Below are 57671 nucleotides of genomic sequence, written 5' to 3' on the forward strand. Positions count from 1 at the left end.
ATTAAAGATCCTAATGAGCCAGCCACTTTATTGGCAATACCCATAATAGCAATACGCTTAGCTGCACTTTCTATAGGGCCAAGAATTGTGATGTATGGATTAGAGGCTGTTTGCAACAATGTCATCCCTAATCCTTGTATAAAAATACCGGTTAAGAATACCCAATACGTTCGCGCTTCTGCTGCTGGTATAAAAATAAGTGCTCCAATGGCCATAACAAATAAACCTAGAGACATCCCTTTTTTATAACCTATTTTATTTATGATATAAGAGGCTGGAAGCGCCATAACTACAAACGAAATATAAGACGCTGAAGCTACTAAATAAGACTGCGCGTCTGTAAGCTCGTTAATCGTTTTCATAAATGGAATAAGTGCTCCGTTTATCCAAGTTACAAAACCGAATATGAAAAATAAACCAGCTATAATCGCTATGGCGATGGTGTTGGTATTTGATTTAATAGGGGGATCTACTATACGAGTCATGGGTAAATATTAAAGTTAATTAGGGGGTAGTTTTTTTTTTGAATTAGAGTAAAAAAAAATCACTTGGTGTTTTTATTAAACGTCCGAGTGATTTTTTTATAATTATTTTTTTTTACCAACCTGGGTTTTGGGTTAAATTAGGATTTAACTGTAACTCGTCTGATGGTAGTGGATATAAATATGCTCTGGTTTCATCAAAATTGTAATCGCCAGTACTGGCAAAAGGCAAAAGAAAGCCTTCTGAATCTACATTCGCATCAGCAGCGCTTAATGTTGTATTAACAATTCCGTCTTCTAAATAAGCACCTCTTGGCTGATCACCATCAAATAATGAATGTGCTCTCCATCTATATAAATCATCTTCTCTAAACCCTTCTGCCATTAATTCTACAGAACGTTCTCTACGCACTTCATATAATATATCTGTTAACGTATACCCATAATTAGGCCAATTTGGATCTGTAGTTATACCTCCTAATATCATATTTGGCATACCAACACGAGCACGTAACAAATTAATAGATTTATCCAAATCGGCTTGAGAAATAGACCCCAATTCAGCTTTAGCTTCTGCAAAAATTAATAAGGCTTCAGCATATCTCATAATAATTCTTGAGGTATCTTCTGTAAAATCGCCATAATTATCATCGAATATTGGATTTCTATATTTTTCAGATTCATACCCCGTTAAGTTTGTATATGTTGAATTAAAATCAGGATACTCCCAATACACTTCTGTGCCATCAGACTTAACTTCCATAAGATCTCCTGGAACCATTATAGTAGCTGCTAACCTTGGGTCTCTATCGATTTCAATAGTTGCTAAATCAGTATTCCCCTGATATTTTGTACTCACAGAAATAGGATCTCCATCTATACATAAATAACTATCAATAGCGAATTTAGTATAACCACTTTTGTTGGGCCATCTTTGTTGTAGAGCGTTATCTAAACCTAATTCAATTGAATTATAATCTCTCCAAAGCAATACTTCACTATTTCCTGCATAACCTGTTTGATTGAATAACGTTTTATAGTCACTATATAAAGTAAATACTCCGCTATCTATTAAATCTTCAGCAGCATTTGCTGCAGTTTGTAAAAATGTAGAACCATCAGATCCTGCTACGCCAAAATCAGTACCATTATGATAGCGTTCCCATGTACCTTCATATAAAGCGACTCTAGCCTTCAATAATTGCGCAGCCTCTTTACTAAGACGCGAGGTCTCAACTTCTGGAAAAGATTGCATTAAAGAGATTGCTTTATCTAAATCTGAAATAATAAAATCTGCAACTTCATTTCTTGGATCTCTACTAGCATACACATATTCATCATCATAATTATCAAAATACTCAGGAAAAATTGGCACAGCTCCGTATCTCTTTAATAATTCGAAATAGTAATATGCTCTAAAAAAGTAAGTCTCTCCTGTATATTGGTCTATTAATGTTTGATCTCCCGAAGCCTGATCTACATGAGCTAAAAGCCAGTTTGTTTCTCTAACCTCATCAAAGCTCCAAACAGAACCACTTGCACTTGTAGGTACAGAATAATTTAAACCACTTAATCTAGTATTTGGATCTTCTGAAGTTCCTAAATCAGAATACATATCTGGCAAAACACTCCATCCAACAGCAATCGATGACCACCCAGACAAATCGTTGTACCAGCCATTTACTGCTGCTTGTAAATCTGAAGGCGTACTATAGAAAGAGTCTTCAGAAACTTCATCTAAAGGTGTCTTATCTAAAAAATCTTCACAAGATGTTAACGTTAGAACGACACTTAGAAAAAATAATTTTAATATATTTTTCATAATTATTTGTTTTTTTAATTTAGAATGAAACATTTATCCCTGTAGAAAGAATTCTTGATAATGGATAAGACTGTGCACTACCTGTTAATCCTGTTGTATTTGTTTCAGGATCAAAGAACATTAAATCTGTTATTGTGAATAAATTTTCTCCTGTAAAATATAGTCTTAATTTATCTACATGAAACTTACGCGTAACATCTCTTGGTATTGTAAAACCTATTTGTACACTTTTCAATCGGGTGTAAGCTGCATTTTGTAAGAATCTATCAGTATTATAACTATAGTTTTTGTTGTTTCGACCACCTCCGTTTAAATAAGGTGTTGGGAAATATGCATCTGTATTTGCGCCTAATGGACTAGCAGTCCCTTCTGGTCTAAAGTAATCTAAATGACCTTTCCAAACGAAAGCATGGAACGGACCATTTGCAGGACCTTGAAAACGTTGTTGCGTTGCGAAAGACATATCGCGTTTACCTACACCTTGAATTAATGCACTGAAATCCCAGTTTTTATAATTCATTGCAAGATTTAAAGAATATTGGTAACGTGGTGTAGAATTACCTATTACTTTATAATCTCCGGTATCTCCTACAACATAATTACCTCTATCGATAACATTATCTCCATTTACATCTTTATATTGAATATCCCCAGCAACACGAGACCAACCTGTAATAAATGAATAATCTATAACATCTGTTACAGCAGTTGCATCTTCATCTGTTTGGAATAATCCTTCTGTTTCAAATCCCCAGATATCTCCTAAGTTTTGACCAGAAAAATAGTTTGTTAATGCTTTACTATCGTTAGGATATTCTACAATACTTCTCTTATAATCACTTAACACAGCTCTTATACTATAACCAAAGTCTCCAAGTTTTTGTTTCCAATTTGCTTCAACTTCCCATCCTTCTACTCTAGATGTTCCAATATTTGTTAGCGGAGCTGATGTTCCTAATTGCGCAGGTAAATCGGCACCTTGTGCTGCCATATCCTCAATATCTGTTCTATACCAAGAAAAACCAATACCTAATTTATTATTAAAAGCACTTAAATCAAATCCAAGATCTGTTGTTTTAACAGTTTCCCATGATAAATTCTGACTATCTATACTAGGTGTTGCGGCATACGTTAAACGGTCACCATCAAACAAATAAGATGTTCCTATTGTATTTAAAGATATTGACGTTAAGTATAAATAATTATTTACATTTTGATTCCCTAAGGTACCATAAGATCCTCTTAACTTAAACGTATTAATAGCATCTATAGGCCAGAAATCTTCTTTTGCAATGTTATAACCTGCAGAGAAACTTGGGAATCCGGCCCATCTGTTATCTGGTTCGAATCTTGAAGATCCATCTCTACGGTAACTAAACTCTACTAAATACTTTTCTTTGTAGTTATATCTAAATCTACTAAACAAACCTACTGTAGACCAGTGAGAAATAGATTCACTAACCAATTGATCATCATCTAATGATGCATTTAAAGACACAATATTATTAGAAATTAAATAATCGGTTGTTGCTCCAAGCGAATAATACTCGTATGATTCACTTTGAAAACCAACTGTTGCATTAAAATTATGATTGTTAAAAGATTTATCATAATTAGCATAAATATTTGGTGAAAAATAGTTATCAACAACTACTGTAGGGGAATAGGACGTTGACGCTTGAGAGACATGATCTACAACACCATTAGGAACAACCTTTTGACTTGCTAAGATAGACGTCTCTTGAAAATTATTATTTCTTTTATAATTTAAATTGAAATTAATATCAAGACCTTCTAATGGTTCAATAATAATTTTTGGTATTACAACTATCTGATCGTTTTCTGTTTTAACACGTTGTGTATCCCAGAATGGGTAATATGAATGTTGTAATAACTCTAAACCATAAATAGGATCGTATTGAGGTAAAACTGGTTTTATTTTAGTAATTAAATCTAAAACTCTAGATTTATTCCAGAAGGTACTATTAGCACTTATTTCTGTAGGGAAATCAGTATTACTCTTTCTAAACTTGGTTAATAATTCTATTCTTAACCAATCTGTAACTTTACTCGCAATTTTAGCATCTAGATTATATCTTTGGTAAGATTCGTCTCCAACAGCTAATAAACCATCTTCATCGTATGCACCTGCAGAAATATAGAAATTGGTTTTTTCGTTACCTCCAGAAATACTGATGTTACTTTTAATTCTTTGTGCCCATTTTTTCATAATTATATCATCCCAATCTGTAGCACCTGTAGCTTCAATACCAATAGTACCATAATCCCAACCATTTCCAGAAGCATTAGAAACTATTGATTCTGCACTACCTGGATTTGCCATATTAGATATAATATTTGCTAAGCCTTGATCATCATAATAAGCAGATTGATTATTGTTTAATCTTGCATCGTTAATGGTATAAGCAAATTCTATAGGACTAGCACTTTCTGGCCATATAGATGGTTGAGTTACAGAATAACTATTACTGAAACTAACTTTAACATCTCCATTTGAGTTCATACCACTTTTAGTCGTCACAATAATTGCACCAGCAGCAGCTTGAGAACCATATATAGATGCTGCAGCAGCATCTTTAAGAACAGAAACCGATTTAATATCTTCTGGATCAATATCTGTTAAGCTCATTTCAATACCATCTACAAGTACTAAAGGAGACGCTTCTCCAACAGTTCCTGTTCCTCCACTAGTTACAAAACCACGAATGTTAATATTTGCATCTCCACCAGGTTCTCCCCCAGATGCCGAGTTTGAAATTTGTAAACCAGGTACCGTACCTTGTAAAGATTTAGTAGCACTTGCAGTTGGTCTGTTTTCAAAAATTTCTTCACCTACCTGAGAAACAGCTGCAGTAAGATTTATTTTTTTCTGTTCACCATATCCTACTACTACAACTTCATCTAATTGAGAAATATCCTCTTCTAAAACAATTGTTATGTTAGATTCATTACCTACTAAAACTTCTTTAGTAATATATCCCACATATGAAACTACAAGTATAGGTTTTTGAGTTATATGTGAAATTAAAAATTTACCATCAAAATCTGTCTGAACGCCATTAGAAGTTCCTTTTTCAATAATACTTGCTCCTAATAAAGGTAAGCCGTTAACATCTGTAACAACTCCTTTTATTTCAAGTTGCTGTAAACTATAATCTATTTTTCTCTCGATTTTAATTGTGTTTCCCGACAAGCTAAAAGCACTTGTAAAACACAAAAAAACAAAAGAATTCAAAATTGTTATTAACAGCCTCTTTCTTAAGCAGAAAAAACTACTGTTTATCTTATTTTTCATAAGCTTGGTTTTGGTTTAATATTAGACATTAGGTTAATTATTATTGTTATTTTAAAAACATTTTAATATTCGAGTTTTATTAAATTTCCTTAGTATTTTCAACCTATTTTAGTTTATAAAATGATATTTACTTTAAGGAATTTTATTATTTATTGAACATTAATTAAGCAATGCTTTTACGTTACTTTAAAAAGTTAATTAAACTTAAATATATTTATAATTGTTTGTTAATTAATTCGACCAATAACTACTGAACTTCGACCAACAATGAATTGTTTAATCAATTTTTATTTAACACAAACATTATAAAAAAAACATTTGAACAGCACCTTAACATACATTATTACTTATTTTATAAAAAAAACCATGATTTAATGTAGATTGTTAAACAAAAAATACTTTAACGCTTTATTAAGAATATGTTTTATTTAGAGCGAGATTAACGAATTATTAAAATATTACAAATACGATCTAAAAACTAGATGAATATTCTTTTAGCATAATAAAAGCATTATTTATTTTAATTTTGTTAGAGCTTTTTCTTTATTACTATAACAATACATGTTCTTTTCTTGAAAAAAATCTGTAAAGTAACATTTACTGATGTTATTAAAAAAAATAAAATAGTCTGGTATTTTAATTATTAAAATACCAGACTATTTAAAGATAGGTTTTAAATAAAATTTATATATTTATTTCAAATCTTAAGGATTAATCACAAAAAATAAATATTAAAGTTTGATATTATATTCTAGCAACTAATACATTCATTTTTTTCTAATTTATTTTCTCAACGCATCTACTTTACGATTTGCATTATTTGCTATATGCCTATCATAATCCTGCGTATACAATGTTGCAATAGTATTATACTTTTCTGCAAGTTTGTTATAATCTTTCCAGGCTTTATCGTAAGCCTTAATCCATTTTTTTATATTCTTTGCATTTCCGTGATCATCTGCATATTTCATATAAACCAATGTTCGATATATTTTATACAATTTCAAACCGTATTCAGACGACCCAATCGCATGATTTTTCGTTTCCTCGTTTTTCCAATCTATTGATTTAGATAATGTTACAATTTCTTCCCATTTGACAATAGACTCATCTTTTTGAGCTAAATTTCTTTTCTGTTCTATATCTCCTTTTACAACCATTGGCCATGCAATTCCTTGGTCTCTTGTCCACCACGGGTTCATATCTCTAAATGTGGAATTTCTACCTCTCACTACGGCTTCCGCTGAAAGCAAACATAGTTTTCTGAATTTTGCGACATCATCCCCTGTTAAATTTAAACGCTCGGTGGCATATCTATTAAAAATAAATTCTTCTGTTTTATCTGTATTTTGTCCCCATTGTGCGATAACCCAGGAATTTAAATCGCACCATAATTCGTCTTTAACATATGGACCATCCCATCCGCCACCGCGAGACCAGGTCCAAACACCTGCATAGAGTTCGGATTTTGTATCTACAAATTCTTGTAGACTATTAATTTTATCTTCTGGCATTCTAGCATGTTCTTCAAAACCATCGATTACACCATTAGCAATATAATTTGGGTATGCCCCTTTCCCTTCGTATTCACGAGCAGATTGTACTTCTATAATTTGACGGTGTCTTCCCTGCCCAATCACTTTACTAAAGGCATTAGATCTATGAAAATCTCCTTCTACATGTTTTACACTAATAATTAAATTGTCATGTGGTTCTATGGCATTACTAACTTTCATGTAATTTTCCAAATTTGTATCGAAAGCCCCCCAAGTACGGAAAATAAGCTGCTTATTTCTTTTTTCGCAAATCTCTTCTTTTAAAATATTAATTAAAGGGATAATTGTTTTTTCAGGATTTGTTTTATCATCAATAGCTCCAAGATGATATGTTGCATCGTGCAAATATGTTTCACCAATACGAACAACCAAACCATCTAAGTCTGGAAATTGATCGAACATCTCGTTAATTTGAGCACGTACTAATTTTTCGGTTAGCGGATTGTTTGGATCTCCAAATGTTTTTTCAATATTATATTTTTCAATTAATCGTTTAGGGAATAATACCAAATCAGACATCGCATAAATAGCCATATTTTCTACTTTACACGCTGCATGCATTTTTTTTATTTGTGCTGCTTTTGCATCTACCCATTTACGATCTTCAGATCCTTTAGGTAAGATATCTTTATCTACAGATTCCCAGTTAATAGCCAATGCAGGCGATTCGAAAAGAAAATACACTTTACCATTGTATCCCATTTCTTTTATAACTGCTGGATCGTTATACTTAGATACGTACGGTGTTTCTCCTGGATTATGATGAACCATATCTAAAATTAAAGGATTATCTATAGTATTCTGAGCAACACCTCTTGTTCCTAAAACACTTAAAAGCACAAAACATGATGCTGTTAATGTTTTTACTGAATTTAAAATATTCATATATTTATTATATTTTTCTATTAAAAAATTTCGATTATTGAATGGCCAGAATTTAAAGTAATACGCCCACCATTATCTAAAACAGTTTTATTATTTACTTTTATTTTAGATGCTTTATTTACTACAAATTCAGCAGTCATGTTTGCAGGAATATCTATAGCGTAATATTGAGTATTATCTGCTTTTAAAATGTATTCACCTTTAATTTGTCCTCTTAATGTTGGAACAACGATCGAACTTGAATTTAAATTTTCTAATTGTGGTTTTATAGTCGCTACCGCATAACCTGGTACTTTTGGCTGAATACCCCACATATACCTCGGAATAATATTAGCTGGAGCAGCACCCCAAGCATGATTCCAATCGGCATTAGGTTTATACTTCATATCCCAAGCTTCAAGTGTAATTGTAGATCCAATTTCAATCATATTATACCAACTTCTATCGTGTGTTGCCGTCATTAATTCTAAAGCATAATCACTTTCATTGGCATTATATAATCCCTCTAACAAATATTGTGCACCATACACACTACACGCCATACCCCGGATTTTCACAAAATCTACCACCGATTTCATATGTTTTTCAGGAACGATATTAAACGCTAAAGCCATCATATTTGAATGAAGCGATGCATGATCTGTCCCTTCTCCATCGGTATACACGCCTAAATTTTTATCGAGTAACTTATTATTAATAGCTTCTTTTACTTGTAAGGCTAATGTTTTATATTCTTTTTCTTCATCTGTTTTATTCAAAACTCTAGCAAAATCTGCCATTATTTCTAAGTTTTTATAATACAAACAATTAATTACAGTATTAATTGGAGTAAACACAAACCCATCGCGTTCACCTTCTTTTGTTGCTAATTTCCAACCTGTATCTTTTTGTGCTGGAGGCCAATCTACAATATCTTTAAGTTTAGATTTAGGATCTTTAAATCCTAATTTTTTCATGAATTCTGGAGTCGCTTTTGTTGAACTTATCAGTCCATCTTCGCGACGTAACTCCATTAAAGTTTTATGCTTTAACTTATCGTAGTATTTTTCAATAAGTTCTGTATTTCCAGTATACATATAATCGGCATAAAACATTAAGGCAACATGTAATTGCCATTCTGTAGGCCATGTAGGTTGCTCCATAAAATATTCTATAGTTTGTCTCGCTATAGCGTATTCTCTATCTGTGGTATAATGACTTAATTGATTTAGATATGCATCTGCTTCATACGGAATACGTTCCCTGTCTCCATCTACATAAACACCCGCAAATGTTGTAGCTTTAATAGAATATTTACATAAATCCCAAACCTGATTCAAAATTGTATCTGAACTTTTAAAATAACTTTCTTCGTCTTCCCAATAACTAAAATAAGCCACTTGATTAAAATCTGCCGACTCTAACGTTCCTTTTACATGCTCGACTTCTGCATATCTAAAAGGCATTAAAACAGGAAATGAATCTGGTAATTGTATCGCTACAGCTTTAGTGTTTCTTTTATCTGGTTTTATAGCAAGACTATATTTACTTTGCAATGGATTTACAGGAACTTTTATTTTTTGATAACGAATAGTTCCTTTAGGTTTTCTATTTATTTTTTGATTGATAAGCTGCTCTCCAATATGAAAAACAAGTGTATCTATTACTGATGTTTTGTAGTTAAATTCTATAGTTGAAAACGCATCTTTACCAAAATCTATAAAATAAGAACTGTCTGTAATTTGTTTAAACTCTTCAGGTTTTATATGCTCAACTCTAAAACTATTCGTACTGGTTATGATATCTTTTTTAGCTCCAATTTTAAAACTTTGAATTTCTGAATACGAACTTTCGTTATCCTTCTCATCCCAAGTTTTAACTTTCCAAAAATAAGTCTGCCCAACTTCAAGTAGTGTGTCTTTAATTTCAACATCTATAGATTGACTGCTAACTGTTTTTCCTGAATCCCATACATCTCCAGTATTATTTTCTATTAATATTTTAGATGATGCTACTAATATCTGAAATGCAGACTGCTCTACTATTGTACTTGGTAATTCCCAGGCAAACTCAGGTTCTTGGTCTACAATTACTACATCTTGTGGTTGCCTAATAAATTCTACAGATAAACCTAAAGGCGCAGTATTTTTATTGCTTTCTGTATGATGATTAGATTTACATGCCACAATAAAAACCGTACTAACACATAGCACATATAGCAGTAAATACTGAAACCTAGGTTGTTGCATTTTTAGCATAATTATTTTGTTATAATGTATATTCAAGTTGCACAATCCAGACAAAAATTAGCACTTTAACAGTGTTAAGGTTTAATAAATTTATGATGTCTTTCATTTTAATATCATTTAAAACTCTACTACTAGCAATTTTCATCAATTATAGTTCCTTTAATTAGGACTTCCTTACTACAATTAATAACGCATCACATCACTATTTATTGGCAATAACTCCTCCCCTTGTAAAGCATATTTCACTTCAATAACTCTTGGTTTATCGCTTGGTCTGTATGTAATAATTATTGGGTGTAATCCTTGTTTTAAGGCGACTTTACCATAACGTTTTCTTGGTCCGTGCCATCCGCTATTATCTACAACAATATTTTCTCCTATTTTTAAAATATCTCCGCCATCAGAACGTGTTTCAAATTCGTAAATACCATCTTGTTCTGCTTTAAAATACCCTTTATATATTACAGAAAATTTCTTTTCATCTTTTAAATTGCCTAAAGCAATACTATCTACTTTTGTAAAGTTTGTACTTTTTGGTAGCTTAACATCTGCCACTGTCTTAAACTTTCCTTTTACAATGTATTGTTTTAAACCTTTTTTTGTAACTACATCAGCATCTACCGCTTCAACATACTTTCTACGAACTACTTTTGTAGATTTTAAATCATTATAGATATCTCCTCTGTATGAACGCGCTTTAATTTCAACCGTATCATTTACAACAAAAGGAGCTTCATATTTTAGAGAAGCCTTAGTCGGAACAGTGCCATCAAGCGTATAATAAATATCTGTTCCTTTTAAATCGTAAGCTAAATTTAAATTCACAGTTGTTTCATCTACAAAGGCAATTTCTTTATCTAATCCTTTTACTGCGGGCACATAATAATATACGCCTAGAGCATCCAATCTGTCATATTGTTTTTCAACAGTTGCATTAAATACCTCTAAATCTTTATTGTCTTTAGGTGCCCATGCATTTTCTGCCACAACCAACATTCTTGGAAATGCCTGATACTGTAAACGTTTGTAACTCGGAATATGTTCTGTCCATAAATTCCCTTGAATTCCTAAAACATTAGCTTCTTCTTCGGCTGTAAAATCGGCAGGAATTGGTTCGTAATTATAGACGTTCTCTATTGGATTTCCTTCATTTAAATAATCGAAATAATAAGCAGCTGTAGTTGTTACCACAACACCATTTCCATTTTTCGCAGCAATTTTAGGTGCATTTGGCGCCCAATTTCTCCACCACATTACATTGGCACTTTTAGATAAACCACCGGTTACAATTTCATCCCAACCCATAAATTTCTTTCCTTTAGATTGTAGAAATTTTTCGATATCTCTATTAAAAAATGATTGTAATTCGTGTTCATCTTTTAAATTATTATCCTTTATCGCTTTCTGACAATGAGGGCACACTTCCCAAGATGCAATATTTACTTCATCTCCTCCAATATGTACATATTCTGCAGGAAATAATTCTACAACCTCAGCTAAAACATTTTTCATAAACTCGTAAGTTGTTTCTTTTCCTAAACACGTAGGATAGGTAAATACGGTATCCCAACCAGACTCTCCATTACAAGATAAAAACGGATAATTATCTATAGCCGATTTAAAATGTCCTGGCATATCTATTTCAGGAATTACGGTAATACATCTAGCATCTGCATAGGCTACAATTTCTTTAATTTGGTCTTGAGTAAAAAATCCACCGTATTTACGTTCGCCATTAATTTCTTTAAAATTAGATTCATCTATAGTGTATAACTTGTTTTCTACCGCTCTATCCATGCAAATGGTATCTTGATTATTTGGTGTTCTCCAAGCTCCTTTTTCTGTTAATAACGGATATTTTTTAATCTCTACTCTCCAACCTTGATCGTCGGTTAAATGCATGTGGTACGTATTTAACTTATACAATGCCATGTTATCTAAAAAGTCTTTTACTTCATTTATATTGAAAAAATGACGACTAAAATCCATGTGCATACCACGCCATTCAAAACGAGGTTCGTCTTCAATGTTTACAGATGGTACAAACCAATCCGTAGCGACTTTATTAGTGTTTTCAATAGCAGTTGGTAATAATTGGCGTATAGTTTGAACGGCATTAAAAAAACCACTTTCTTCTGATGCTTTAATTGTAATTGAAGTTGGATTCACATCTAATTGATATCCACCTTTTTTTAATCCTTCTACTGTTTCAAAAACAATAGCATTTTCTGCTAAAGTATTTTGTAATTCTAAATTGTAACCGGCTGCTTTGCTAAATATGCCCGTTAAATAATCTGCTGCTTTTTGCTGACTTTCGTCTTGAAGAATAATTGCCGTATTAGATTCAATTTTAAAAGAACCTTCATTAAGCTTTAAACTTGATGGTTTAGGAAGTATAGACACATCTTCCTGCTTAAATGATGGATTAGGCTGTCCGCATGATACTAAAAGCAGTGTTAGCAACAATAACGTGATGTATTTTCTCATACTTTTAAAAGTTTATTTACTCTTGGTTTTATTTATGGTTGGCTATTTTATTAACCTCTGTCTGGATCTAATTCTATATTTTGTTTCACTGCGTCATCAAATTGCTTCAAAATTATATCTGATAATTTAGCTTTACTCTTCCATTCTTTATCTCCTAAGACTCCCGCTTTGGAATAATTAAATGGACTAAAATTTATTTTTTCGTAACTTTTTCTGTTCTTAAATCTAAAATCTGCTTCTAACGGATTCTTAAAATTTGGATTGATTAAAAAGCTATGTCTATCAAAGTTCTTTTTCTGCCAGTCTTTAAAGCTGTGTGCATTAAAATCGTAAACATTTCCACTTTCATTCCAGTATATATTGTAATCTATATCTGCATTAACATCATCCCAAGCGCCTTTAGCAACCATGCCTTCATTAAATAATATAATATTATTAGTGAACGAAAACGATTTGTGATCTTCGGCTATAGTACATTGTAACTGATATTTTTTAGCATATGCCAATATGTTATTCTTTACAACATTGTCTTTTCCGTAATTTTGCTGAAATCCACCTGTTTTTGTGTTATAAACTAAATTATTCTGAAACACAATTCCCGATGATCCTTCATCTGCATACATTCCCCAGCCACCGTAAGAATACGAATGTATATGATGAATCAAATTATTTTCGACCACGGTACCTTCTGAAGCTCCCAAGGTATAAATTGCGGCCATATCGCTTAATAAATCCCAACCAATATGATGAATATGATTGTAAGCAATAGTGTTCCTTTTTGCTAAACTAGGTGCATATCCCCAAATCCAACCAACAGAAATTCCGGTGTAATAAAAATTCCCGATATCGTTATGCGTAATGTTATTGTCTGAACTATGCCCAACCCAAACACCGACTGCAGCAGGAAATTCCTGACCACCTGATTGAATAATATTGTTATTTACAGTAATGTGATGTGTATGTTCGCTTCCTCCTAAAGCTTTAAAATTGCCTAAATACACGCCACCACCACCAAGATTATGCATATAGAAATTTTCTACTACAGAATTGCTTACTCCTTTACCAAACCACAATGCATGCTGACCTATTTTAGAGATTTCTCCATTATAAAATGTGACATTTCTAGCTCCTTTAACATCAATAGCTGCATTTAACTTAGCTGCTGCTTGATTAGGTTCTGAGCCAGAAGATGGAATTTTATAATGACAATATTCAAAACTCAATCCTTCAAATCTAATGTGTTCTACATAATTGTGTTTAGAAGCATCCCCTTTTATAGAAACTAATTGTTCTAATACAGGAGCAACTATAGTAGTATTTTCTAACGTTTCTTCTGCTTTTGGCATATAATATAAAATCCCTTTTTGACTTAAAAACCATTCTCCAGGAACATCTAAAGCATCTTTGTAGTTTTCAAAAACCACGCGTGTACCTTTTTTTAATTTGTTCCAAGGTTTCATACCGTTTCCTGAGGTCGTAATAGATAAACTTTCTTTATCTATAGCATCTATATGTCGTAACGTATAATCCCATTTATGATAGGCTTTAAATCTTAGTTGAGAAATTTCTTCTTCATTTATTTTCGATAACAATTTAAAAGCATCTTTACTAAAAAACAGCTTTTGTTCTGCTTTTTCTGCCACTTTAGATCTGCCTTGTTTCCAAATTTGCTCTTGAACACTATCTATTTCTATGAAATTTTCATTAGGTGTACGTGCTAAAGTAGCACGTTTATTATTTACATATAACTGATCGAATTTCCATTTGTAATATACACTCTCACGAATTTTAGCTTCCCAAAGTCCATCTGAATTTATAGAGAAACCTTCAATAATTTTTCCACCACTAAAAACAGGGTGAGCACCTTTTTCTGCTTTATAAATAATTGGATAATTTTCAGAACCGCTATCTTCTGCTGTTAACAGAAAAGTCTCCTGCATTATGTAATTTCCATCTTTTACAATTACAGTATAAGATTGCCCCTCAGTAGTCGTTTTTCTATGTTCTCTTATTGCATTACGCGCCCCAATTAAATTAGCTAAGGGCTGTAATTCACCCCCTGAATTGTTGTTATTTCCGTTGGGAGATATATAGAATGTTGTTTGTGCTTGTAAAGAAAAGCAACTAATGACAAAAAAAAATACAAGGTTAGTATACTTCATTTTTATTCTGTTTCAAACTCAATATCTCCGTTTTCTAAACTCCAATCATTTCCAAAAAAACCAGCTGCTTTAATACCAGAAACTCCTTCTTTGTATGTAGACGGTGTAAAAACCATAACATCTGGAATACCAACTCCCGAAGAAAAGTATCTATTAGGTGTCACAGATTTAAACCCAGTAATTCCTGTACCTGAAACCACTCCTACTGCTGCAATTTCACTATCTGTTCTTGGATACGTAAAATAAACGCCATATTCATTGCCTGTAAAAGTTTTATTTCCAACTGTAATTTGGTTTCTTTTAATTTGAACAGGACTATTAGATAATAGTAACTTCCATGCTTTATTTGTAGAGGCATTACCATAAAGAATTACAGATCTGTCTTTGTATTTAGATAATTTAAAATCTTTATCAGATACAATTTCTATAGCTCCATTCCCTTTATAATAAAATGTTTCAGCATCAAAACGTGCTTTATTGAAAGACCAATCATTTTCTTCTTGGGTCCCTTTTGTAGCATACACAAAAACCATATTGTGTTTAAAAGCATCTTTAAAACTTCCGTATCGTAATGGGTTTTTCTCAAGTGTATTTATAGGTTTTTCTGCTAATACCCATGTATCACTTTGTTTTTCGAACCATACATCACCTTGCTTATACTCTGATAAATTAGCAAAAGATGTACTATCAATTTTTACCTGAATTGTATCTGAAGCCACAGCATGTCTTAAATCTAGTTTAAACTTTTTTAAGTTTTCTGTTTCTATCTGAATAGACCTTGTTTTTAAAACTTCACCTTTCTTTATTTGCTTCTCGTTACGTACATTTTGAGAAACTTTAACACCGCTAAATTCAAATTGTTTGTCTTGTTGATATAAAGTAATATATCTACTTTCTGAAGATACTCCAGGAGTTGCTGTTCTAAATTCAAATGATTTTACATCTCCATTATTTGGAATAGTATGCCATTTAAAATAATCGAAAATGGTACTAAAATCAATTCCAAACCAATGTTTTTTATCAGGATATTCTAAATAGGCAAAATCTGGATGATAATCTCCTAAATAATTACGCATAAATCTTGCCTGCTCTACAGGAACTACATCATCTGCATCTCCATGCTGAATGTAAATACCATGTTGTAAATAATTTTTAGATAATTCTAAGGTATAACTTGCATGACTTGATCTTTCAAACATTTGTTCTAAAGGTTTTGCATCTTCAATTTTCTCTTTATTTGCATAAGAAAACAAAGAATACCATCCAGAAATAGGTGCAATAGCAGCCCATTTACTCGGGAAGGTAACACCAATTTGCCACGTACCATGACCTCCCATAGAATGCCCTGTTAAATATGTTTTCTTAGGATCTGTGCCATACATTTTTTCTGCAATAGCTTGTACTTCCATCGCATCCCAACGTCCCCAATCTTCCCAATCGAAACCAAAATTTCTACGATTTGTTGGTGCAATTACATGCCCCCAATCTTTTGCTTTGTATTCAGCTGCTTGTCGTCTTGCTTCTACACTAGCGCCATGTAAAGACAAAAACATTGCAGGCTTGTCGTCTGTTGTAAGATTTCCTTCTTTTACTGAAAAGTATTGAACACTTCCATCTATATCAGAAATAAACGTTCTAGAATAAAACTGTTCTGGGGTTTTAACTTTGTATAATACAGATGATTCATCTAACAGCGTATTTCCTTTAAACAACTGTACTTTTACTCTTACTGTATCTTTTTCTGAATAATTATCTTGTACAGAATAAGGTACTTTCCGCATTGATAACGGAATAATAGAAGGTACTTTTGTTGCAATAATATGTCCATTAGTTTCTGTTACAATTTTAAGCCCTTTTAGCGTTTTTAGCGTTGAATTTAAAATACGAATAGATCCTATTTTTGTATCGTTTTCAGTAGTTAAAAAATCAGGAATTGTCATATCTCTTTCTAACAAATCTATAGACTTAAGTACTGGTAGTAATTGAAGATTTACCTGACCGCGTCCGCCTTTAACTAAAAAAGTATTTTTCCCTTTTTTTAATTGAATTGGATGATATGTTAAGTGCTTATTATAAACATCTCCACCACGAGGAATACCATTAACGTATACTTCTCCATGACCAGAAATCTCTAAAATCTTAACCTCAGATTTCGGAGATTCATATGTAATATACAAATATCCTCCTCTTAATTTTCGACTTTTAAAAACTCCTTTTTCATCGGCTGAAATTGATTCCCATTTTTCATCTTCTCCATCGCGATTTAAACCTATAACATCGTTCAAATTAGGTTCATAATTATCTTGAGTTATAAGATCATAAAGCACAGCGTCTTTATAAATAATCGATCGGTTAGATCTACCTGTAGACCCGACAACTATTCCGTTCGTTAAAGGAATAGTGTCTTGGGCAAAACCTGATACCAGGACGAAAAAAATAAAAAATAGACTTAAATTATAATTTACCATACAAAAACGACTTTTCTATTTTATTTTAAGTTTAATAATCTCATCAATACTATCTATAGACGTTGTATTTAAATATAAAAACGTCCCTTCTTTCATTTGTTTAAACTTGATTTTTGTTTTACCATCGAAAGTTGTAGCAGAAGAAATTTTCTCTTTTAATTCAGATATAAAAATATATGGTGTTGCTGGTGCTTCTAAAACATGAACATATAACATTTTATCCTTTTTAGTAATGGTTCCCCATTCTTGAGCTGCTGTTACATTTCCTCTAGTACCATAAATACTTTCACCATACTTTGTTGTCCATGCTCCAATCTCTCCTAAAGTATCTACAAATTCTGGTTGAATTTTACCGTTTGGCATTGGTCCTACATTAAGCAATAAGTTTCCGTTTTTACCTGCTGCATTGACTAAAAAGTGGATTAATTTTTCTGTACTCTTAAATTTTTTGTCATAGATACTATATCCCCATTTTCCTGCCATAGTCGCACAAGATTCTAATGGTAATTGACTTACATGAACGCCATCACTATAACCTCCATGATTTTCTCCTGGTAAATCACGTTCAAAAGTTTGAATATCGTCACCTGCTATGGGCTGAATATGGTGATTATTTGCAATTAATGTACTCGGACTTAACTCATGGATTAGTGAATAAATCTCGTCATAATGCCAATTTGCTTCTTTTTGATCCCAATGTCCATCAAACCAAATGCAACCTATTTCTCCATAGTTAGTCAATAATTCTGTAAGTTGTGCTTTCATAAAGTCTACATACTTTTGCCAAGCTTCTGCATCTCCTTTTTTACCATTTTTATAATCATCGCGTCTCCAATCTAATAATGAGTAATAGAAATTTAATTTAAGACCTTCCTTCTTACAAGCTGCTGCTAATTCCTTTAAAGGATCTTTTCCGTAAGGCGATGCATCAACAATATTAAAATCACTTGCATCAGTATCGAACATACTAAAACTGTCGTGATGACGCGTAGTGATCGTAATGTATTTCATCCCTGCATCTTTAGCTAACTTCACCCATTCTTCAGCATTAAATTCTTGAGGATTAAAAAAATCTGCTAAACGCTCATAATTATCTGCTTTTATTTTCTTTAACAACATTACCCATTCGCCATCTGCCAAGACACTGTAAACTCCCCAGTGAATAAACATACCAAATTTCATATCTTGAAACTCTTTACGCGCTTCTAAGTTACCTGCTGTAGGTGTATAATCTGGCATTGGAAAATCGTAATGCTTTTGTGCTTTAACCGCTGTGAACATAAAGCTCATTACTACTAGAAAAAATATCTTTTTCATCTTTTAATATTATTTTTTTGGTTGATTATTTAACTTTTGGTTCTGGCCCCATTTCCATTTCTAGACGACCTCCTTTTGTAATTTCTTGATGCGTAATATAAAATCGATCTAATGGTTGCCCATTTAATGTAATAGATTGTATGTATATATTTGTTTCTGAATTATTATGAGCTATAATCTCGAAGGTTTTCCCAGAGTAATACTCACTATCCAGTTGAATTTTAATATCGCTAAAAACCGGACTTGTTATTTGATATTTATTATCCCCTGGATTAATAGGATGAATTCCGATAGATGCTAAAACATACCAAGCAGACATTTGTCCAACATCTTCATTACCACACAATCCATAAGCATCTGTACCGTATGCATTAGCACATATTTTACGTGTGTATTTCTGTGTTAAATGAGGCACACCTGCTTCGTTTAACATAAATGGTACATGATGTACAGGCTCGTTTGGATGGTTATAATAATTATTCCAAAGGAAATCTTCTGGCGTGTTCTCGAAGAAAGAAACTAATTCATTTTTAAAGGCTTCTTCCCCTCCCATCAATGTTTTTAAACCATCAATATCATGTGGCACAAACCAGCCTTGTTGGTACGGATTACTTTCTATACATCCTTGTCCGTGAACCGTTTTTCCTTTCCATTCTAACCAAGTTCCAGTGCTATCTTTCGCTCTAAACCAATTTACATCATCGTTCCAGATATTCTTATAGTTTTTACTTTTCTTAAAATATACATCTGCGATAGAATCTTTTCCTAAGGATTTAGCAAAGGTGGATAAAGCCCAATCTGAATATGCATATTCTAAAGTTTTAGAAATATGTTTATGAAAATATCCTAACTCGCCATTTCCTGTATTATTGACCGTGTTTAAAGAATATTGAAATGCTTTTTCTACATTATAATTACGAATTCCTTTTTGATAAGCATCGTTTATAACAGATACAGCAGGATTCCCCAACATGACACCAGAATACGAGTTTAGCATTTCCCACCGTGGTAAATATGCTCTTCCACTTAATTCTGCCATTTGTAAAAGTGAATTGATTTCATCATTTACTAAAGACGGATTAATAATGGTTTGTAGAGGAAATTGAGAACGAAACACATCCCAACCGCTAAAAATGGTACGGTATGTAAAGTTGTTTGTTTGGTGGACTTTTTTATCTGCTCCCATGTAGTTTCCGTTGATATCTGAAAACGCACGAGGATCTATTAATGTATGATAAAGTGATGTATAAAAAATCGTTTTCTCGTCATCTGTTCCGCCTTCAACAGAAATATTTGAGATAGCCTTACTCCAACTTTCTCGAGCTTCCTGTCTAGTTTTATCAAAATCCCAATGATTAATATCATGCTCTAAATTCTCTTTAGCACCAGCAACACTTACAAATGAAATTCCGCTTTTTAACAAAACCTCCTCACCTGCTTTAGTCTCAAAATTGGTATAAAAACCTAAGTGCTTTCCTTGCATTTCAGTTTTATAGGTATAACGTTTCGCGTTTTTCACCGAATCTTGATAATTCTCTCGACGAATAAATCTCATTTTTCTTGGGACATCCGGTGTATCTGCACTCCAGATACCGTAATCTTTTAACGGTTTACTAAACTGACAATAGAAATACACCACATAATCTGCATTACCAGCTCCAGCCCCCCAGCCACCACCTTCTGGCGGACATTTCATCCAACCTTCAATGGTATTTTCGTTCACTATTTTTATATATTGTTCTGTAGATGTACCACCAACTCTACGTGATAAATCAATCTGAACACGAGAACTATCACTTTCTGGATATGTAAAACGAATAATTCCTGCTCTTGGCGCAGAGGTTAATTCCGTTTTTACATTATAATCGTCTAAAGTCACCGCATAATATCCAGCTTCTGTCGTTTCTGTATCATGAGAAAAACGAGATCGATATCCACTCTCTGGTTTATCAGGTACACCTCTATTGGTTTGCAATTTTCCAACTGTTGGTGTTACTAAAAAGTTTCCTAAATCTCCAAACCAGCCAATTCCACTCATGTGGGTAAAACTAAATCCTTCAATAGTTGGGTGTGCATAAGAATACCCAGGCCCATTATCACCTCCAGTAAATGTATCTGGACTTAATTGTACCAATCCAAAAGGTGTAGCAGCTCCAGGAAAAGTCTTTCCAAATCCATGTGCGTCTTTAGATTTCTCACCATAGGTAATAGCTCCAATTATAGGATTTATATAATCTACGGCCTCTTTTCCAATTTTAACACGGTCTTGTTTTTGTATTGAAGTCGAACAAGACACGGCAACTAAAACACTTAATATTAAGCAGAAATAAGCTGATATTTTCAATTTTTCAATTCTCATAAATACATGGTATGCTTTTAAAAATTTAATGTGCCGACTTCTTTATTGTTTTACCTTTTTTATACATATCTACAGTAACATCATTTTGTTGTAATGCCCCAGATGTTGTTCTTCCGTTTTCAATAATTTCTTTTAACTGCGCAGTCATTTTTTTAACAAGCTTCGGATGTTTGTCATATACATTAGTCGTTTCTTGTGCATCCGTTTTCATATTATATAACTGAATATCTGGATAATTTTCATCGATAGCTTTATTATCTGTAGGATTACTCCATCCTCCTGAACCTGGTGTTAATTCTAATTTCCATTTTTTATTACGAAGAGAGAATTTTCCATTTATAGAATGATGTACAACAACATTATAATCTGTCTTTGCCTTTTTATTCTCTAACATTGGCAAAATACTATACGAATCTACACCAGAATTATCATCTAAATTTAAACCGGCAACTGCTGCACAAGTTGCCATTAAACTCGTTTGGCATATTAATTTATCGTTTATAGAATTAGCTTCAATTTCTCCAGGCCATCTTACCATAAAAGGAATACGGTGTCCGCCTTCCCAAATATCAGATTTATAACCTCTAAAATTTGCACTTGGATAATGACCAAATTCCTTCTCTAATTTCCCTGCTTTTGCAACAGGAGCTGAGCAACCATTATCACTAGTAAAGAACACTAGAGTATTATCTGCAATTCCATTTTTTTCTAAAGCATCAAGTACACGACCAACAACATCATCGGTTTCCATAACAAAATCTGCATAAGCTCCCATACCACTTTTTCCTTGCCAAGCTTTAGAAGGCACAACAGGACTGTGTGGAGAATTCAATGCTAAATACATAAAGAATGGTTCTTCTGTTTTAGATGCCTTAGCAATGTAATCTTCAGCATGATCTCCTAAGAACTGTAGCATTTGTATTGGAGGCATTTTATCGACAACTTTATCATCTTTAATAACCGTTTGCATTACTCGCGAATGATGAAAACCAATATAAGAATCGAAACCACGTGATATTGGTCCGTTAGGCACTGTAGATCCAATAGCTGGGCCTATAACTTTCTTACCATTATAAACAGGAACAGGTTCTCCTTCATCATCTACAAACTTAAAACCAAGATGCCACTTCCCAATTGCAGCTGTTTTATACCCTGCCTTCTTAAGTAATTTTGGAACCGTCATTAAATCTTCTGCAATTAAAGGTTCTAATTCGTCTCCACTTGCCAAAACACCATGTTGTAATCTTGATCGCCAAGAATAACGCCCCGTTAAAATCGCATATCGTGATGGCGTACACACAGCAGAAGCGGAATGCGCATCTGTAAACGTCATGGCTTCTTTAGCAAAAGCATCTATCTTTGGTGTTAAAATTTTTCCTTTTTCTGGATTTAAAACTTGAACGTCTCCATATCCTAAATCATCACAAATGATATATAGAATATTTGGTTTTTGTTGTGCTGATGCATAAGTCGTAATCAGTATAAATAATACTATTAATTTTGAGATTTTCATATTTATTATTTTAATCTTACTTCAGTGATTTCTCCAAGTAAATCGCCTGTTTTATTAAACAAACCTGCTTTTAAAAGTGATTTTGGTGTAGCTTTAAAATTACCTTCATATTTATTAGAATCTATAGTTGGATCGCTTCCATCTAGTGTGTAATAAATAGTATATCCAACGGCTTCTGTTTCTAAATATACAATCGCTTTACTATGCAATTGATCGATTCCAAATACAGGATATACTGTAAATAAACTTTTAGCAACATTCACATTGTCGCGTTCTAATCTTTTAAAATGCGACGTTTCTAATGCATACTGAAAACGTTCCCAACTCTTAACTTTTGGATCACTCCATGATACTTCTGCACTTGCTAAAGTTCTAGGATATAACATGTATTCAAAATGAGATTCCGTTGGTGTAAACTCACCCCATAAACTGGCTTGGTTCCCTAAAACTCTAGCCGCTTCTTCTTCAGTTAATTCCGACGGTACAGGCTCATGGTTATAGACTACAGATAATGGCAAAACCGAGTTTGGACCTTCTGGTTCCATAGATGTCGGCCCTTGCACTCTACTGATATAAGAATGTAAATAAGACGTCATAATTGTTGGATAACCTGCTCGTGGTGCTTGTACTTCAGGTGTATATTTACCTCTACGCCATGCCATAATAGTTGCCCCAGGAACGCCATTTCCACTTAAAACCTCATCCCAACCAATCATGGTCTTGTTTTGTTTTTCTACAATTTTATGAATGCGCTGTATAAAGTAACTTTGAAGTTCTTCGTAATCTTCTAATCCGTTTTCGTCCATGAGTTGCTTGCACATGGCACTCTTTTTCCAATCTTTTTTACTACACTCATCTCCTCCGATATGTAAATATTTAGAAGGAAATAACGCGGCTATTTCTTCAATAACATCTTCTAAAAATTCATAAGTATATTCACTAGCAGGACACACGGTATTATTAGGTGCTTTTCCTCCTACTGCGACTTCAAAACTAACATTAGTAGTATCAATATCTGAACAAAATAATTCTGGGTACGAAGCTACTAAAGCTTTACTATGACCGGGAACATCTATTTCTGGAATAATTTCTACATTTCTAGTTTTAGCAAATGCAATAATTTCTCGAATATCATCTTGGGTATAAAAACCTCCTACTGTTTTAGGTTCGTCGGCCGTTGCAGCTTCTCTACTCCACCATGCAATGCCATCACGCTTTGCTCTCCAAGCTCCTTTTTCTGTTAGTTTAGGATATTTTTTTATTTCTATTCTCCAACCTTGGTCGTCGGTTAAATGCAGATGAAAAATATTTATTTTATAAGCCGATAAAACATCTATCTGTTTCATCACAAATTCTTTCGTTTGAAAATGACGAGATACATCTAACAAAACACCGCGCCAATGAAATCTTGGGTTATCTGTAATCAACATATTCGGGACAACCGTTGTTCCTTTTATGCCAACAGGTATAGCTTGTCTTAGGCTTTGAAAACCATTAAACAGACCCGCATAATCTTTAGCTTTTATAACAACCTTTTTATCTGTAATCTCTAAAATATAACCTTCGCTATCAATCGAAGCATCTTTTACTTTTTGAAAAACAATGTAATTTGAACTTACTCTTACTTTTCCTTTATTTATAGATAAGTTTAAATCTATATCTTGTTTTAATTTTGAAGCTACAATAGACTGTAAATCGGTATAATTTTTTGAAGGAATATATACTTTTGTTTCATTATTTAATTGAAATCCGCCCGTATTAAAAACAACAGATTCCGGTTGCGGTATGAAAGTATTTTCCTGAGCTTCCCCTGTAATAGAGCAAAGAAATATTGATATAACAATTAAGATTTTATTCATATAATTATAAATTTTCAGCAATAATTTTTGAGACAAGCTTACCTTGTTCTGTTTTTCCCAATTCGTTATAATGAACATTATGTGGTTTTATATGCCATTCTGATGCATTTGGTTTTGTAAAACCATACAAATCGTTAATTTGAATAGACGGATAGTTAGCCAAAACTTCTAATGCTGCTTTGTTGTATTTTACACTATCTCCTGTAATCCTTCCGTCGGCACCTTCTTGCGGAACCGCAGTTGTCGTAGCAAAAATTAATTTAGCTTTTGGGTATTCTGTTTGTAGATACTTACAAATCTTATCTAGATTAGATTTATATACAGCAATACTACTCACTTGTTTTCCGTTTACCTTATCTAGTTTACCATTTTTCAAGTATTTTAAATCGTGTAACCCAACATTAAAATGAATCACATCCCAAGTAAAATCCCAACCACCTTTTAAATAGGGCTGAAACATGGTTTCTTTTAGTTTTTCCATTTTAGGAATAAACGTATCGCTAGAACCTCCATTATTAAAAATCCTGAAAACATTAGCCTCGCCTTGTAATTCTTGTCTTACTGTTGGCGTATAACCAATAGAAATAGAATCTCCGTAAATTAATACGTTAGGTAATTTTTTATTCGGGTTAACATAACTAAAAGCTTCACCTGTATTTGCTAATTTACTCCAAGCATCTCTAGATATCTCTTCATTATACGTACTACCAAAAACACGAGTTCCTCCACAAGATGTTGCGCCAATATATAAAGTTGTTGCTCCTAAATACTTGATAAAATGTCTTCTATTCATTTTTAGATACTTTTATAAACTAACAGTTAAAGTGTTAAATGATTTGGCATCAAGTGACGCCTTTACAGTCTTTCCTTTTATATTAAATTGAAATTCTTGAGCTTCCTCTGCAACATTATACGCTAGAATAACAACTTCATTTTTTACTTTATTATAAAAAATAATAGCATTATCGTCATCTCCAACTGTTGCTAATTTCACAGAACCTGGTGTAACAAACGCACTTAAATGTTTCATTAAATAAAACTCAGGATTATAAGTAATCACTTTAGTTTTACTATCAATAGAAATCATAGAATTTTGTTTCCAACCCCATTGACTTTTTCCTGTTTCATCTAAAACCATATTCCAGTACATGTATGAATTTGCACCATTATTAAAATAATGTTTCATTAAATCGAATGTATGTTCTGCTGCTTTCCAATCGTTAGAACCATCTCCACATTCTGTTTCCGTTTGCATCAATTGCATCTCTGGGTATTCTGCATGAACAGCTTCGATAGCACCTTTTCCTGCCCATTGAAAACCAACACCTGCGACATAATTTTTAGTGTTTTTATATTCTAAAACATCTTCAACACGTTCAACTTGAGGACGCTCGACAGTTCCTAACCAAATTTCTGTATCTAATTGATCTGCTTCAAATTTCGGACCTAAATACTCTGCGATAAAAATTCCTAAATCTTGAGGTTTCCATACGCACGATGGGAAGTTTTGAGCTGAGTTATATTCATTCTGAACATGAACTGCACTAATATTAATCCCTTCATCTGCATAAGCTTTAACAAATTTTGAAAAGTATAATGCATAAGCTTCAAAGTATTCTGGTTCTGTAATAAAACGAGATACTAATTCCTCTGTAGAACTCCATGCTTCAGGTAAATCATTAAATTCAGGATTTGCTTTGCAAGCATAATGTTTGCTGTGTTTCATCCAAGATGGCGGACACCATGGCGACGCCCAAACAGCTATATCTGGATTTATTTTCTGTGCTTCTTTTATGTATGGCACTAAACGTTGTTTATCACGATCTATAGAAAAGTTTTCCATAGCAAAATCGCCTTCCGTTTCGTTATGGCTATACCAATCTACAGCATAATCGTTTGCTCCTATTGGCATTCTAAACAGATTAAACTTACAACCTGAATCTTGACTAATTAGATCGTTTAAAATTTGTTGTTGTTCTTCTGGTGTTACCATCGCTAAAGCATCCCAGCCTAACTCATTAAAACAACCTCCAAAACCTGTAATTTCCTGTTCTTGAGCTTCTGTATCAATATTAATTACAACATCTGAGGTTCTGTCTTCTGCGCTTTGATTGTATGTTTTAGTATTCCAAACGGCATTTTCTGTACTACTAACCCAAGCCACTGCTAACTCTTTTTCTTCTTCTTTACAAGAAGAAAGTGTTACTAAAGCGATTAATACAAGTGCTTTTAAATTTCTCATTATACTTTGCTTATTTTACAGTTAAAATTTCTCTTAAACGAATATCTTTTGAAGATGCTCCAATCATGATTCTGAAATCACCAGCTTCTACTAATCGTTTTAAATCTTTATCTAACATAGACAATTCATTTGGACCTAACTCAAACGTTACTTTTTGAGACGCTCCCCCTTTTAAATTTATACGTGTAAAGCCTTTTAATTCTTTAATCGGACGAGACACTGAAGCCAACTCATCACGGATATATAATTGTACAACTTCATCTCCTGCAACAGAACCGGTATTTTTAACAGTACAAGTAACCTGAACCGTTTCTGTTGGAGCTATATTATTTTTACTGAATTCTAAGTTAGAATACTCAAAAGACGTATAACTTAAACCATAACCAAAAGGAAATAAGGGTTGACCTGTTAAATTGTGATAATTATCACCTCGACCAGTTGGTTTATTGTTGTAATATAATGGACATTGTGCCTCATCTACTGGGAATGTGATTGGTAAACGTCCTGCAGGATTTTCGTCTCCGAAAAGAATATCGGCAAAACCATTTCCGCCATTTTCACCAGCATACCAAGCCATGATAATTCCATCTACATCATTAATCCAATTTGCCATAGTAATTGCGCTACCACCAACTAAAACTACAACGGTAGGTTTTCCTGTTGCTGCTACTGCTTTAATTAATGCTTCTTGATGACCAGGTAAAGCTAATAATGCACGGTCTCTAAATTCTCCTTCATGAATACCTGCAAATACAACAGCAACATCACTTTTTTCTGCGACAGCAACTGCATCTGCAATTTCTTGTTTCCATGCATCATGAATATCTGCATCCCAAACTAATTTGAATTTTGCATTTCCAGCAGACTCATAAAATTCAATTTTCACATCATACTCTTTTCCTTTTTCAAAAGAAAATTCTTTTAAAATAGTATTGTATGATTGTTTTTGCCAATTATCAATTAATAGTTTACCATCTAAATACATGCGGTAACCATCGTTACCTTCTATACCAACATTAAATACGCCCGTTTTAGTTGCTTTTATTTTACCTGTCCAGCGTACAGAAAACCAATCGTAAGCTAAATCTTCATGCGGAGAAAATAGTGTCCAACCAAAATTCACTCTTTTATCAATACGTTCCACTTTTGGTGTTCCGCTTAATTTAATATTATCAAAATAATCACCTTTTAAACCTTCTACTTTTTTACCATCACTTATAGTAGATAAATTAGCAGATGCTATTGGCTTATATTTTACTTCTGTTAATGCAACACCTTCAGCATAATTAATGTTTTCTTCTCCAATTTTATTAGCAACACCATCATACATAGAAACCAAATTATTTCCTGGTCCACTATAACCTCCTAAACGCACTGTTTTAACATCGTGACCAATAAGTGCTACTTTTTTAGTAGTTTTTTTAACAGGCAACGTGTTATTTTTATTCTTTAATAACACCATTGATTTCGAAGCTGCTTTTTTAGCCAATTCACGGTGTGATTTATGTCCGTTCCATACTGCAGCTTCTTTAGCATCTACATAAGGATTTTCAAATAAACCTAACTCGAATTTAGCTGTCAAGATTCTGCTTACAGCTTCATCAATCGCTTTAATATCGACCATACCATTTTCGTAAGCTTCCCAAAATAAAGGATAGTGATTGTAGTTGGTTTGGAACATAACATCTAAACCAGCTTCAACAGCATCTTCAGTAGCTTCTGCATAATTAGCGGCTGTAAAATGTAAAACATTCGCACCTCCTGTAGCACCAGCATCAGAAATCACATAACCATTAAAACCCCATTCTTCTTTAAGTTTTGTACGTAATAACCATTCGTTAGATGTACATGGTGTGCCGTCTAATGAATTATAAGATGTCATAACCGAACGTGCACCTGCTTCCTTAAAAACAGCTTTAAATGCTGGAAAATAAATTTCTTCTAACAAACGCTCGTTAAAACTAATAGGATAACTATCGCGACCACCAGCACCAACATTAGCCACAAAGTGTTTTGGTGTTGTAATAACGCCTTCTTTTTCGAATTGACTGATAAATGAGACTCCCATTCTAGAAGTTAAATACGGATCTTCTCCATAGGTTTCTTCTACACGTCCCCAACGTACATCGCGAGCAATGTTTAATACAGGAGAAAGAATTTGTCGAATACCTCTTGTTTTAGTTTCTTTAGTAATAGCACTTGCAACTTCCCCCACTAAATCGGTATCCCAAGTAGATGCTAAAGCAATAGCTTGCGGAAAAGTTGTTGCTCCATCACGAGCTAAACCGTGTAATGCTTCGTTAAATGGGATAATAGGAATACCTAAACGTGTTTCTTCTAAGAAGTACTTTTGAAGGGCATTAATTTCATTAGCCATATTGGCTGCAGTTCCCGTAGAACCATAGTCCATAATTTGCTCTGCAGCATTATCATTTAATCCTTTTGATGAAATTTGAAACCCAAAAATACCGTGCTTCAATTTATCTTTTCCTATTTTTAAATCTCCAGGAATCATAAACATTTGCCAGAATTTTTCTTCTAAAGTCATTCTGCTTAACAAATCGCTTACACGTTCTTCTACTGATAATTTAGGATTTTTATAAGGTGGATCTTTTTTAGCGGAAAATGCTAGCGATACTGTTAAGACTCCTCCTAAACATACTAATATTAAAACCGTTTTGATGTTACTAATTCTCTTCATCTATATTTTAATTAAACTACTATTGGTTTTGTTTTAAATCTTCTAATTGCGACCAAGATACTCCGGGATCATTCATAAGTTTTTTTCCTACTGTACTTCTACCATCGTTAATGATTTTAAGTAAATCTGTACGATACTCTTTAATTATTTCCGAATGATTGCCTTCTAAGTTATGTTCCTCTGCAATATCATTTTTCAAATTATAAAGCTGCACCTTAGGCAAGCTATCGTATATTTCTTTTTTAATATTTTTATTTGGAAAACTCCACCCTCCAGAACCTGGAGCAAATATGACTTTATAATCGCCTTTTCTATAAGCAAAATTTCCATGAACAGAATGATGTACTACACTTGTTCTTTTTGGTAAGTTGCTTTTTAAATTGGTTGCAGAAAGATGACTGTAACTATCTTCGGCCACAGTTTCAGGATAAGTCACTCCTAAAAGATCGGCTACAGTTGCAAAAAAATCTGTTGTACAAACTAATTGCTCTGACGTTCCTGCTTCAATATGTCCTTCCCAATTAATAATATATGGCACACGATGTCCGCCTTCAAAAATATCGGCTTTTGTCCCTCTAAACATATAACTCGGATCATGCCCTTTAGATAATAATTGTTTATAATTTGCGGATGGAGAACACCCGTTATCGCTTGTAAATACGATTAAAGTATTTTCTGTAATTCCGTTTTTTTCTAAAGCTTTGGAAACTTCACCAACAACCCAATCTACCATTAAAACAAAATCACCATAAGGATTATCTAATTTACTTTTTCCTTGAAATTCCGCTGTAGGAAGAATTGGTGTATGTGGTGCTGGTAAAGGCATGTAAACAAAAAATGGTTTGTCCTTATTAGCATTCGTATTAATATAATTTACGGTACGTTCTGTAATTTCAGGAAGTGCTTTTTCGTGATTAAAATCATCTGACGTTAAGCCTGTTCTCCATGTACCTTGTTTAGTTTTCCCCTTCGTTATATGTGTTGGCACCATAGTTGGCATACCATTTTCTACCCATACATAAGGCGGCATATCTAAAGATCCGCAAAAGCCAAAACTATAATCGAAACCATGTGTATTCGGTCCATTCTTAATCGGCTTCGTAAAATCTACTTCTGGTCTTGCTTTTAGCTTATCGATGTCTATTGAATCTGTATTCTGCAAAGCCCAATCCCAGCCCATATGCCATTTGCCGATAAAAGCTGTTTGGTAACCATTGTTTTTTAAAAACTTAGCAACCGTAGTGGTCTCCTTTTTTATTAAAGATTTAGAATATCCGCTTAAAACTCCTTGTTTTAGCGAAGTTCTCCAATTATAACGCCCAGTTAAAATGCCATACCGCGTTGGTGTGCAAACGGCAGAACTTGTATGTGCATCTGTAAAAGCAACGCCACTGTTTGCCAATCGATCTATATTTGGTGTTTGTATTTTAGAATATTCATTAAAAGAAGAAACATCTCCATATCCCAAATCATCAGTTAAAATATAAATAATATTAGGTTTTGAGACATTAGCCTCCTTGACTTTATCTTCTTCTTTACAAGAAAACAGAATCACTGTGAGCATTGTTAATATTAATATAATTACCGATCGACTAGACATACTCCTTATTTTTAATTTTTAAACATCCTTTTGTTTTGATTAATGCAAATTCGCTTTTAAATCTGCATCAAAATCAATCATCATTTTTTGTAATTTTTTTACAATTTTCGGATTCTGAGATGCGACGTTATTACTTTCTGAAATATCTTCTTTCAAATTAAATAAGGTTACCCCTTCTTCTTCTGTAATACGTAATTTCCAATTCCCTTTTCTAACGGCTTGGAGTTCATTTTTTAAATAATAAAAGAAACCCTCTTTTTCATGAGGAGACTTCGCTTTATTTACTCCTGAAAGTAAAGGCCAAATATTTTTTCCATCCATAGGTTTATTTGACATTTCTGCTCCAGTTATATGCGCTATGGTTGGTAACAAATCTATTGTTGAGGCCACTTTATTGGTCACTAACCCTTCTTTAATTGTTCCTTTCCATTGTGCTATCATTGGAACACGCATGCCACCTTCTAAAGTTTGAGATTTAAAGCCTCTTAATGGTAATGCACTTCCGCCCTGTTCATCTTCTAAATCCCAAGGACCATTATCTGAAGTAAACACAACTAATGTATTTTTATCTAACCCTAGAGATTCTAATGTTTTTAAAATAGTTCCCATACTCCAATCTATTTCCTCAACAGCATCACCATATAGACCTCGAGCACTTTTTCCTTTAAATTTAGGGGAAGCATATAAAGGCACATGTGGCATAGTTTGCGCTAAGTATAAAAAGAATGGCTGGTCTTTATTTTCTGTTATAAACTCTACTGCTTTTTCTGTATATCTTTGCGTTATTGATGATTGATCTACAGGATATTCTATAACCTCATCTTGCAGTAATAAAGGTACACGTCTTCCTCTCCATTTTTTCTCACGAAGACTATCGATGGTCATCTCTTCTCTAAAAACGATATCATGAGAAACTTTTGATTTTGGATTAACCGACATATCATTACTAAACGGAATACCATAATAAGAATCGAAACCTTGAGACGTTGGTAAATATTGCTCTTCATCTCCCAAATGCCATTTTCCAATACATGCCGTAGCATAGCCTTCTGCTTTAAGCATATCTGCAATAGTCATTTCTTTATTAGATAAACCTCCTGGCAAATTTGGCCAAAACACATCAGGCACTCCAACTCGTGGTGGATAAGATCCAGTAAGTAAAGCCGCTCTAGATGGAGAACATACTGATGATGCTGCATAAAAATCTGTAAACGTTACACCCTCAGCAGCCATTTTATCTAGGTATGGTGTTTTTATTAATGGCGAACCAAAAACACCAACATCCTGATACCCCTGATCGTCTGTAAAAAAGATGATAACGTTGGGTTTAGGTTGTTTCTCTTGTGCAAATACATTAAGATTACAACTCAAAAACACGATTATGATACCGACTATAAACTTCATAAATGCTATACTTTTAACTTCTTACTTTTTATTTAAAGCATCATCAAACGTATACGTTTGTCCTGCTTCTGTTTCAAATTCTATCGTTTTATCCCCGTAAACCAACTTACATGATTTACCTTTTTTAGAGGTTACTGTAACTGTTTTTAAAGCTGAATTTTCCCATTCAAATGACAACTCAAAACCTCCTCGGGCAACAATACCAGATACTTTACCTTCTGGCAATGCACTTGGTAACGCTGGTAATACTTCTATATATCCTAAATGACTTTGTAGAATCATTTCTAAAATACCTGAAGCTCCACCAAAATTTCCATCAATTTGAAATGGTGGATGTGCATCAAAAAGATTTAAATACGATCCGCCACCTTCTTTTCCGTTTGGTTTTACCGCAGGACTTAATAGTTTATGTAATAATTTATAGGCATGATCTCCATCTTTAAAACGTGACCAAAAATTAATTTTCCATGCTAAACTCCAACCGGTACCATTATCTCCTCTATATTCTAATGATTGCTTTGCTGCTTTCATTAAATCTGGAGTGTCTTGGTAATTTATTTCATTTCCTGGGTGAACGGCCCAAAGGTGAGATACGTGTCTGTGATGACTTTCTGGATTATCTTTATCTTCCATCCATTCTTGTAACTGACCATGTTTACCAATTTTATTCGGTGCGATTTTAGCAATCATAGGTTCTAAGCTCGATGTGAATTTCTGATCTGTATTTAAAATTTTTGAAGCTTCAATAGTAGTTCTAAACAAAGCTCTTATTAATTGATGATCCATAGTTGGTCCTGCAACTAAACCACCTATTTCTGGAGAATTTGAAGGCGTACTTATTAAATAGCCTGTGTTTGGATCTTTATATAAAAACTGAGAATAAAACAACGCTGCATTTCGCATAAGCGGATAACGTTTTTCTAAAAATGCTTTATCTTGAGTAAACAAATAATGTTCCCAAATGTGTGATGATAACCAAGCGGCACCACCTAACCAAATACCATGATGCGATGCATTTACCGGAGCAGCACCACGCCAAATGTCTACATTATGATGAACAATCCACCCATCTGCATTATAATGTACTTTAGCCACTTTGGCACCTGTAATAGAAAGATCTTCAATTAAATCGAATAAAGGTTCGTGGCATTCACTTAAATTATACGTTTCTACCGGCCAATAATTCATTTCTAAATTAATATTGGTGGTATAACTACTAAACCATGGCGGCGTTAATTTATCATTCCAAATTCCTTGTAATGTTGCTGGTTTTGTACCTGGACGACTACTAGATATGGTTAAATAACGTGCATAAGCTACATACAGTGCCACCAATTGTGGATCGTTTGGCGTAATACTAAAATCTAAAATTCTTTGATCTGTAGGGTTTTCAGATTTACCATTATCTCCAAAACTTAATTCAAAACGATTATACAACGCTTGATAGTCTGAAATATGTTTTGACTTAACATCCTGATAATCTAAGTATTCTATTTTCGCTAACGTTTCTGGAACTATTTTTTCTGGTTGTCCTGAAACATCTTTATAATCGATATAATTTGTAGCTGCAGTTAAATATACAGTTGCAGTAGAAGCTTCTGTAATTTGAAGTTTACCATTGGCATTAGAGATGTGACCGTCAGTTTTAATTTTTAAAGTTGAAATTCCTCTTAATACCCCTTCTTTTACTTTTACAACTAAAGTTTGAGAGTTTCCTGAGGTTAAAACTGATTTATCTTCATGAATCGCATCTAACCATAAGTCGAATTCTAAAACTTTTTCTTTGCTAGCTGTTAAGTTTACAGCAATAATTTGATCTGGAAAACTAGATAATACTTCACGTTTATACCGAACATCATTTACCGAATACGTTACAGTAGTTATCGCTGTATTTAAATCTAACTCGCGTTTATAATTTGTGAAATTATCATGATTTTCAAAATCGATATACACATCTCCAAAAGGTTGATAATGAATTTGTTTTATGGGATCGCTCATAAAATGATCTTGAGCCATTTTTTGAGCTTCTAATTGCTTGCCTGTTGCTAATAAGGTTCTAATTTCATCTAAATATACACTAGCACCTTCATGAGCATAATCATGAGGTTGCCCACGCCAAAGTGTTTCTTCGTTAAACTGAATGTGTTCTTGAGAGACTCCTCCAAAAACCATAGCGCCTAAGCTCCCGTTACCAATTGGTAAAGCATCTGTCCATTTTTCAGCAGCTTTTGTATACTGTAATTTACAGTCTTCTTTCTGCTGTACCTCTTCCGCCTTGGGTTTTGCACAAAACGTTAAAGTCAGACATAAAGCTAGAAATAGAAACTTTTTAATAGTGATGTATTTTTTTATTTTCATGTTATTAACCATGTGGGTTATGTTATGCTTTAATTTCTATATAAAATGGATATGTAAATTTTAACACCCCATCTTCCTTTAAAAACACCTTCGGTAATATAGTTAATGGTCCTTTTTTTAATTCTATAGCATTAAAACTGAATTGTGAATGTCCATTTGCTTCAATTGGTAGGGTTAGTGACGTATCACCTAAAACCAACTCCAATTGACCTGTTGTTTCTATTGGCCGATCAAAATGAACAATAATATCAAAAGATTTGGTTTCGTTTATAATAACATCCCAATACATAAGTTCGTTGTTAAATCCTTCTTTTTTTATAAAAAGTGCTTCGTTTTGATTAAGCATAACCGGGTTTTCATGAACTGTACCAATAATTGGTTTTGGTGCGTTAACAATATGTTCTGAACTTTCCATAGTGTTTAACCACGAATCCATTTCAATTTTTAATTCTTCAACTAAAGCTTTATTATTTTCTGAAATATCGTTTTGTTCATAAGGATCTTCAGTTAAATTAAAAAGCTGAAACTTATCATTATTGTCTTCATCTTTACCAACTCCAACAAGCTTCATGTTTCCTTTTCTGGTTGATACATTTCGGTATCTTACCGGAGCTGTTCTTGCCCAATAACGATTAATAATACGCTCTGGTAAAACCGCTTCTTTTTTAGTTAATAAGGGTAATAAACTTTCGCCTTCAATATTTAAATTTTCTGGCATTTTTGAGTTTGTAAACTCGACTAACGTTGGTAATATATCATAGTGTGCAGCAGGTGTCTTAACATCTCGAGCTTCTTTAAAAGCCTCTGGGTAATACCAAAAACTTGGCACTCTTACACCGCCTTGAAACACAGAGCCTTTTTTACCTCGCATGCCAGCAACATATCTTGGATGTTGTGGCCCATTATCGGTCATGAATATAATTAAGGTATTTTCTTCTAAACCTAAATCGTCCAATTTCTTGAAAAACAGCCTCAAATTATCGTCTATATTAGTGATCATACCGTATACTTTTCTAGCATTTTCTCTGCTGTGTTCTGTAACGTTAGGATATGGCTTATCTTGATCAATTAATCCTTGATCTGGATCTATATCCTTATACATATCGTAATACTTCTGTGGTAGTTGTAACGGCCCATGTGGCGCATTGTAAGACAAATACAAGAAGAACGGCTCGTCTTTATGGTCTTCAACATAATCTATTGCAGCTTCAGTTAACACATTAGTGCAATACCCTTGAGTTTGTACTTGTTTTCCGTTTTTCCAAAGAATTGGATTAAAATAACTACTATCTTTTTTTAAAGTATTTGGCCAATCTCCATACTGACCAATTCCGCCTGATAAATGATTTAATGTAAAATCGAAACCTTGATCTTGTGGGCGCATAGGATAATTATCTCCTAAATGCCATTTCCCAATCATTCCAGTGCTATAACCTGCATCTTTAAGTATTTCGGCAATGGTAACTTCAGAGCTTGCCATCATTGCACCTCCTCTGTAAGTATCATGAACCCCTGTAGTCATTGAATATTTTCCGGTCATGATTGCAGATCGGGTTGGTGCACATACTGGATTAACCGAAAAATCGACGAACCGTACACTCTTACTAGCTAAACTATCTAAAACAGGTGTTTTTATATTCGGATTTCCATAAAAACCTAAATCTCCAAAACCTTGATCGTCTGTAACTATTAAAATAACATTTGGTTTAGTTATAGACGTTTCTATTTTTTTATTTTGAGCACAGTTGCAAAAAACAAAAAATAGAACTAAAATGGTTATGTGTTTTAGATCATTCATATTTAATTAATTTTTTGAAGTTGCATACACATCATCGGACCAAGTTTCTAATTTCTTCAACATGGTTTTAACCAATTCAGGATGTTCGCTAGCTACATTATTATTTTCACTTATATCTGTTTTTAAATTGAACAGTAAAGGTTCTGCATTTTTTTTAGGAAGCATCAGTTTCCAATCGCCTTGACGTATCACTTTTCGTCCTACATATCCCCAAAACACTTCTCTTTGTGGTAAAGCTTCACCTTTAAGCAGATTATCTTTTAAACTCACACCATCTAAATTTTCAGATTGTTTAGCACCTACAAAATCCATTATTGTAGGAAATAAATCCATGGTTAAAATCGTTTCGTTATTGATTTGATTGGGTTTAATTGTACCTGGATACCGAGCTATTGCAGAGACACGATGACCACCTTCCCATAAGGTCGATTTATAACCTTTTAAACTGCCATTGCTTCCTACTTTTTTAGACGCTCCGTTATCTGAACAAAAGAAAACAAGTGTTTTTTTATCAATTTTAAGTTCTTTTAGTGTTTTTAAAACTTCACCTACCCCCTCATCCATAACTTCAACCATTTCTTTATAAATGCTGTTAAGTTCTTCTTCAGATAAATTATTTTTTTGTTTGGATCCGTTTTTCCAACCTACAGTACGTTCTGCTTTAGACATACGACCTTGAAATGGACCGTGAGGTGCTTCATGCGGAATATATAGTAGAAACGGTTCGTCTTTGTGACGCTTAATAAAATCTACAGAATGTTCGGTGATTAAGTCTGTTGAATATCCTTTTTCATTTTGTTTTGTATCACCATTCCACCAATCTTCATAGCCTTCTTGATCGATGTGTGAATGATAATCTACATTACCAGAAACATAACCGATATACTCATCAAAACCTTGATTAATGGGATTGAATGTTTTTTGATATCCAACGTGCCATTTCCCAAACATACCCGTAACATAACCTTCACCTTTTATAGCCTCAGCGAATGTTACTTCTGCTGTTGCTAAACCTTTATCACGATCGTGTTTTGCTGTGACTACACCATCAATACCTACACGCTGTTGGTATTTACCAGTTAAAATAGCCGCACGTGTTGGACTACAGACAGGTCCGTTAGAATGAAAATCTGTAAACTTAATCCCTTCTGCCGCCATTTTATCTAAGTTTGGCGTATTGATTAATGTACTGCCATAACATGATAAATCGCCATAGCCCATATCATCAGCCATAATGATAATAATATTGGGTTTGCCTGCTTTTTGAGCCGCACAACTTAATGTACTAACAGTTAAAAAGCTGACACAAAACAGGTATATATTAAATTTTACAATCATATTTAGGCGTTAATTACTTTATTGTTATTATTAATCGTTCCAATGTTTTTCAATAATTTCTAATATTTCTGGATTGTCTAAATCAGTATCTCCCAAGGCTTTTTTCTTGTTTAAAATCTCGACCTTCATCTCTGCAATAATATCTTTGTATTTCGGATCATTATAGGCATTATGCAATTCTTTTGGATCTGCTTGTAAATCGTAAAAATCCCAGAACTGATCTTGTGCAGCGCCTTTAAATCCGTTTCCATAGAAAAAAGCAAGTTTATAACGTTGTCCTCTAATTCCGAAATGTCCTGGTCTATCTTTAGAGTGATCCCAATAGCGGTAATACCCATAATCTCTCCAATCGCTTGGTGTATTTCCTTTTAAATTTTCACGAAAACTACGTCCTTGCATATCTGATGGATACTCTATACCTGCGTAATCGGCGAATAATGCTGAAAAATCCACATTTTCTATAAGATCTTTATTTCTTGAACCCGCTATAACTTCCTTAGGATAACGAATAACAAATGGCATGTGGATAGATTCTTCAAAGATTAAACGCTTATCAAACCAACCATGTTCTCCTAAAAAGTATCCTTGATCTGCAGTATAGATAACCACCGTATTTTCGGCTAATCCAGATTTTTCAAGATAATCTAAAAGTTTTCCAATATTATCATCTACACCAGCACCAGAACGCATAAAATCTTTTATCATTTTCTGGTAGGTTTTAAATCTTGCTTCTTCGTTAGTTAAACCCTCTACAGAAAAAGGTAACCCTGGGTAATTCATAAAATCTTTACGCAACTCAGGATGTGCTGTGGCATCTAAATATCGTTGTTTTAGATTATCCATAGATTGCCCTAAAAAGGAACGTCCGGTTGTTGAAGCGCTACTGTCGTAAAACGATTCTGGGGCAGGAATTTCTTGGTCTTTGTACAGATTTGCAAAACGCTCAGGATAATCGTAAGGTTCATGCGTCGCTTTAAAATGACACATGGCCATAAACGGTTTGTCTTTGTCACGATTCTCAATCCAATCAATGGTCATATTTGCAATAATATCTGTGCTATATCCTTGATATTGCTTACCACCTTCGTAATAATCTTTCCAATTATCGGCTGTTTTTATTATTGGATTATGGTATTCTCCTTGACCAGGAAGTACAGCATAATGATTGAAACCTGCTGGTTCTTGTTTTAAGTGCCATTTTCCGATTATAGACGTTTGGTATCCGCCTTTTTGCATTTCTTTAGCAATATTATTGTATTCTGGAGATAGACCAGCATCGAGAATTTTTACACCATTTTTATGACTGTATTGTCCTGTTAAAATGGTAGCTCTACTCGGAGTACAAATAGAATTTGACACTAAACAATTTTCTAAAACAGCACCTTCTTCTGCCAAACGAGCGATATTAGGAGCATGTACATAATTTTCTAAAATACCTCCATAAATACCCCAAGCTTGTGCTGTATGGTCATCAGACATGATAAACAAAATATTAGGGCGCTCTTGTTTAAACTCTGATTTTGGGATTATAATTTCCTTAGGTTTGTCCTTACAGTTTGTAAACGACGCAATAGCAACTAAGAATAATGCACCTATTTTAAATACGTTTTTCATTTTAAAATTATTTATTTTGTCACGTTAAGTGTTATAGTTTCAAACTTATTTGACGCAGGTCCTATTCCAATTTTAAACAGTCCTGGCTCAACAACTTTTTTTCGTAATTTGGTATCAAAGAATGCTAGATCTTCTGGAGTGATTTTAAAAGTTACTGTTGTAGATTTTCCTGGTCTTAATGATATTCTTTGGATCCCTCTTAGACTTTTTAAAGGACGTTTTACAGTACTTTCTACATCTTTAATATATAATTGAACCACTTCTTCACCTTCTCGTTTGCCCACATTGGTCACTTTAACAGATACTGTTGTTGTTTCTGTTGTAACGATTTTTTCTTTAGATAATTTTAGATTGTCGTATTTAAAATTGGTGTAGCTTAATCCGTAACCAAATGGATATAATGCATCGCCTTCAAAATATCTATACGTTCGTCCTTTCATGCTATAATTAACAAAAGGAGATAATTCTTTAACTGATTTGTAGAATGTAACTGGTAATCGTCCTGACGGATTATAATCTCCAAACAGTACATTGGCAATCGCAGTACCACCAAGTTCTCCAGGATACCAAGCTTCAAGAATGGCTGATAAATTATCGTTTTCCCAGTTTACTGCCAAAGCACTACCATTTAACAATACTAAAACCACTGGTGTGCCTGTAGCATGTAAGGCTTTAATTAATTCTTTTTGTACTGCTGGCAATTCGATATCTGTTTTATCTCCGCCATCAAAACCTTGCGTATTCACTGGCATTTGTTCACCTTCTACACCTGGAGAGATTCCTCCAACAAAAACAACGACTTCCGATTTTTTAGCCAACTCAATAGCTTTTTCAAAAGATGTTTTATCTGGTGAAGACCACAAGAATTTTAATTTAGCAGGATAACCTTCGTGAAAATATTGAATTTTAACTTGATACAATTTTCCTTTTTCTAAATACGTAGTTTCTTTTACTATTCCTCTTTTTAGTTCTTTTGTATTATTAATTATTAAAGTATCATCGATAGCTAAGGTATAACCTCTATTACTTTGTAACCCTAATTCATAATTTCCAGAAATCTCGACTTTAATTGTACCCGTATATTCAACAGCAAATTCAGCTTCGTTTAAACCTGTTATCGGGTTAGAGTTCCAATTTGAATTAATAACATTCTCAATTCTTGTTACTACAGGAAATCCAGTAAAGTCATGATTATTATAATATTTAGCTTGTACCCCCTTTTCATTATCAAAGCTTAACACGTCTGCAGGAATTAAAGACATGGTTGGTTTCTTAGAAATTAATTCTGTTCCAGCTTCGTAATATACTTTTGTGTTTTTAGACACTTTGCTTTTAATACCATCTAAAGGTGTAAAATATTGAGATGGGAATCCGTTATAGTTTCCTAAAAGCACTTCTAAATCGTTTGCATTAGGCCCAATAATAGCAATAGATTTTAAATCTTTTTTTAGCGGTAAAATTCCATTTTCATTCTTTAATAAAACCATAGATTTTTGAGCCGTTTCTAAAGCTAAAGCTCTATGAGAATCTGAGCTTACTACGCTCATAGGTATGCTAGAATATGGCACCATATAGGCAGGATCAAACATCCCTAGTTTAAAACGCGCTTTAAAAATTCGTTTTAAAGACACATCAATTTCATCTTCATTGATTAAACCTGCTTTAACCGCACTTATTAAATACTCATAGCGCGAACCACAATTTAAATCTGTACCAGCCAAAACAGCAACAGCTGCGGCTTCTTCTTTAGAATCTACATAGTTATGATAATCGTGAATGTCTCGAATAGCATTACAATCTGACACTACAAAACCTTCAAACCCCCAATCTTTACGTAAAATCTCATCTAACAACTGGTGACTAGCACAACATGGTTTTCCCATATATCTGTTATAAGCCGCCATTAAAGAATACGCTTGACCTTCTACAATTGTAGCCTCAAAAGCTGGCAGATACGTATCGTATAAATCGTGTTCTGTGGTTGTTGCATCAAAAAAATGTCTTTCAGGTTCTGGGCCACTATGTACTGCAAAATGTTTTGGAGTAGCTACTAGTTTTAAATATTTATCATCGTCACCTTGTAAACCTTTTACAAAATTCACACCCATTCTAGAAGTTAAATATGGATCTTCTCCGTAAGTTTCTTGTCCGCGTCCCCAACGTGGATCACGAAAAATATTAACGTTTGGTGTCCAATAGGTTAAACCTTCATAACGTTTGTATGATTGATTACGCTGTGCTTCATGATGTTTTGCACGAGCTTCATCTGAAATAACAACAGCATCATTATAAATTAATGCTTCATCAAAAGTTGCAGCTAAACCTATAGCTTGTGGAAATACCGTGGCTTTACCTGCTCGGGCAACACCATGTAAACATTCGTTCCAGTACTCATGAGCAAGAATTTTTAATCTTGGAATTGCTGGTGCATCATTCATCATTTGTCCAACTTTTTCTTCCAAGGTCATTCTTGATACTAAATCGTCTACACGATCATCGAAAGATAATGATGGGTTTAAATATGGTACGTTTTCTTGTGCAAGACAAAAAAAACATTGCAGCGATACAAAACAGATTAAAATAAGATTCTTTTTCATGACATTCTTACTTTTTAAATTTTGCTTTTAATACCACAGGATAGCTATCGCCATTTACAGCAGGCATGGTAACCGTTAATCCTTTATTATTTTGTTTAAATACTAATTTTCTACCATCATACAATTGAGATAAAGCTATTAAAGTTCCAGGATTATTTTCGCTAGATTTTGCTAACGATGGCATAAGAAAATCGCCTACTTTAGGATTCATAACAATAATATAGAAATCATCTCCTTTTGTCGTGTAACGTACTTCGTCGTGAGAAAATGCTGGTGTTGCTGTGGTACGTTGATTAAAATGCTCACCAAGTTTTTGGTTTGCTGTGGCATTTCTTAGGTCGCCATCTACCGTTTCAACAACTTCACCTCTTACACTTCTACCATCGCCATAAATAGTCCATGGTCGTGTTTCATATATAGCCTCACCGTTAATTTTTAACCAATCGCCTACACTATTTACACTCTTTTTTATTTCGTGAGGAATAGTTCCGTCAGGATTTAACTCCATACTAAGTAATAAGTTTCCGTTTTTACTAACGGCCTCTATGAGCATTTCTAAAATAGTACGGGCATTGTGAGTTAGGTGACGGTCTTTTTTATAAAACCAATCTGTAAATGTAATTTCAGACTGCCATGGTTCTTCACGTAATGTATTACTTCCTCCAGATTCTACTTCATTTACTGTCCCTTTAGCTTTTCTTTTTAGTAACATTACAGCATCAATAGCTCCTTTTTCGTTTAAACTATTATTGTATAATGCTCTTGCTACCTCCTTGCCATACTCACCATAAGTGAAATTAAAACCATCGTTATATAACACATCTGGCTTATATTTATCAACCAATTCAATGTGGCGTTTTAACCAGTTTTTCTTAATATCTTCAATAATTTCTGGTGTACGATCTTCTGGTGCAGGACCATATAAATCTTTAGGATCTAAACCTTCCCACCATTTACCTTTTCCATCGGCTTTAGTTAAACGCGCATCATAAGGAACACCTTTATAAACACCATCTGTATCCGATCCAAAAGCAGGTTTCCACCAGTTTAAAAAACGATCGTCGTGACTGGTCACTCCAAATTTTAAACCTGCATTACGACTCGCTGTTGCAAACTCACCAATAATATCTTTTTTAGGACCTACATTTACGGAGTTCCATGGGTGGTATGACGAATCAAACAAATCAAAATGATCGTGATGATTTGCTAAAGCCATAATGTATTTGGCTCCGTTTTCTTTTGAAAAATCGATTAAAGCTTGAGCATCAAATTTTTCGGCTTTCCAAGAATTAATAACATCTTTAAAACCAAATTCTGATGGATGTCCATAAGTTTGTAAATGGTATGGATATGCCATTTTACCAAATTTTTGACGACCAACATCTTGCATATACATGTGTCGTGCATACCAACCGCCACCTTGTTCTGGTACGGCTTGTGGCCCCCAATGAAACCAAATGCCAAATTTAGCATCTCTAAACCATTCTGGACATTCGTATTGATTAGCTAGTTCATCCCAAGATAATTCTTCTTGTGCTAAAGCCGAATGACTATTTAAACACAAAAGGAACCCCACAAAAAACATGTTGAAAACAACAGTTTTTTGAAGATTCTTTTTAATACTATTTTTTGAAGACAAACTAAAAATCATTATTTTTTATTTTTGTAATTGTAATCTTCAGGATGATCAAAAAGTCCAAATTCTTTTTTAGTTAAGTCTGCAGGGTCTCCAGCTTCTTTAATTAACTTCTCTAGTTCTAGAGTTAAGTCTGCTTTTTCAGTACTATAATTCTCATCATCAATAAGGTTTACAAGTTCCCATGGATCATTTTTAACATTAAATAACTGATATGTATATGTATCATTTTTTGAACTTACAATCAATTTAAAATCACCTTGTCTTACTGCTCTATGTCCTCCATGGTTATTCACTTTAGGTTTAAAGTCTTCTCCAGGCCAAGAGTTGTAAGCGTACATCATACTATTTCTTACTGCTTTAGCTTCACCTTCAATTATTGGTGTTAAATCTTCTGTCTGAACAGATTTAGGAATTTCTAATCCTGTTAATCCACATAATGTTGGAAAAACATCATGTAAATATGCTAAAGCATCTGTTTTTTGATTTTTAGGAATATTTGGTCCAACAAAAATTAATGGTACACTCACACTATGTTCATATACACTTTGTTTTCCTAATAGACCGTGCTGACCTAAAGCAAGGCCATTATCTCCAGCAAAAACAATAATGGTATTATCTGCTTTTCCTGAAGCTTTTAAAGCTTGTAATATTCTACCAATTTGAGTATCTGTTGCAGTTATCATTGCATAATAATCAGAGATCTCTTTTTGAACAATAGCTTCTGTTCTTGGGAATGGTGCTAACATTTCGTCTCTAATATGATCATCTGCTATCTCAAATGGATGCTGTGGCATAAAATTTTCAGGCACTGCAATATCTTCATTGGGATACATGTCTTTGAATTCTTGTGGAGGCGTACGTGGGTCATGAGGTGCTGTAAAAGCTACATACATTAAGAAAGGCTTATCCGTTTTATAAGTATCTAAAAACCCTACTGCAGCATCTGCAAAGACTTCACTACTAAATTTTTCATCGTTTTTATAGCCTTCAGACCAACCTGTTGCAGGCGTGTAATCTTTTACTTTTGTTCCATAATGTCTTGTCATCCCTCCCAAAAAGGCAGATTTAATTACATTAAAACCACGTTCTAACCAAATTTCACCATTGTGTTGTTTTCCTGTAGCGAACGTTTCATAACCATTAGATTTAAAATATTCAGGAAACGTTAGTTTATCACTTTTACCTTTTTCTTCTTTAGGGAAAGCGAACTGAGCGTACACATTAGGTTCTATATTAAAATAATGACGCCCCGTCATTAACATGGCTCTACTAGGGGAGCATACTGCCGCTGTAGTAGCCCCTAAAATATATGCATTATTAAAAGACGTTCCGTTTTCTACTAACTTATCCATGTTAGGTGTCTTCACAGCGTATTTATCCATCGCTCCAATAGTTCCTCCTCTTTGATCGTCTGTAAATAAAAAAAGTATATTTGGCTTTTTAGACTCTTCTTTAGCTTCTGTAGTTTCTTTAGCTATTTCTGTTTTATTGTCTTTACAACCAAAAACAGTTAAAGTTAAAACCGCTACACTATATATTATTTTTCTTGTAATCATGATCGTTTATTTATCTTCTTTAGCCAACATTTTACCTACTTCTTTCAGAATTTTTGCAGACTCTTTAGGCACATTTCCATTTCCATCAGGACCAATATTTAGTAAAAAATTTCCTCCTTTACCATTAATATCTTTTAATTTCTCATAAACAACTTCTGGGCTTTTCCAATCTGTATCTTTTATTTTAAATCCCCAAGAATCGTTTAACGTATAACAAGCTTCCCAGTGATAATCAACTTTGCTTTCTAAATGAAATTGTTCAGGAGTACCAAAGTCTTTTTTAAATAATTTTCTTTTAGCTACTCTGTTATTAATAATAATACTTGGCTTAAGTGCTCTTATGTATTGGTATAATTCTTTACCGTCTTCTAATGTCCACCAATCTACCCAGTCTGCATCAAACCAAATAATATTTGAATCATAATTGACTATTAATTCTTTAATTTGATTTTTCAAGTACTGAACGTATTCTTCTTTTCTTCCTTCATGCATTTGAGTCATTCCCCAACCTTTACCTTCTTCTACGTATTGAGCGCCTTGATGCCAATCTGTAATGCTGTAATATGTTCCAAATACAATACTTTCTTTTTTACAAGCATCTGCCAATTCCTGAACTAAATCACGCCCTTTCATTGGTGAATTTGCGATATCAAAATCGGTATATTCAGAATCCCACAAACAGAATCCTTCGTGGTGTTTTGTCGTGATGACTAAATATTTCATTCCTGATTTTTTTGCTAGCTTAACAATTTCATCTGCATCAAAATCTTTAGGATTCCAAGTATTTATTAATTCTGCATATTCATCTGAAGGGATATTTTGATTTCCTTGAATCCATTCTGCATAACGTCCTTCATCATTTCCTTTATAAATTCCGCCTAGTTGACTATACAAACCAAAATGAACAAACATACCGTACTTAGCATCGGTGAACCATTGCATTCTTTTACTAAAATCAGCTTCCGATTCTTCTAAATAATTGACTTTAGATTGAGCATAACCAGAAGTCACCAATAAGAGCAACATAAAAGCAATTAGATTGTTATTTTTCATTTGATTATTTTTTATTATTAATGTTTAATATTCTTAGCATCTAAAAACAGATCTAAATTCTTTTTATTCATCTGGTCGCTATCTCCGTATTTCGTGCGCATTTTTTCAAGTTGAATGTGCATATCTGCTTTAACTGATGCATACTCAGGATTGTCATACACATTATGCATTTCTGTAGGGTCTTTTTCTAAATCGTAAAGTTCCCATTTATCAATATCATAATAGAAATGAATAAGTTTAAACTTATCTGTTCTTACACCATAATGACGTTTTACTTTGTGCTCTGCAGGGTATTCATAAAAAGTATAATAAAGAGCATCTCTCCATTCACTCGCTTCTCCTTTTACTAACTTACGCATAGATTCTCCTTGTATAGATTCATCTATTTCTGCTCCTGCATAATCTAAAAATGTTGGAGCAAAGTCAATGTTTTGTACTAATCCATCAACTACAGTCCCTGGTTTAATTTCTTTAGGATATTTCATTAAAATAGGCGTTCTAAAAGATTCTTCATACATAAAACGCTTATCAAACCAACCGTGTTCTCCTAAATAAAAACCTTGATCTGAGGTGTAAACAACTATTGTATTTTCTTCTAAACCGTTTTCTTTTAAATAATCCAAAACCTGTCCAACACCATCATCTACAGATTGAATTGTTCTTAAGTAATCGTGCATGTATCTGTTATATTTCCAAACTGCTAAATCTTTCCCCTCTAAATTTTTAGATTTAAAATCTGCAATAATCGGATCGTAATAAGCATCCCAAGCTACTTTTTGGGCATCGGTCATTCTATCATACTTTCTCTGAAACATCTCTCTATACTTTGTTTTAATGTCTCCAGCTTTATCAAGCATTTTTAAATCATAAACCAGGTCCATATCTTTATAAATACTCATTTCTTGATCTGCAGCAGCGGGTCTACCTTCATAGTCATCAAAGAAATTCGCAGGCGGGTCGAAAGTTACACTATCCATTAAAGTCAAGTATTTTTCCTCTGGCATCCATGTTCTATGTGGTGCTTTTTGGTGATACATTAATAAGAAAGGCTTTTCTTTATCTCGTTTATTATTTAACCAATCTAGTGCTATGTCTGTAGTCACATGAGTAACATACCCAGGATATGTTTTTTTAACTCCATTTTCTATAAAATCAGGTGAATAGTATTGGCCTTGACCAGGAAGTACATTAGAATAATCGAAGCCTTGTGGTAAACCATCTAAATGAATTTTACCTATTAAAGCTGTTTCATAACCGTTTTTTTGTAATGTTTTAGCGAAGTTATCTTGATCCCAATTAAACGGATGAAGATTATCTACTTTTCCATTTACAAAACTATGTTTACCTGTAAGCATTGCTGCTCTACTTGGTGCACATATTGAATTGTTTACAAACCCGCGATTAAAAATCGCACCTTCTTTTGCAATTCTGTCAATATTTGGAGTATTATTTAAACCATAACCGTAAGCACTAATAGCTTGATAGGCATGATCGTCACTCATTATAAAAACGATATTAGGAGTTTGAGGCTGTTCTGCCACTTGTACCACTTCTTTTTTATCTTCTTTACAACTAAAGCACAACATTAAAAGAGAAATAATAAGTATACCTGTGTTTTTCATGTGTTGATTTTTAATATTTGTAACTACTTTTAAAATAATTTATTTTTATTTTTTTTGAAATAAATCGTATCAAAAATTTACATTTAATTATAAATTTTTATCACTAAAATCTCATCAATGTGACAAGAAGTTTAATTGTTTATGATTTTTTTTATCATATTAAAAGGAGAAATTTTTTACACCTCTCCCTTTAATTATTAACTAAACAAACAAACTAACTGTTATAAAGTAAATGACTATATCAGAATTTATAAAATTAGTTCGACCAATAACAAATCTAGAATGGTGTTGGTTATAAAAACTTGTTGTTAGTTCTTAATTATGTATTAATTGTTAAAATATTAATAAATCTAAGGCATAAGAGCTCTAAAAACAGTTTTATTTAACAATAAATTTCTCTTTAAATACATATCTAAAAGCTAACCAATGATTTAACTTTTCTTTAAGACCTAGAAAACATTATTACATTTAATCTATCGTAAAAGAGTCTAAGAATACTCTAAATTGTAAAAAAGCTTAAAGCACAAAAAACCCCGTAAAAAAATTATTTTCTACGAGGTAAAATTATTTTAAAGTGTATTTTTTAGTCTGTTGTTATGTTTAAAGTTGCTCCTGATATTAAATCTGAATGATTAATAAAATAGCCTTTATGCGTTTTACCATTAAGCTGAATCGTTTTTATTTTTCCATCTTTTTTACCAGATCTTTCTATAATTAGATTTTCACTTTTATAATAATCATTATCTAAAGCGATAGTAATTTTATCAAAAACCGGTGTTGTAATCGTATAAAGTGGTTCTCCCGGAGACACCGGATAAATCCCCATCATACTATAAATTAACCAGGCAGACATAGTTCCTGTATCATCATTTCCAGGAAGTCCTGCTGGTTTATTTTGAAAATAGGTTTTTATAAGTTCTTGTACTTTTTGTTGTGCACGCCACTCCTCGCCTTTTACATAATTAAATAAGAACGGATACGCAATATCGGGCTCGTTTGCCATATCGAATTGATTGGTATCAAACAAGGTCTGTAATTGTTTACTAAATGCTTTTTGCCCCCCCATTAACTTTATTAAACCTTTGATATCGTGAGATACCATAAATGCATATTGCCAAGCATTACCTTCTATAAAACCAATATTTTTAGTAAAGTTTGCTCCAGCTAAAGGATTGAAAGGTTCGTACCAAGAGCCATCTGAATTTCGAGGACGAAGCAATTTTAAATTTTCATCGAACAAATTTCTGTATGAAATTGCACGTTTAGAAAATCGTTTATAATCGGCTTTCTTATTTAAGGCTTTCGCGAGTAATGCTATAGAAAAATCTGTTGCGTTATATTCTTGAGTTGTTGAAACCGACCCTATTTGCTCGCTTGTTAAATACCCTTTATTAATATAGGTTTCTATATTTGGACGTAGTGGATTGTTTTCTAAAGCATCAGCACTTTTTACCATGGCTTGGTATGCTTTTTCAATATCAAAATCGGTAATGCCTTTTAAATACGTATCTGTTAAAATAATACCTGCAGGGTCTCCAACCATAGTGGTTGTTTCTGTTGCATTAAGCTCCCATTTTGGCAACCAACCAGTTTCATCATAGATATCCAACATGCTTTTTACCATATTCGATTGCTGTTTTGGGTACACTAAAGACATTAAAGCATGTAAATTTCTATAGGTATCCCAAAAAGAAAACACGGTAAAACGCGTATCTTCAGTATTCAATGTTTCACGCGTTGCCATTTTAGGGTAATCACCATTATAATCATTAAGTATATTAGGGTGAATTAAACTATGGTATAATGCAGTGTAAAATATAACCTTATCATCTTGAGTTCCGCCTTCAACTTTTATTTTAGATAATTGATTATCCCAGGCCGATGATGTTTGGTTATAAATATCTTCAAAAGATAAATCTTGTGTTTCTTTTTCTAAATTTTCGCGTGCATTTTCTATACTCACGTAAGACACACCAATTTTTACCTCAACCTGCGTTGGTTTATCAAAATTGTAACTAAAATAACTACCAATACTATCACCTAGCACTTCTTTTTGGTAACCTTCCATTATTCGGGGCTTACCATTATACGGCATCCATTCGGCTTCGGCTCCCTTATATGCTCGAGGCGTTTTCCAAACACCAAATTGTTCTGCCGGTTTACTAAATTTAGCTACAAAATAAACGGGATAGGCTTCTTCCGGTTTATAATAACAAAAAGATCCTACACTACGCATACCTTCAATTTCTGTAGAAGACACTATTTTTACAGAAGCGCCTTCTTCATTAGTTAATCCTAAACCTAGATTTAATAAAATATTAGATTTCCCTTTTGGAAATGTATACCGAGAAACTCCAGTTCTAGTTGTAGCAGTTGTTTCTGTTTTAATATTATATTTAGATAATACATTAGAATAATAACCCGCTTTTGCAACCTCATCGGTATAGGTGCTTCCGTATTTTAAATGATTTGTTTCTAAAACTCCTGTAGTAGGCATTAGTAAAATAACTCCTAAATCGGGACACCCCACACCACTTAAATTAACATGCGAATACCCTGTTAAAAAGGTATTTTCGTTTACATATGGATTTGACAACCAACGGCTATCTTTTTCTAATACATTTTGTTTGCCTGCTACATTAAAAGGAGACACACTTGCCATACCTCGCGGTGCAATTGCCCCAGGATTAGTAGCTCCAAAATTTGATGTTCCGATAAACGGATTTACATAATTTGAAAATTCTTGTGCATTTAAAATAATAACATGCAAAAAAGTATATAGAATTAGGAACTTCTTTTTCATAGAAAACTGTTGATTTTAGACCTATTTGAAACGCCTAAAATATTAATTTAACTTTTAAAATAAACCTACAAAGTAATCTTAGGGGGCTTTGTAGGTTTTAAATACGCTATTAATCTACTAGAATTTCATCTACAAATAACCAACGTTCATTGGTGTTTTCTGCATTTTTAGCGATGCTTGATTTTACTTTAATGAATCGTGTATCTTGTTTTTTAAACTCTAATTTGAAATCGTGTAATTTAGGTGCTTCATCTATGGCAAAAGGTCTATTTATAGATGCTACAGATTCAAATTTTATACCATCTTTAGAAACCAAAACTTCTATTACCGTTGGATAATACACTCCGTTTTTCTGATTTTCCATAGAGCCTATGGTTACTTGACTTATTGATTTTACAGTTTCCAAATCAATAGTTACCTCAAGCGGTGTATTTAACCAAGCTTGCCAACGGCCATCTCTAAAATTCTTTGTGCCTCTTAAAGTATTCGTTAAATTAAAAGCTCCAACACCTTTATACCTGTCGTGATATTTAGTTTGATATGTAACCTTATGCGCTACTGCTTTATGAAATGTAATGGTGTCTTTAAAAATATAACCTACCAACGAGTCGTTTTTATACAAGCTCGCTTGTACGGTAGTCGTATTACCTAAAACAATTGGACTAGTATAGCGTTTGGATGTACTGTTTAAAGGTTCGTTATTTAAAGCATATCGAATATCGGATTCTAAAAATTCATTATGTAAAACCAAAGAGACTGTTTTACTTTCTAAATTAGTTACTATATCTGAAGTTACAATGAATGAACTTTTAGCATAGTTAATTCCAAGATATTCATAACGCTCGAAAGCTGAAGATAAACGTTTAGAAAAATCGCCCCAATCTCTTAAAGATTTCGGACTCCAAACTGTTTCGGCTAAAGCTGTTAATCTTGGAAAAATCATATACTGCGAATGCGATTCAGTTGGCACATGCTCTGCCCAAAGGTTTGCCTGACCACCTAAAACATGTTTAGCTTCTTCTTCGGTCATAGAATCTACAACAGGATCAAATTGATACACCTTACTTACTGTGGTAACACTACCTCCTGCAGTTGGCTCTAACTCTGGAGGACCTTGATAGTAATCAAAATAAGAATGAGATACCGGAGTCATTACCACATCATGCCCTTGAGCTGCGGCTTCTAACCCGCCTTTAAATCCACGCCAACTCATTACCGTTGCATCAGGTGCTAATCCGCCTTCTAGAATTTCATCCCAACCAATTAGCTTTTTTCCTTTAGAATTGATGAATTTTTCAATACGCTTAACAAAGTAACTTTGTAATTCTTCAACATTTTCCAGCCCCTCATCTTTAATTCTTTTCTGGCAATACGGACAGGTTTCCCAATTTGTTTTCGTTGCTTCGTCACCACCAATATGGATGTATTTTGAAGGAAAGATAGTCATCACTTCACTTAAAACATCTTCTAAAAACTTAAAGGTATCTTCTTTTCCCGCGCAATAAATATCTGTTATTGGCCATAATGCCCCAGAAGGTACAGCAATTTGTTTAGGGTTTTCAAAACAAGATAATTCAGGGTATGCAGCAATAGCACTAGATACATGGGCTGGCATTTCTATTTCCGGAATGACTTCTACTCCTTTTAATTCAGCGTAAGCGACAACTTCTTTTAATTCCTCTTGAGTTAAAAATCCACCATAAGTTCCTTTTTCATTTGGACTATTAACCGTTCTAGAATTCCAAGGTTTATCTTCTTGATCTACTCGCCACGCTCCTATTTCTGTTAACTTTGGATATTTTTTAATTTCTATACGCCAACCTTGATCATCTACTAAATGTAAATGAAGCACATTCATTTTTAACAACGACAATGCATCAATAGTTGCTTTTAAATAATCTTTATCGAAAAAATGACGAGATAAATCGAGCATTAATCCGCGCCATTTAAAACGTGGCCCATCTTGAATTTTCAAATTAGGAACATCCCAATCGACCCCCAATATAGGTGCTTTACTTTCTATTGCTGTAGGTAGTAATTGACGAAGCGATTGTACTCCGTATAAGAATCCCGAATTATCTGAAGCCGAAATTGTTATTTGTTTTTCGGTAACATCTAAAATATAATGTTCTGGTTCTAAATTATCATCAGCTTTAAAAACAACTGTGTTTTCTTTAGAAGAATAATCTACAATACCCAATTCCAATTGGGCAGCAGATTTAAATTTATTGATTAATAATTGGGCGGCAGGTTTCTGACTTTCATTTGAAACTACAAATTGTGTAGCTTTATTAAATTTGAAAACACCCGACTTAAGCTGAAGGATTTCAACTTTCGGAATAATTTGTATATCTGCTTCCGTATAAACGTTATCGCTTTTACTTTGGCATGCACTAAGCAAAACAAAAAGGATAATTATAGAGATATAATTGATATTAAGCTTCCATGTTTTTTTCATTTTAATTCTATTTATTTCAATCTTTCCAAGTCATTTTAGAACCTGGTTTTTCCATTCTGTTCCCTTTTTCATCATCACAAACAGCATAATTAAATCCCCCTCGCAAACTATACCCACCGTATTCACCTTGTTTATTTACAGCAATAAAACCGACCTGTAAATACGGCATATCTTTATGGTTTTTGTGTTTATTATAAATACGTTCTACAATTTCTTTACACGCTTCGTTAGGCGATTTACCTTGACGCATAAGCTCTACAACCATAGCGCTTCCTGCTGTTCTAATAACCGCTTCACCTAAACCTGTTGCGGCAGCTGCTCCAACTTCATTATCTAAAAAAAGACCAGCACCAATAATTGGAGAATCACCTACTCTACCATGCATTTTCCATGCAGCACCACTAGTGGTACAGCCTCCTGTAAGGTTACCTTCAGCATCAATAATTAACATACTAATGGTGTCGTGATTTTCGATATTGATTACCGGTTGATATTTTGATTTTTCTAACCAGTTTTTCCATGCTTTTTCAGATTCTGGAGTCAGTAAATTTTCTTCTTTAAAACCTTTAGACAATGCAAAATTTAAAGCGCCTTGACCGGTTAACATCACGTGAGGTGTATCTTCTAAAACTTTTCTTGCTACAGAAATAGGATGTTTAATGCCTTGTAAAAATGATACAGAACCACAATCACTATTCTGATCCATGATACAAGCATCTAAAGTAACTTTTCCTTCTCGATCTGGAAGTCCGCCAAAACCTACACTTCTTACTTTCGGATCGGCTTCAGAAATTTTTAGTCCAGTTTCTATTGCAGAAAGTCCAGACTCTCCTTTTTTTAATGTATCCCAAGCAGCTTGGTTTGCAGCTAAACCATGATTCCAAGTTGAAATTATTAGAGGGTTTTTCGCAATATTAGTACCGTACTTTTCCGAAGTTAAAACAGTATCTTTTGCAAGAGATGTATTAGTATATAATGCACTAAGTCCCACTGTACCTAAAGCTGCTTTTTTTAAAAATTTCCTTCTACCTGACATAACTTCTAAATCAATCAATTAATTAAACACTTGTGATGATGGAGCCGTTACAAACGTATCTTTTTTATTAGGCTGATCGCCCATAACAAAAACCAATTCTCCACCTTCCATAATGGTTTTATGTGTAATATAACTTTGTCTAATTGCCGTTCCATTTAAGGTTATGGATTGAATATACTTATTCTCCTTACTATTATTTTCAGCTAAAACAGTAAATGTATTTCCGTTTTCTAAATTTAAAGTGGCCTTATCAAACAATGGCGAACCAAAACTATACACACCTTGAGCAGGATTTACTGGGTAAAACCCTAAACTACTAAAAATATACCAAGACGACATTTGTCCGCAGTCTTCATTTCCGCAATGTCCATTAGGTGCATTTTTATATTGTGTTTCTAATATTTGTCGCACTTTTTCTTGCGTTTTCCAAGGTTTACCGATGTAGTTATACAAATAACCTACATGGTGACTTGGCTCATTACCGTGAGCATATTGCCCAATCATTCCTGTACTAAAAATAGGTAGTTTATCTGTAGCTAAAGGATAATAAGAAAACATAGAATCTAACTTTTTCTCGAAACCACTTTCTTTTCCTATAACATCTATTAACCCTTCGATATCTTGAGGCACCGACCAAACATACTGCCAAGCATTACTTTCGCAAAAATATGGTGTATATTCTTTTGGAATAAAATGTTCTATAAACTTACCGTCTTTATATTTTGGACGCATAAAAGTACTTTTAGAATCGTAAATGTTTTTCCAATTGTTTGCTCGCTCAGAAAAATATTTATAATCGTCTTCTTTCCCTAAATCTTTGGCAAATTGCGCAATACACCAATCGTCGTAAGCATATTCTAATGTTTTAGAAACCGACCAATTTTCATGATCATCACCGATAGGCACATAACCATACGTCATGTAATCATCAATTTGTCTGCTTTTATCCATAGCACTTTGCTTGCAAGCTTCAAAAGCTAATTCAGCATCAAAGTTTTTAATCCCTTTAAAATAGGCGTCAACAATAACAGGAACGGCATGATAACCAATCATCATGTTTGTTTCGTTACCCTGCATAGACCAAACAGGTAATAAACCGGTTTCATTATAATGTGCTAAAAGCGAATTTATCATGCTAGACACAAGCTCTGGGTGTAAAATGGTATGCAATGGATGTGCTGCTCTATAGGTATCCCAAAGAGAAAACGTATCATAACGATCGTAGTCTTTGGCATTCATAATACTATCATTAGCACCTTTATAATCGCCATTTAAATCGCTTAAAAGTGTTGGCGCTAACATAGATTGATACATCATGGTATAGAAAATTGTTTTCTTTTCTACATCATTCGTTTCAATATTTATTTTTTGCAATTGCTTATTCCAAACAGCATCGGCTTCCGCTTTTATTTCTTCAAAATCAAAACTAGGAGCTTCTGTTTCTATAGACTTGTAAGCACCTGCGATACTACCTGTAGATAGACCTGTTTTTAAAACAATTTTTTCATTTTCCGAAGTACTAAAATCAAGAATAAGTTTTGTGTTTACGCCTTTTACAGGTGAATCCACTTTTTCGCCTTCACTCAATAACGTATAAGACTTGAATGATTTAGAAAGATTAATTACGAAATACAAACGTTGGTCTCTAGCCCAGCCTTGAGACATTCTATAGCCTTCTATTGTTTTATCATCAACAACTTTAAAGTAAGTTTCTGTTGGTTTATCCCAATTTAAAGAATAGCCTAAATCTACATGAATTTGTGATAAACTATCTTTAGGAAACGTATATTGATGCACTCCTGTTCTACGCGTTGCGGTAACTTCTGCTTGTATTCCAAAATCGGACAACATCACGCTGTAATATCCCGGTGAAGCCGTTTCGCTATCATGAGAAAAACTAGAAAACGGTTTAAAATTATTCTCTTTTATTTTTTTTGATGATCTGCTATTGGTTGGCATGACTAAAATATCGTACATATCTCCAGCTCCTGTTCCACTTAAATGTGTGTGCGAAAAACCAGAAATAATAGAATCTTGATAGAAATACCCAGCAATTCTGTCCCACCCCGGAATACCATGATCGGGACTTAATTGTACCATTCCAAAAGGAACAGTTGCTCCTGGATAAGTATTTCCTGGGCCATCTGTACCTATAAAAGTATTTACAAAAGACGTTAACTTTTCTACTCTTACCGACTTAGCTTCTACAACCTGCTTATCTTTTTTACAAGCAAAACAACATAATACTAATAGCGTGATGTAAATACTTTTAGTCATGAACTTATTATTTTGAATTTTTAATGATTTCGAATTGCTCGTCCGTCATATGATAATCATCAAAGAACGCAACACCTTTAGCACCATTATCTTTTGCTAATTGAATTGCCGTTTTTAAATCAGGGTTACTCAACTTTGGTGTAAATAATCCTGTATGCAATTCTGTTGGTCTACCTTCTAAATCTTCTACACCTTGTTTTGTAGCGTATCCAATCCAGTCTAATTCTTCATTATAAAAATTATAATAAATCATAGGTAAAACCATATCTACATTCCATTTATCCCAACGCTGGCGCACCATATGGTCTGCCATTTCTGGATAAGGAAATACTGCTGCACTTAATTTTTTATCGTGTTCATGAACAATATTATAAGCTTCGTTTACAAGAGATCTTATTTCATTTAAACGGAAATTTTTCCACTCAATATCAATTGCTGGATTTTCCATTTTTCTTGGATCTTTATGGTGAAGCGCCATAAATTTTTCTACACTAGCATCGGAATAATCAAAATCGTAATCTGCTAATTCTTCTTCTTGTTTTAAATTGTATTTTGGAAGTAAACCAATAGGTAAATATACATCTGGATAACGAATATAATCTAAATGTACACTGGCAACACCTTCAACCTCAGCCAGACCTTCAACTAAACTTAAGATATGTTTTCTAGCTTCTGGATGACTTGGCGATAACCATTGGTAATACCCAACGTAAGGTCTATCTTCTTTAGCAAAACAAGACTTTCCGCTTCGACTTACCATATACCATTCTGGATGTTGTTGTGCTATAGAATCTCCTGGGCGGTTTGTTGTAAACATCCAAGCATGTACTTCTAAACCTTCTTTTGTAGCGATAGGAGTTAAACGTTTCAACAGTTTAGGATCTGCACCTGTATTTAATAACACAGCATCGAAACCATTACTCTTTAATTTTTTGAAATGCGCAGTATATGCTGAGTCTGATTTTTTGTTACCTACACTCATCCAACTCCAGTATTTAAAACCAGAAGGGGCTTCTACTGCTACTACTTCTTTAGTTTCACTTAATTCTTTTGGTTTGGTTGTAGTATTATTACAAGACACTACACTTAATATGGCGCTTAAAAACGCAATTTTTAATATT

At 33.5% G+C, this 57671-nt stretch carries 31 protein-coding genes (1 of these 31 running past the window's edge); all 31 read right to left on the reverse strand.

Features of this window, described 5'->3' with window-relative positions; translation table 11 throughout:
* Positions 1-485, reverse strand: a 485-nt coding sequence (locus Q1B05_RS17095; protein WP_299782391.1) for an MFS transporter, incomplete at its 3' end; no start/stop codon positions are given.
* Positions 486-597: 112 nt separating this feature from the next.
* Positions 598-2304: a RagB/SusD family nutrient uptake outer membrane protein gene (locus Q1B05_RS17100; RefSeq protein ID WP_299782393.1), complete on the reverse strand. Its 1707-nt coding sequence runs from the start codon at positions 2302-2304 to the stop codon at positions 598-600.
* Between the two features lie 19 nt (positions 2305-2323).
* Complete coding sequence (locus Q1B05_RS17105) at positions 2324-5518, reverse strand: TonB-dependent receptor (RefSeq protein ID WP_299782395.1); 3195 nt, start codon at positions 5516-5518, stop codon at positions 2324-2326.
* Positions 5519-6402: 884 nt separating this feature from the next.
* On the reverse strand, positions 6403-8061 hold the full coding sequence (locus Q1B05_RS17110; protein WP_299782397.1) for a hypothetical protein: 1659 nt from the start codon (positions 8059-8061) through the stop codon (positions 6403-6405).
* A gap of 20 nt (positions 8062-8081) precedes the next feature.
* Positions 8082-10298: an alpha-L-rhamnosidase C-terminal domain-containing protein gene (locus Q1B05_RS17115; protein ID WP_299782399.1), complete on the reverse strand. Its 2217-nt coding sequence runs from the start codon at positions 10296-10298 to the stop codon at positions 8082-8084.
* Positions 10299-10472: 174 nt separating this feature from the next.
* Positions 10473-12776 carry a family 20 glycosylhydrolase gene (locus Q1B05_RS17120; RefSeq protein WP_299782400.1) on the reverse strand — a complete coding sequence of 768 codons (2304 nt, stop codon included), beginning with the start codon at positions 12774-12776 and terminating at the stop codon, positions 10473-10475.
* Positions 12777-12826: 50 nt separating this feature from the next.
* Positions 12827-14938, reverse strand: coding sequence for a right-handed parallel beta-helix repeat-containing protein (locus tag Q1B05_RS17125; protein WP_299782402.1), 2112 nt, complete (start codon positions 14936-14938; stop codon positions 12827-12829).
* 2 nt (positions 14939-14940) lie between these two features.
* The gene (locus Q1B05_RS17130; protein ID WP_299782404.1) at positions 14941-17406 is read right to left on the reverse strand and encodes a prolyl oligopeptidase family serine peptidase; all 2466 of its coding nucleotides are present in this window, start codon (positions 17404-17406) and stop codon (positions 14941-14943) included.
* 15 nt (positions 17407-17421) lie between these two features.
* On the reverse strand, positions 17422-18723 hold the full coding sequence (locus Q1B05_RS17135; protein ID WP_299782405.1) for an alpha-L-fucosidase: 1302 nt from the start codon (positions 18721-18723) through the stop codon (positions 17422-17424).
* Positions 18724-18748: 25 nt separating this feature from the next.
* Positions 18749-21082: a GH92 family glycosyl hydrolase gene (locus tag Q1B05_RS17140; RefSeq protein WP_299782407.1), complete on the reverse strand. Its 2334-nt coding sequence runs from the start codon at positions 21080-21082 to the stop codon at positions 18749-18751.
* A gap of 25 nt (positions 21083-21107) precedes the next feature.
* Entirely contained in the window at positions 21108-22595 is a 1488-nt protein-coding gene (locus Q1B05_RS17145) for an arylsulfatase (RefSeq protein ID WP_299782409.1), read from the reverse strand.
* A 5-nt stretch (positions 22596-22600) separates the two neighbouring features.
* Positions 22601-24454, reverse strand: coding sequence for a family 20 glycosylhydrolase (locus tag Q1B05_RS17150; RefSeq protein ID WP_299782410.1), 1854 nt, complete (start codon positions 24452-24454; stop codon positions 22601-22603).
* Positions 24455-24458: 4 nt separating this feature from the next.
* Positions 24459-25247, reverse strand: coding sequence for an SGNH/GDSL hydrolase family protein (locus Q1B05_RS17155; RefSeq protein ID WP_299782412.1), 789 nt, complete (start codon positions 25245-25247; stop codon positions 24459-24461).
* Positions 25248-25259: 12 nt separating this feature from the next.
* Entirely contained in the window at positions 25260-26696 is a 1437-nt protein-coding gene (locus Q1B05_RS17160; protein ID WP_299782414.1) for a hypothetical protein, read from the reverse strand.
* Positions 26697-26706: 10 nt separating this feature from the next.
* A complete protein-coding gene (locus Q1B05_RS17165; protein ID WP_299782416.1) occupies positions 26707-29397 on the reverse strand; it encodes a glycoside hydrolase family 3 protein in 2691 nt (896 codons plus the stop codon).
* 19 nt (positions 29398-29416) lie between these two features.
* Positions 29417-30997 carry an arylsulfatase gene (locus tag Q1B05_RS17170; RefSeq protein ID WP_299782418.1) on the reverse strand — a complete coding sequence of 527 codons (1581 nt, stop codon included), beginning with the start codon at positions 30995-30997 and terminating at the stop codon, positions 29417-29419.
* A gap of 39 nt (positions 30998-31036) precedes the next feature.
* A complete protein-coding gene (locus Q1B05_RS17175; protein WP_299782419.1) occupies positions 31037-32401 on the reverse strand; it encodes a sulfatase in 1365 nt (454 codons plus the stop codon).
* Between the two features lie 21 nt (positions 32402-32422).
* Positions 32423-34759 (reverse strand): glycoside hydrolase family 95 protein, encoded by a 2337-nt coding sequence (locus tag Q1B05_RS17180; RefSeq protein WP_299782421.1) that lies wholly within the window; start codon positions 34757-34759, stop codon positions 32423-32425.
* A gap of 22 nt (positions 34760-34781) precedes the next feature.
* Positions 34782-36557 (reverse strand): arylsulfatase, encoded by a 1776-nt coding sequence (locus Q1B05_RS17185; protein WP_299782423.1) that lies wholly within the window; start codon positions 36555-36557, stop codon positions 34782-34784.
* Between the two features lie 6 nt (positions 36558-36563).
* Positions 36564-37895 carry a sulfatase gene (locus Q1B05_RS17190; protein WP_299782425.1) on the reverse strand — a complete coding sequence of 444 codons (1332 nt, stop codon included), beginning with the start codon at positions 37893-37895 and terminating at the stop codon, positions 36564-36566.
* Positions 37896-37925: 30 nt separating this feature from the next.
* The gene (locus Q1B05_RS17195) at positions 37926-39509 is read right to left on the reverse strand and encodes a sulfatase (RefSeq protein ID WP_299782427.1); all 1584 of its coding nucleotides are present in this window, start codon (positions 39507-39509) and stop codon (positions 37926-37928) included.
* Between the two features lie 11 nt (positions 39510-39520).
* Positions 39521-42106, reverse strand: coding sequence for a glycoside hydrolase family 3 C-terminal domain-containing protein (locus Q1B05_RS17200; protein ID WP_299782430.1), 2586 nt, complete (start codon positions 42104-42106; stop codon positions 39521-39523).
* A 7-nt stretch (positions 42107-42113) separates the two neighbouring features.
* Positions 42114-43757, reverse strand: a complete 1644-nt coding sequence (locus Q1B05_RS17205) for an alpha-L-fucosidase (protein ID WP_299782431.1) — start codon at positions 43755-43757, stop codon at positions 42114-42116.
* Positions 43757-45301: a sulfatase-like hydrolase/transferase gene (locus Q1B05_RS17210; RefSeq protein WP_299782433.1), complete on the reverse strand. Its 1545-nt coding sequence runs from the start codon at positions 45299-45301 to the stop codon at positions 43757-43759. Before Q1B05_RS17210 ends, Q1B05_RS17205 begins: the two co-directional genes overlap by 1 nt.
* A gap of 6 nt (positions 45302-45307) precedes the next feature.
* Positions 45308-46354, reverse strand: a complete 1047-nt coding sequence (locus Q1B05_RS17215; protein WP_299782435.1) for an alpha-L-fucosidase — start codon at positions 46352-46354, stop codon at positions 45308-45310.
* A 17-nt stretch (positions 46355-46371) separates the two neighbouring features.
* Entirely contained in the window at positions 46372-47976 is a 1605-nt protein-coding gene (locus tag Q1B05_RS17220; protein ID WP_299782437.1) for a sulfatase, read from the reverse strand.
* A 583-nt stretch (positions 47977-48559) separates the two neighbouring features.
* Positions 48560-50779 (reverse strand): GH92 family glycosyl hydrolase, encoded by a 2220-nt coding sequence (locus Q1B05_RS17225; RefSeq protein WP_299782439.1) that lies wholly within the window; start codon positions 50777-50779, stop codon positions 48560-48562.
* 109 nt (positions 50780-50888) lie between these two features.
* Positions 50889-53237, reverse strand: coding sequence for a family 20 glycosylhydrolase (locus Q1B05_RS17230; RefSeq protein WP_299782441.1), 2349 nt, complete (start codon positions 53235-53237; stop codon positions 50889-50891).
* 16 nt (positions 53238-53253) lie between these two features.
* Positions 53254-54273, reverse strand: coding sequence for a N(4)-(beta-N-acetylglucosaminyl)-L-asparaginase (locus tag Q1B05_RS17235; protein WP_299782443.1), 1020 nt, complete (start codon positions 54271-54273; stop codon positions 53254-53256).
* An 18-nt stretch (positions 54274-54291) separates the two neighbouring features.
* Positions 54292-56550 carry a GH92 family glycosyl hydrolase gene (locus Q1B05_RS17240; RefSeq protein WP_299782446.1) on the reverse strand — a complete coding sequence of 753 codons (2259 nt, stop codon included), beginning with the start codon at positions 56548-56550 and terminating at the stop codon, positions 54292-54294.
* Positions 56551-56557: 7 nt separating this feature from the next.
* A protein-coding gene (locus Q1B05_RS17245; RefSeq protein WP_299782448.1) for a family 10 glycosylhydrolase crosses the window boundary here: on the reverse strand, positions 56558-57671 show its 3' portion. 5 nt of this gene lie beyond the right edge of the window; 1114 of the gene's 1119 nt are visible here — the last part of the coding sequence; its start codon lies beyond the right edge, outside the window; its stop codon occupies positions 56558-56560.

This window comes from uncultured Formosa sp. (assembly GCF_947500765.1).
GTDB lineage: Bacteria > Bacteroidota > Bacteroidia > Flavobacteriales > Flavobacteriaceae > Formosa.

Bases quoted from the DNA above. Each gene is read 5' to 3' on its own strand.
- Q1B05_RS17100 (WP_299782393.1), bottom strand. From the start codon at position 2,304: ATGAAAAATATATTAAAATTATTTTTTCTAAGTGTCGTTCTAACGTTA.
- Q1B05_RS17110 (WP_299782397.1), bottom strand. From the start codon at position 8,061: ATGAATATTTTAAATTCAGTAAAAACATTAACAGCATCATGTTTTGTG.
- Q1B05_RS17115 (WP_299782399.1), bottom strand. From the start codon at position 10,298: ATGCTAAAAATGCAACAACCTAGGTTTCAGTATTTACTGCTATATGTG.
- Q1B05_RS17120 (WP_299782400.1), bottom strand. From the start codon at position 12,776: ATGAGAAAATACATCACGTTATTGTTGCTAACACTGCTTTTAGTATCA.
- Q1B05_RS17125 (WP_299782402.1), bottom strand. From the start codon at position 14,938: ATGAAGTATACTAACCTTGTATTTTTTTTTGTCATTAGTTGCTTTTCT.
- Q1B05_RS17130 (WP_299782404.1), bottom strand. From the start codon at position 17,406: ATGGTAAATTATAATTTAAGTCTATTTTTTATTTTTTTCGTCCTGGTA.
- Q1B05_RS17135 (WP_299782405.1), bottom strand. From the start codon at position 18,723: ATGAAAAAGATATTTTTTCTAGTAGTAATGAGCTTTATGTTCACAGCG.
- Q1B05_RS17140 (WP_299782407.1), bottom strand. From the start codon at position 21,082: ATGAGAATTGAAAAATTGAAAATATCAGCTTATTTCTGCTTAATATTA.
- Q1B05_RS17145 (WP_299782409.1), bottom strand. From the start codon at position 22,595: ATGAAAATCTCAAAATTAATAGTATTATTTATACTGATTACGACTTAT.
- Q1B05_RS17150 (WP_299782410.1), bottom strand. From the start codon at position 24,454: ATGAATAAAATCTTAATTGTTATATCAATATTTCTTTGCTCTATTACA.
- Q1B05_RS17155 (WP_299782412.1), bottom strand. From the start codon at position 25,247: ATGAATAGAAGACATTTTATCAAGTATTTAGGAGCAACAACTTTATAT.
- Q1B05_RS17160 (WP_299782414.1), bottom strand. From the start codon at position 26,696: ATGAGAAATTTAAAAGCACTTGTATTAATCGCTTTAGTAACACTTTCT.
- Q1B05_RS17165 (WP_299782416.1), bottom strand. From the start codon at position 29,397: ATGAAGAGAATTAGTAACATCAAAACGGTTTTAATATTAGTATGTTTA.
- Q1B05_RS17170 (WP_299782418.1), bottom strand. From the start codon at position 30,997: ATGTCTAGTCGATCGGTAATTATATTAATATTAACAATGCTCACAGTG.
- Q1B05_RS17175 (WP_299782419.1), bottom strand. From the start codon at position 32,401: ATGAAGTTTATAGTCGGTATCATAATCGTGTTTTTGAGTTGTAATCTT.
- Q1B05_RS17180 (WP_299782421.1), bottom strand. From the start codon at position 34,759: ATGAAAATAAAAAAATACATCACTATTAAAAAGTTTCTATTTCTAGCT.
- Q1B05_RS17185 (WP_299782423.1), bottom strand. From the start codon at position 36,557: ATGAATGATCTAAAACACATAACCATTTTAGTTCTATTTTTTGTTTTT.
- Q1B05_RS17190 (WP_299782425.1), bottom strand. From the start codon at position 37,895: ATGATTGTAAAATTTAATATATACCTGTTTTGTGTCAGCTTTTTAACT.
- Q1B05_RS17195 (WP_299782427.1), bottom strand. From the start codon at position 39,509: ATGAAAAACGTATTTAAAATAGGTGCATTATTCTTAGTTGCTATTGCG.
- Q1B05_RS17200 (WP_299782430.1), bottom strand. From the start codon at position 42,106: ATGAAAAAGAATCTTATTTTAATCTGTTTTGTATCGCTGCAATGTTTT.
- Q1B05_RS17205 (WP_299782431.1), bottom strand. From the start codon at position 43,757: ATGATTTTTAGTTTGTCTTCAAAAAATAGTATTAAAAAGAATCTTCAA.
- Q1B05_RS17210 (WP_299782433.1), bottom strand. From the start codon at position 45,301: ATGATTACAAGAAAAATAATATATAGTGTAGCGGTTTTAACTTTAACT.
- Q1B05_RS17215 (WP_299782435.1), bottom strand. From the start codon at position 46,354: ATGAAAAATAACAATCTAATTGCTTTTATGTTGCTCTTATTGGTGACT.
- Q1B05_RS17220 (WP_299782437.1), bottom strand. From the start codon at position 47,976: ATGAAAAACACAGGTATACTTATTATTTCTCTTTTAATGTTGTGCTTT.
- Q1B05_RS17225 (WP_299782439.1), bottom strand. From the start codon at position 50,779: ATGAAAAAGAAGTTCCTAATTCTATATACTTTTTTGCATGTTATTATT.
- Q1B05_RS17230 (WP_299782441.1), bottom strand. From the start codon at position 53,237: ATGAAAAAAACATGGAAGCTTAATATCAATTATATCTCTATAATTATC.
- Q1B05_RS17235 (WP_299782443.1), bottom strand. From the start codon at position 54,273: ATGTCAGGTAGAAGGAAATTTTTAAAAAAAGCAGCTTTAGGTACAGTG.
- Q1B05_RS17240 (WP_299782446.1), bottom strand. From the start codon at position 56,550: ATGACTAAAAGTATTTACATCACGCTATTAGTATTATGTTGTTTTGCT.